Below are 57,671 nucleotides of genomic sequence, written 5' to 3'. Positions count from 1 at the left end.
AATTCATCTTCAGTCGCAGCCCTGGCACATGTACTCTGGCGTAATCGTGCGCTACATCCTCGCGGCATCGGTAGAAAGTAAAGCGGCGGCTAAAGCGGTTCTGCAGGCCGTTGCCGATCATCGGGAAGCCTTTGAGTTTACAGACCACTGTCGCGGTCCTAATATGGCAATTACACCTAACCAGCTCCTCGCCAGGCTCAGGGAATACAGCGGCATTGATGCTTACGCCGCATTTGACCGGGCTGATTTGCAAAACCTGATCAAATGGCACTGTAAATATGCCCGCCAGAACGGCATTCATGTTTCCCCTACCTTTATGATTAATGGCCTGGTACAGCCCGATATCGGCAGTGGTGATACGGTTGATGAGTGGGCAAAACGTATTCTGGCCTGACAGACTCGCTGCCCAAAAGCAGCCATTCAGGCCCTGATATAAAAGGACTTAATATGACAATGACGCTTGAACAGATTAAAACGAAATACCCTAACGCGCTGGCCTGGTCGTTTGGCGATTCACCCGCTCTGGCCAATGAACTGGCCACGTTGGTCCTTACCGGCAAAAAAATCGCCACCTGCAGTTCCCTGCAAGGCTGGTATGAAGATGACGTGCAACCGCAACCCGGCGGCTATAGCATCATCTTAAACGGCGCGGATAATCCGGTTTGCGTCATCAGGACGACGGGGCTGTTTGTGACACGCTTCGATCGCGTTACGCCGGAGATGGCCATGATGGAAGGCGAAGGTGACCTGAGCCTTGAGTACTGGCAGCGTGAACATCAACGCTTTTTTCAGCGTAACGGTGGATTTAGCACTGAAATGGAATTGATATTCGAAACTTTCCAACTGGTCGAAGTGATCTGAATCAGCCGTTAATCCACAAGCTATCCGGATTAACGGCGTAAATCGCGCAGTGCATACCAAAATCAGCCCTGCTCACTCAGTACAGGATCCAGTAGCAAAGTGCCATAGGAGTTATCTACGGTGCAGCGCCACTGATTATCGCTTTCCAGCCGAAACACACAGGTGGCCCGGCGGGTGCTTTCTACGGACTGTTCCTGCCCATCGCGATAGCGCAGCACAGTTTCCATAATCACCAGCGCGGTGCCTGCGCCCTCAATGACCTCCATCCTGCCCTGCTCTACCACCAGCTGATGCTGAAAATAATTTGCAATCGCTTCAAAGGCGCGACGAATGGCTACGCGACCCGTAACGGTCATTCCGGGCTTCACAACCAGGCTGGCATCGGCAGCATAGTGTTTCATCAGGGCATCATAATTACCGGCTGATATCGCCCGGTCGCACAACCTGACAACCTCTAAAACGGGATGGTCATTCATCAGCACTTCCTCACACATAGCGGGTGTGCTAAGTATATCGCCATCAATGTTAAAAAGGAGTTATGTATGTTTAGCCATATGGTTGTTGGTACGGATAATATTGAGCAAGCTAAAAAATTCTACGATGCTGTATTTGCTGTAATACGTTGCGAAGATCAGGGCATTGATGCCCTGGGTCGCCCTTTTTACGTTAAAAATCATCAGCGTTTTATCGTCACCAAACCCATTAACGGTCAACCTGCCACATTTGCTAACGGCGGAACCATTGGCTTTACCATGGCCTCTTCTGAAGACGTTTTCAGCTGGCATCAAAAAGGTCTCGAAAACGGCGGCACATCGGCGGAAACACCGCCGCATGTCAGAGAGACGGATGGAAAATGCGTCGCCTATCTGCGGGATCCTTCCGGCAATAAGCTGTGTGCTTTTTATAATCCGGCATAATTTTTAATGACCCAGGTGTGCGCCGTGGAGCGACGCCACAAGCCGGTGGCGGATGGAAATTAACCTGACAGGGTTTCTGCCTGCGCTTCTACCGATTGCCCTTTCTCCCGGCGCAAGTTTCACGCTGGCGATGAACAGCGCCCTTAAGGCTGGTCGCAAGGGGCTGGTGAAAACGCTGCTTGGTACCGCACTGGGAATTTATACGCATGCTTTGCTAATCGGTCTGGGCCTGTCGACAGCGCTGGTTACGTCCCCCGCGCTGTTTGCGCTATTAAAAATAGCTGGCGTACTTTACCTGTTCTGGCTGGGTGGCCTTTTATTGATCACTGGCGTCAGGACCAGGGCATTTGTGCTGAGGACAACGGGTCGCGCAACGACCGTTAAAGGTGCGTGGCTGGCCAATGTCGCTAACCCCAAAGCTGTCCTGTTTTACCTGACGGTGGTTTCACAGTTTGTTGGCGACAGGGCCGGTATCGATGCCTTTCTGACGCTGGCAACAGTGCACATCGTCGTGATGAGCCTGTGGTTAGCGCTCTTCAGCCAGGCGCTGGTCTTCTCGGCGCAAAAAATCAATCCTGTCGCGCTGAAACGCTACGTCAATATCGGTGGTGGATTACTGCTTATTGGCATTGCCTTACGCACGCTTATCGCCTGACAGGTCTTTCGCCACCGACTCTCATACTCAAACAAGGAACACGGGAAAAATGATGGCACCTGTTCAGCACTGGCACAACGGCGAGTATGTCGTTACGACGGATAAGTCGCAGATGGATATCGGGGCAATACACCGTTATCTCACCCGTTCAAGTTGGGCCGCGGGAATTGATTACGCTACGGTCGCGCGGTCAATTGAAAACAGCCTGAATTTTGGGCTTTTTCATCATCAGCAGCAGATTGGCTTTGCGCGATTTATTACTGATTACGCAACCTTCGCGTACCTGTGCGATGTCTATGTGCTTGAAGAATGCCAGGGCAAAGGACTGGGCGGATGGCTGATCGAATGCTGTCAGTCACATCCCGTGGTTAACACATTACGCCGGCTGTTGCTCTTCACCTCAACCGCGCCCTGGTTATATCAAAAATTTGGCTACCAGCCGGTAAACAAACCCGACTATGCCTGGACAATCACCCGGCCCGATATTTATCAGGCCAACCGCGATGCCCAGACGTAATCGGCCGCCTGTATTACCGATCTGCAATAATCGCCAGCCGCTGGCAGCCACGCGCCTCCAGGGCCAACGCGGCCTGAGCAGCACGCATGCCGCTGGCACAGACCAGGACGATGCGTTTATCCGCGGGCGGCTGCCAGCTGGCAATGTGCTGTGGCAATATCCGCTGTGCAGACTGGCTGACACTGACCGGTGCTTCCTCTGTCCCTCGTAGATCCACCACGCAGTCATCGGGGGTCAGCAAAGCAGGATCGATAAACGGAATGCCGGCCTTGTCGGGCTCAGGCGCATTGTCGAACCGGAACTGACGCAGTTGCCATGAGACAAAATCACAGTTGATCATGCAGCCTAAGGGTGAAGGCGACAGGTGCAACAGAATGCTGAGCGCCATCTGCGCCTGTAAGGCGCCAAGGGTGGCAACCGCCGGGCCCATCACGCCTGCGGTGTTACAGTTACCTGAGGTTTTGGGTAATTGTGGGAACAGTGCGCGATAGCTGGGCGCGCCGCCGCAAAAACTGCCTGCATAGCCCTTTCGCCCCAGCACCGAGGCGCAAACCAGCGGTATACCACGGGCAAAGCAGCTGTCGGAAAGCTGATAAGTCACCGCGAAGTTATCCGCAGCATCGACAACCAAATCAATATCCACCAGTGCTTCTTCAATACGACTTGCCTGTAATGCTACGGGATGTGCTTCAACCACCGTATCAGGATTACGCTGTGCCAGCGCACGTTGGGCGCAAAACACCTTCGGCTCGCCAATATCGGCAGTGGTAAATAGCGTCTGACGATGCAGGTTATGCAGCGCCACGACGTCGTCGTCATAGAGCCGGATATAACCGATGCCCGCGCCCGCCAGGAGAGGTAATAAGGTGGAAGCCAGCCCACCCGCGCCAACCACTAAGACACGAGCAGCGGACAAAGCCTGCTGCCCCTGCTCGCCCACTTCTGGCAGCATTGTCTGTCGTTGATAACGTGCCATCTCTGCTCCTTAGCGAAATTGCGCCAGGCCGAAAACGGGCGTAGAGGCGGCAGCCATGTCGCGACGCTCCATCATGCCAGCCTGACGCGCCTGATGTCCCGCTTCAATGGCGCGCGCAAATGCGCCAGCCATACGTACCGGATCGCTGGATTTCGCCACGGCGGTATTCAACAGCACAGCATCAAACCCCAATTCCATCGCCTGAGCCGCCTGGCTCGGCGCACCGATCCCGGCATCAATAATCAGTGGAACGTCCTTAAACCAGGCACGCATCGTGCGTAAGCCTTCGAGATTGCGTAATCCCTGACCTGAGCCGATGGGCGCCCCCCACGGCATCAGCACTTCACAGCCCGCGTCCAGCAGTTTCTCGCCCACAATCAGATCTTCTGTGGTGTAAGGGAAAACGTGGAAACCCTCTGCACACAAAATACGTGCTGCTTCGACGAGGGCAAAGGGATCGGGCTGTAAGGTATCGGCATGACCGATCACCTCAAGCTTGATCCAGGACGTGGCAAACAATTCCCGCGCCATATGCGCCGTCGTCACGGCTTCTTTCACCGTATGGCAGCCTGCGGTATTGGGTAAAACGCGTTTATTTAACGTTTTCAGGAGATCGCGAAAGGCTCCACCCTGGCTTCCTTCACGACGCAGACTCACCGTAATAATCTCGGCGCCGGATGCGCCAACGGCCTGTTGCAGAATATCCGGCGAGGGATAACCTGCAGTGCCCAGTAAAAAACGTGACTGTCCGCTAAAGTCATAAAACATCGTTAGCCTCCCTGCATCGGCGATAACACTTCAAGACGACAACCCGCCACAAGCGGCTCTGAGGAATAGCGCTCCCGGGGAACAAATTCGCCATTAACGGCACTGGCGACACAGCCAGCATCGATATGTTGTTCCACGAGTAATTCAGCCAGCGTGCAGGCTTCGGTTTCAATAACAAGGCCATTCAGTTCTATTTTCATCGCACTCCCTCTGACGTCAGTTGTTGCATAAGCTTCTCGGCCATCATCGGGGCCAGCAGGAAGCCGTGACGGTACATGCCGTTAATGGAAAAAATGCCATTTTCATAACGCACTTCGGGCAGATTGTGGCGGTAAGCCGGACGCAAACCTGTGCCGCTTTCAATAATGCGTGCTTCGGCGAGGGCGGGATGGATGCTGTAGGCTGCACTTAACAGTTCCATCATCGCGCGCGCGCTGATTGGGCTGTCATCCTGGCTTTCGACCATGGTCGCGCCCAGCATAAAATGCCCCTGTGCTCTGGGCACCAGATAACAGGGAAAACGCGGGTGCAGCAGGCGAACAGGACGGGAAAACGTTATTTCGTCGGTGTGGAGAATAACCATTTCACCGCGCACGGCACGCAATTCTGGTTGGGATTGCCGGGCATGAATACCCCGACAATCGATAATTTTCCCGCTGGGTTTACCCGGGTGAAACCGGACACCCGCATTCAGTAAACGCGTTTGTAATTCTTGCATTGCCAGCCGGGGATCAAGATGACCTTCTGCGGCAAAGAACAAGCCACGGGAAAAACGGTCTTCCAGCGCAGGTTCAATCTCTGTCGGCGTCACCCACTGATGTGATGAGGTCATGTTAGCGAAACGCGTTAACTCAGCACTGTCGCGCGGGGGCGCAATCACCAGGGTACCCTGCTGTTCCACGCCGCTGACCCGGGCCGACCACCATGCCGCAGCATACTGACCCCAGTCAACGACCTGCTGTGGCGCGCTTTCCGCTTCGCACCAGGGCGCCAGCATACCGCCAGCCCAGTGCGATGCCGCGCGGCAGCCCGGTAAGGTAATGATTTCGACAGATTCACCCTGCTCCGCCAGTAGCGTGGCGATACACAATCCGGACACGCCACTGCCGAGCACTGACCAGCGGCTCATTGCCAGCCAACCTGACAGGGTAACATCAGAAACAGGATTTTCACTTTGGCCTCTCTGTTAACAGTCAGAGACCCGTGATACAAGAAGGGAAAAAGCATGAGCCCGGCAAAAGCAGACTCTGCGGCAAGTATCTGCATGGGAGATACCCGTCTTCCTACGCCAGTATCAACTGGGTCAGGTTCTAAGGGTCGCTAAGCCGCGCATTGCGCTATTAGCCTCTCAGTCTCTTCGGCGAGACTCCCCTGACGGGTTCTAGTTTTATTTTAAGCCGCGCCTTACGTCAAGGCTGATGCAGCAATTTGTCGTTAGCGACTAAGGCACATTCAGATAACGCAGCAGAGCCGTCATACATGCTGCGCCCAAAATGATGACGATGAGCGGCGCCCTGCGCCACGCGAGAAAAATGGCAAACGACACGCCCAGCAGCCTTGCCATCCCGGCAAAATGCTGACCTTCGAACAACGTGGTGGTAGCTGCAACGGCCAGTAACAGTACCGTGGCCGCATCGGATAACACATTTTGCGTGCGCTCACTGACAGGTAGCCGGTTACCCAGTTTGACGCCTGCATAACGAATGGCATAGGTTCCGGCAGCCAGCAAGGCAATGCCTGCAATTATCATCGGATGATTCATTTACGCGATCTCCACGTAAGCAGCCCTAACAACGAAAACAGAACAGGCATCCCTGCTGGAACAAAGGGCGTAACCGCCAGCGACAGCACGGCGCCGGTAGCCGCGGGAATGCGGGTTCGGGGTTTGCGTAACGCCGGAAAGATGAGTGCGATAAGAATGGCGGGAAACACCGCATCCAGACCAATAACGGAAATATTTGGGATAAACTGGCCAATCGCGGCCCCGAGCATGACGGTGAACGGCCAGATCAATCCGATACCGATGCCGCACAGCCAAAACGCACTGCGGCGTTGAGCCAGCTGCGGCTGAGAGATGCCGAACACCACACTTTCATCGTTCATGATGTGACAGCCGAGCGCTCCCCGCCAGCCGCTGCCAACTAAGTCTTTAACCGCAATGCCAAAGGGAAGATGGCGGGCGTTGACCAGCAAACCTGCCGCCGCCGCGGTTAACGGACTGCCACCGCCGGCAACGATGCCAATAAATAAGAATTCCGATGCGCCAGCCAGCACCAGCGTTGATAACGCCAGCGGTACCCAAAACGGAAAGCCATCAGCAATGGCGAGCGACCCATAAGACAGGCCGACAATGCCATCTGCGATACAGACCAGAAAAATTGCCTTTATAACGCCTTTATCCAGCGTGAATTTTTTTGCCAGCATCAACATCGAATCCCATAATGAACGATAAATCCATTATAATGAACACCTGATATGCATTACAAGACGAACGATACGTTCATTTTAACGAACAGGAAGAGTGATGAGCACGCCCATTGATATCATTGCCAGGGGTTTAGTAAGAGAGCGCCAGCGTGCCGGCCTGACGCTGGCTGAAGTTGCTCGCCGGGCGGGGATTGCCAAATCGACCCTGTCTCAGCTTGAAGCCGGTAACGGCAATCCGGGTATTGAGACGTTGTGGTCGCTGTGTGTCGCGCTCAATATTCCATTTGCACGCCTGATGGAGCCGGAAACGAACCGGTTACAGGTTATTCGCCGCGGAGAAGGCCCCACGGTGGCTGCTGAGCAGGCTGATTATAAAGCCGTCTTACTGGCAACCTGTCCCCCGGGCGCACGACGGGATATCTATCTGCTGCACATACAGCCCGGCAGCGAACGCTGCTCACAGCCGCATTCACCGAATACCATCGAACATTTAATTTTGACGCAAGGGCGCGCAGAGGTTGGGCCGGTTGATTCACCCGTTGAGCTTGAGGTAGGCGATTACATCAGCTACCCGGGCGACACTGAGCATATTTTTCGTGCGCTTGAGCCTGATACGCTGGCTGTGCTGGTCATGGAGCATGTGTGAAGGCAGGTTTCCCTGCCTTCGGTTAAAGACTGGCTTCGTGGGCTGTTGCGCCGCGCTGGCTGAGGGAAGCCAGTGAGATAACACGATGCGCGCTTTTCTCCAGTAAGGTGAGATCGTGGCTGACCAGCAAAATGGCGCAGCGTTGCTGTGTTGCCAGTTCGCTAATCAACGCCAGCGTCTGCTGCTGAACGACAGGATCCAGGCGCGACGTCGGCTCATCCGCAAATAAAAACACAGGATCCAGTAACATCACCCTTAGCAGTGAAAAGCGCTGAAGCTCGCCGCCTGACAAACCCGAAGCCGGACGGTTCAGCAACGCGTGCGCTAATCCCAGTTGTGCCATCAGTTCATCACGTCGCTTCACCGTGGCGTGGTGCAGCCGCAACACATCATCGATAACCCTGGCCATCGCGATGTCAGATGGAAATATGGTTGAGGGATCCTGATAAAGTTTTTGGTAACGTAACCTACTGGCAGCCCCTGGACGCACGACCCTGCCCGAATCGGGTGTTATCAAACCGCATAGCGTATCCCCCAGACTGCTTTTACCGCAGCCGCTTTCGCCGTAAAGCCCCACGATTTCACCGGCCCGGAAGATCAGCGAGGCATTGTGAAACAGTTGCTTCCCTGACCGTTTCAGAGAAAGGCCCTCTGTCTGTAACACGATGGTTTCATCACAGGGTACTCGCGATCCTGGCGCCCAGGCCTCAGGATCGGCCGCCAACAGCAGTTGGGTGTAATGCGCCTGTGGACGGTATAACACCTGCCCGGCGCTGCCCTGCTCAACGACTTTGCCTTTATGCATCACCATAACCTCACCACCTAACTGTCGGGCCAGTGCAATGTCGTGCGTGATCGTCAGCAAGGTTTCACCCTGCACCACCGCCGTATTTAACAGGTTACCCATTTCGTCCCGCCGCGCGACGTCCAGCCCTTTAGTCGGTTCGTCTGCAATCAGCAGCGTGGCGCCCCCCGCGCGAGCAGCCGCGAAGCAAACCCGCTGGGCCATTCCCCCTGAAAGCTGCCAGGGAAAACGCGCAGAGGCGTGCGTAAGCCCCAGCTGGTCGAGTGCCTGTGCCGCGGCATGTTGTGCCTCCCTCCGGGCTAAGCCCCGCACGTACCGGTAACCTTCCGCGACCTGCGCGCTGACACGCATAGTTGGATCGAGCGCCAGCCCGGGTTCCTGGGGCAAAGACGCGATGCGATGCCCCCACAGAGCATGAAGACGGTCCAGATCGGTTTGGAGATCATAACGTTGTCCGTCAATCTCAACCGTGCCTGTGGCACGGAGTCCTTCTGGTAACGCCCCCATGATGGCCTGGGCGAACAAACTTTTCCCCGATCCGGTTTCGCCCACCAGCGTCATGGGCTTGCCCGGCTGGATGACCATACTCATGGGCTCGACGATGCACTCTTCGGCGTAAACGGCGACCTGTTTAATTACTATGCCCGTCATATCCGATCCTTATTCACTAATAAATTCATACCAGTCAGTAGCAAAAAAAGCACCAGCACGGGCTGGAGTAGAAGCCAGGGCGCTTCCCAGGCATAGGGAAAAAGTTCTGTCATCATCAGCCCCAGTTCTGGTGTCGGTGGGCGAACCCCCACGCTGATGAATCCCAATGCGGACACCGCCATAACGGCACTGCTAAACGCATAAACCGTTAACGTCAGCAACAAGGGCGCTATGGCTGGCCATAAGTGTCTGCGAAACAGATAGCGTATCGAGAAACCGAGCAGTGAAGAGGACTGGACGGCGGGAGACGTAACAACGGGTCGCAGGGTGGCTCGCGTCACGCGAAAAAACTCGACCCACAGCACCAGTGAAATCCCCAGCCACAACATTTCTGGCGAGTCAGGTGAGATAGCCGCTAACAACAGCACCAGCAGCAGACCGGGAAGCGCAAGGCACATATCCGCTAATGCGTTGCACACCTTGTCCACCCATCCGCCGCGCCAGGCACTCATGATCCCCGCCAGCGTGCCCATTATCAGTGCCGTGATAACACATATCGCTGCCAGGCCCAGTGATAACCTGAGTGCCGCACTCAGCCGGGCCAGCATGGAGCGGCCAAGATGGTCATAGCCCAACCAGGCCTGCCCAGAGGGACGCTGTAACATCTGCAACAGGTCCTGTTGCACAGGATCCCCAGCCCCGAATAACGGCACCAGCCAGGCAAACGCGAGCAACGCCAGAATAATTGCCAGGCCTGTTTTTTGACGAAAGGTCATGTGCGTTTCCCCCTTGGATCCAACACATGGCATAAACCATCGACCAGCATGTTCAGGGTGACAAACGTCAGCCCCAGTACCATTGCGCTGGCCTGTATCACGGGTACGTCCCGGGCAAAAATCGCATGGACCAGCGCATGACCAATGCCTGGCCAGGCAAACAGCGTTTCCACCACCACCACGCCTTCCACCAGCCAGACGAACTGCATGCCGAGCCAGGTCACGACCGGAACACTGAGATTACGCAGGGCGTGACGCCAGAAAAGACGCGGTTGAGAGAGTCCCTTTTGTGCCCCCCAGCGATACCAGCTGGCCGTTACAGCCTGGAACGTCGCCTCACGTACGACCCGAGCGCCCACGGCACTTAGCGGCAGCGCCAGCGTCACTGACGGCAGAATGAAATGGCGCCAGTTCCCCTGCCCGGCACTGGGCAGCCAGTCCATTCGCAGCGCAAACAAAACGATAAGCAGCAGGCCAAGGGCAAAATGCGGAACCGATTTGAGAATGGCGGCAGCGCCGTTAATGACCCGGTCCAGGAAACGGCCGGGATGACAGCCTGCCCAAATCCCGAGTGGAGTAATCAGTAGCAGGGTCAGTAACAGAGCAAAGCCGGCAAGGGCGAACGTTTGTTCCAATTGCCAGACCAGTTCGCCACTGACAGGCTCACCCGATACCAGTGAACGGCCAAAGTTGAAGCGCAGCAGATCCCACATCCACTGTCCCAGCGCACTTCCCTGGGTGGTCATATCCGCCAGTTGCTGTTTTACCTGGGCCACCGCTGCCAGATCGACCCGATCATAACCATACCGTCCCGATGCGATGCGCCAGGCCATATCACCCGGTAATGCCTGTACCAGAACAAACGTTAAGATCCCGACCGCGAGAATGACGAAGGCGGCCTGGCAAAGGCGCCAGCTGAGTTGTTTGAGCATCATTTCACCCATTGCATATCACGCAGGCCAAAATGGCGTTCAAACGGATCCAGCGTGACCGCGGTGAGGCTGGAATTAACTGCCGCCGACTGCTGATACCAGGCGATGGGAATAACCGGCAAATCGCGCTGGAAAGCCGTAGTAATGACCTCTCTGGCCTTTTGTCGCACCGCAGAATCATGACTCTGCGATAGCGTACCGAGCGCCTCGTTAAAGGCCTTGTCGTGCCAGTTCATTGCTCCCCAGTCACCGCCTTGAGGGCCATAATCCTGAAGCAGCGTACCGGTGGGATCGGGCGTTAAGGCAAAATTACGGGCGAACAGCGCCATCTGCAGGCTCCCGTCGTGATGACGAGCGGGGATTTCACTGGAGTTAGTTGAATTGATGACGACATCGATTCCGATCTGACGCAGCTGCTGTTGGATCACCATCGCGATGAGCGGCAGTTCAGGACGGTCCGGATAGGTCAGCAGCGTGAGCGTAAAACGCTGTCCATTACGGATCAGTATCCCATCCTGACCGGCTTTCCAGCCTGACTGCGTAAGCAATGCTGCTGCACGCTGTGGTGAGTAATCCAGCGTGGGCAATGCAGGATTGTGCCACTCGGCCATCGAGGGCGGGAACATCTGCGTCGCCGCCCCTGGATAGCGCAAAACCGCATTAGAAAGCGCACTCCGGTTAATCGCCAGGCTTAATGCCTCGCGCGTGGTGTGGTCGCTGAGAAAAGGATGTGCCAGATTCAGTTTAAGCATCACCGTGCGTGGAACGGAAACAGTAAGCAGCTGCAGAGATTTTTTATGTGACAGGCGCTGCCGACTGGCGGCATCAAGGTTAAAAACATAATCGGCGCCTCCGCTTTCAGCCAGCAGTGCGCGTGTTTCAGCGCGCCCCGCAGATAAATATTCAGCGCCAGCGATGGCAGGTTTTTTCCCCCAGTAATCCTCAAATCGCTTTACGCTCAGCGCCTGAGGCGGCTGGAAACTCACCAGTTGAAACGGACCGCTGCCAATGATCCGCGTGACAGCGTTAGCGTCATCCCATGATGCCAGCGCCAGAATTTGTGAACGACTTTCTGCCAGCACCGCCAGTAGCGGTGTAAAAGGCTCACTGAGTGTGATGATGACCTGTCTGTCTTCACCCACGATCGACGTTATCGGTGCCTTATCCAGCAAGCCCGGCTTACCACGGGCAATATTGAGTGATTTCACAACGCTTTCAGCAGTAACAAGGGAACCGTCGTGAAAATGGGCGTCGGGACGCAGTGTAAAGCGCCATTGCAGACCATCCGGAGAAGCCTGCCAGCTCTCTGCAAGCGCTGGAACAGGGGCTCCTCTGGCATCCGTCTCCACCAGCGTTTCCACCACATCCATACGGAGTAAAATATCACCCGAAAGAGCGGGATCGGCACCCTTAATTTCAAATGGGGCGGCAATACGGACCGGTTTTATATCGGCAGAAGCGGCACTCAGGGAGGCAAATAACAGGCACCCAAGCGTGCCGTGAAGGAGATGCTTAAGTTGTTTCATAATATGTCTTTTAACCACATAATGTTACCCAGAAATATTATGTTATAACATATCAAATAAAAGCAAAACCCATCTGAACGTGTCGAGACGAAAACGAGATAGTCACTCTGCAGTTTCACGATCCTGTGTTTTGCTATTCCTGACAAACAGTGTTGAAAATCACCGTCATTTTGTTATGTTATAACATAATAAATGACACTGATTTTAAGGATCTCTCATGGCGCTTCATTCCCTACCTGACTCATCCGATCCCCGCTTGCCTGTATCTGTACTGTCAGGATTTCTCGGGGCAGGTAAAACGACACTGCTAAATCACATTCTTAATAATCGCGAGGGTCGACGCATTGCAGTGATTGTTAACGATATGTCGGAAGTCAATATTGATGCGGCGTTGGTGCGTAATGGCGGCGCTGAACTCTCTCGTACCGATGAAAAGCTGGTGGAAATGAGCAATGGCTGCATATGCTGCACCCTTCGTGAAGACCTGTTACTGGAGGTCAAACGGCTGGCGCAGGAAGGCCGCTTTGATCATCTTGTCATAGAATCGACCGGCATCTCAGAGCCGCTTCCGGTTGCAGAAACCTTCACCTTCGCCGATGAGGACGGGGAGAGTTTATCCACCATTGCGCGGTTAGATACCATGGTCACCGTGGTAGATGGGTATAACTTCCTCAAGGACTACCGTTCGGTCGACTCGCTTCAGGCACGAGGTGAATCTCTTGGGGCAGAAGATGAACGATCTGTCGTCGATCTTCTGGTCGATCAAATCGAATTTTGTGATGTGTTGGTGGTTAATAAGACTGACCTTATTACGGAGGATGAGCAACGGACGCTTAAAGCAATGTTACATTCGCTGAATCCACGAGCGCGTATCATTACCAGCCACTTTGGTAACGTTCCCCTTGATCAGGTACTGGATACGGGTCTGTTTGACTTTGATCAGGCTGCACAGGCCCCGGGTTGGCTGAAAGAGCTGCGCGGCGAGCATCAACCTGAAACAGAAGAGTATGGTATTCGCAGTTTTGTTTACCGTGCCAGGCGCCCTTTTCATCCAGAACGTTTCTGGCATGCTGTTAACCACCAGCTTGATGGCGTCATTCGCTCGAAAGGCTATTTCTGGCTGGCCAGCCGTCCGGAATATGCGGCGATGTGGTCACAGGCCGGTGCGGTCGCACAGCATGGTTATGCCGGGAGCTGGTGGGCCAGCATTCCGCGGGACAAATGGCCCAGAGACAGTGAGTCTCTGAATTTTATTGCTGAGAACTGGCTGGATGGCATTGGTGATGCCCGACAGGAACTGGTTTTTATCGGCATTGAAATGGATGAAGATCAGGTGCGCAGCGCGCTTGACGCTGCCCTGTTAACGCCGCTGGAAATGGCTCAGGGCCCCGAATACTGGGTAACGCTTTCGGATCCCATGCCGGGCTGGTTTGGTGATGCTGATTCCTGATCGTTATATTCTGCGTGCATCCTCTGACTCGCAATAGAAAACCCGTTTGTCTGTTCTGCATAAAGGCTGACAGTGATAAGAACCAGGCGCATTGTCATGCGCCTGGTTTATTGTTGTTGTCGCCAGAAGCCAGAACGTGGATTACCGACGGTTTTTCCAAATCGTCTGGACATTACAGAACTCATGCACACCAAAATGTGACAGTTCACGACCATAGCCACTCTTTTTCACACCACCAATGGTGACGCGCGGATCTGAAGCACCATTGCCATTAATAAACACAGCGCCTACTTCCAGCTCTTCGCTCATCCGGGCGGCCATATGCTCATCGCCCGTCCAGACGGTTGCGCTCAGCCCAAACTCGCTGTCATTGGCGATCTCCAGGGCGTGCTCCGCATCCCGGGCCACGGCAATCGCCGCTACAGGACCAAACAGCTCTTGCCGAAAGGCAGTCATTTCGCTGGTGACGTCTGAAAGGATGGTGGGGGCGTAATAGTTGCCCTGCCCTGCTATTTTCTCACCGCCTAATACCAACCGGGCACCCTCACGCAGGCTGGCTTGTACCTGCTGGTCCAGCTCATCACGCAGATCGGCGCGGGCCATTGGGCCGATGTAGGTGTCCTCATTCAAAGGATCGCCGATTTTAAGCGCTTTGACAGCCTCTACAAAACGGGCCTCAAATGCCTCTGCGACGGATGCCTCAATGATGAACCGTTTGGCCGCCATACAGACCTGCCCGGTATTCTGATAACGGCCTGTCACCGCAGATTTTACTGCTTCATCCAGGTCTGCATCAGCCAGCACGATGAAAGGATCTGATCCGCCCAGTTCCAGCACGGTCTTTTTCAACGCCGCGCCCGCCTGTGCTGCGATCGCTGCACCAGCCCGAACACTGCCTGTTACTGCTACTGCAGCAATACGATCATCTTTGATAGCGGTTGAAACACCTTCGTTATCAACGTTAATCAGATTAAAACCACCCTTTGGCAGGTCGGTTGCATCAAATAACTCAGCCATCAGCGTTGCGCTTCCCATGACGTTTGGCGCGTGTTTAAGCAGATAGGTGTTACCCGCCAGCAGCATGCCTACCGCGCCGCGCAAAACCTGCCAGAAGGGGAAATTCCACGGCATGACTGCCAGTATCACGCCTATCGGGCGAAAGGACTGCCACGCATCGGGTACCTGTGATGGCTGGTCTTCCAGCATTGCAGGTCCAAATTCTGCATACCAGTCACACAGATTGGCGCATTTTAAGATCTCTCCTCTTGCCTGTGCCACGGGTTTACCCATCTCAAGGGTAATCATGCGTGTCAGTTCAGGCTCGCGTTCACGAAGCTGGTGAGCGAGTTGGCGGAGCACCGTTACGCGTGATGCCATGCTGCTTTTTCGCCATTTTTTAAACGCGGCCGCGCTGGTGCTTAATGCCTGTTCCAGTTCAGCTGCGTTCTGCATGGGATAGCTGGCAAGAATGTCGCCCGTGGTTGGATTACGTGACACGGCAAAGTCAGTCATGGTTCCGATCCTTTTCAATAAGTGATGTTGTCACCATACGCCGGGACAATACTGATGAAAAATGAATAATGCTGAGCAAGTTGTTTATAAAAAATGAAGTGCTGAATTTATTACGCCAGATTTCGCTCAGGCGAACACCACGAGCAGCACGTTACTGTTTTGGCATAAAGGATCCGGATAGACGGCTGGATAACGTGAATGCCATATTTGCTTCAGGCGAGTTATCCACTTATACAGTGAATAGTTCCTATATAACGATCATAAAGAGATCCATTATAGATCCAAAGAGATCCCCGATCGTCGCAGGCCGCACCACATAAGGGCTGAGAGGGTGTTTGCATTCACTGTAATCAGTAAAGTATTCACTGTAATCAGTACTTTATTCACTATACACAGTAGAATGTTCACTATAATCAGTGCTAATGTTCACTGTAATCAGAAAACGATCCTTTTCATCCACAGAATGAAGATCTTATCCCATGGCAGATAAAGATAGTGAAAACAAAGCGTTACTAGAGCCTTTTCTGTCTGTGACCAAAAACAGTGGTGAAGTTATTCAGCTTCACCCCAACAAAAATAATACTGTTCAGCCCGTAGCCTTAATGCGTCTAGGGCTCTTTGTTCCCACGCTTAAATCCACAGCGCGTGGTATTTCTGGTGCTATGGCTTCAACCGACGCCACCAAAGAGCTTAAAAACCTCTCTCTGGTTAAAGCGGAAGGTTATGAAAAGATTACCATTACCGGTGCCAGACTGGATATGGATAATGACTTTAAGACCTGGGCCGGTATTATTCAGTCTTTTTCCCGTTATCCTACACAGGGTGATACGGTAACCCTGCCTTTTATTGATTTCGTGAAGATGTGCGGTATTCCCTCCGCCAACTCCTCTGCCGCATTGCGTAAGCGACTCGACGCTTCGTTACGCCGTATTGCGACGAACACTCTCTCTTTTGAAGGTAACGGTAAGGCCTATCATACGCATCTGGTACAGTCAGCTTATTACGATCGTGAAAAAGACATTGTTCGCATACAGGCTGATCCCAAGCTCTTTGAGCTGTATAACTTCGACCACAAGGTTTTACTGCAGCTGAGGGCTATCTCCCGCCTTAAGCGCAAAGAATCGGCTCAGGCGCTTTATACGTTCCTGGAGAGCCTGCCGACCAACCCTGCGCCTATTTCTCTTGCACGCTTACGTATGCGGCTCAATCTTGGCTCAAAGATTACCACGCAGAATCACGTGGTACGGCGCGCGATGGAACAGCTTAAAGAGATTGGCTACCTTGATTATTCTGAAGTCAAACGAGGTCGCTCGGTGTTTTTCATCATTCACAGCAGAACACCGAAACTTGATGGAATCAGTAACCTGGAAGGAATCGATACGCTTGATGACATCGATTTTGAAGACTGAGCCCAACATTCACTGTAATCAGCATTTATCACGTTGCAGTGTCACTTTTATCAAAAAGTGACACGTAGGCTTATCCCTTTCGTCCGAATTCTTCAGGCGGTGAGCTGGCCATTCACTGTAATCAGTCGTGTTCACTGTAATCAGTAGACGTGGGCTGGTTCATATCTCGACTTTCGCGGTCCTATTATTAAGGTTATTATTAATCAATTGGTTATAAGTTAGTTTGTACTTGCTGACATTTTTTAAATCCTCTCTCTCCCTGCGTTTAACCCCCCTTTTACTGATTACAGTGAATGTCGGTTCGAAACCAAACCTCCGCCTCGTCATACTGTTTATAGTGAATCAACTGAGCTTTGTTGTTTACAGAATACAGTGAATGTTAATTTTAAATCATTGTTTATAAATGTCTTTTTTCGGCTCTGTCTTGCTGGCTTTTCGCCCTGCCTTTCCTGTTGGCAGTTGGGAGCTTTTCCGCTTAAAAAAAGTGACAGGGTTAAGCCAGGGCTGATTACAGTGAATGATGTCCACCTTTTGGGATGAAACATCAGCATTTGTCACGAAATCCGCTGACTACAGTGAACACTTAGCTCACTGCAGTGAATGTTGAGATACCGGCAGGTTAAATGAAAATCACGTTTGCTGATTATAGTGAACATTCCATCTGACGCGGGCAGGTTCCGTTTGCAGCCAGCCGAATTCCTCTCCTTCTTTTACTGACTACAGTGAATGTTTTACTGACTACAGTGAATCCCCTATCATCCGTAAGCCCGCCCATGATGATACGTGGCCTGATTCTGATAACCGACCTGCGGAAAGGAATCTGCAAAGTATACTGATTACAGTGAATGCTCTGATCAGGCTGGGGCTGGTCAACGTAGATTGAGTTACTTAGCATTCACCCCCATAAGAGGTGTTTGGCTGAATGCGTATTTACTGATTACAGTGAATGTTAGGAACTCAGTCCTGTAACCGTTCTGCATTTACGTGAGAGCCTGGCTGTGGGAAAGGCGAGCCTGATGACTCCTCGTAAAGGGGCCAGCAAAATGAAAGCGCAAGGTTACTGACTACAGTGAATGCCCAAAGTTACCCAAAACTTTTACTGATTACAGTGAATATTTTGAGCGCCGCACTTGCTGATTATAGTGAATCCTCTGTCGGTTCCCTATGAAAGGACTCCCCTTTTTTTTCGTTGAAAAACGGGATATGACTTCCTGCCCGTTGCCCGTTGCCCGTTGCCTGTCCGTTCAACACTGTACCTTATTGTCTGCCGGCTTCACCTGCAGGGTCACCCATCGGCCTGAACTCATGATGCACCCCTCGCTCGTTACTGATTACAGTGAATCCTTTACTGACTATAGTGAATCTTTGAGTTAGCGATCTCACAGCTGCCAACCGGCACGAATCTGTGCTCCAGACAGGCGCTGAAATCACCATATTGGCGTAGCCCTCCTGCTTACGGGTAACACGTATCCGAATTGAATTGACCTCCAATAGGCCTGCAAAAATTCGAATGCATTCATTCACTGATTACAGTGAATGTTCGACACTGTTATCGATGTCTTTTCTTACCGGCTTTTACAGGGGATAGAATTTGTGAGAGCTATCGTATGATGGGTCCAGCGTCAAGGTTAAGGCTGTAAAGATGAACTGGCGGTATTTCATGTGGGCGACATCGAGATGTGTCCCGCTCATCACAGTGAATTGTGCGAACAAAGTCACAGAAATCAGGAGTCCTACATTTAACACAGTATTGCGTTGATATGATAACTTGTTGCCTTGTGTGCAGGATTTAGGTATAAATTCATAAATCCTACATATTTGGAGTAAGTATGGCTAACGATGATAGTCAGGTCATGAAAGTTGCTCAGCGTTCCGAACGCATGTTATTGAGCCTTACTGAACAAATTCAGGCACAAAAGCTTGAGTTGCAGGAAAACAGCTACTATCAAATTTACGCCAAGGCGGCTCTGGCTAAACTGCCAAAACTGACCCGCGCCAGCGTTGATTATGCCGTAAACGAAATGGAAGAGAGTGGTTATCAGTTTGATAAGCGCGCTGCCGGTAGCTCGGTGAAGTACGCCATGTCCATTCAGAACATTATTGATATCTATCATCATCGCGGCGTGCCTAAATATCGCGATCGTCATACTGAAGCCTTTACCTTATTTGTTGGGAATCTTAAAGGTGGCGTTTCCAAGACGGTTTCTACTGTTTCTCTGGCTCATGCGCTTCGGGCTCACCCTCATCTTTTATACGAAGACCTGCGCATCCTTGTGATTGATCTCGATCCACAGTCTTCTGCCACGATGTTTTTAAACCATGAGCGTTCTGTCGGACTCGTGGAGGCGACTGCCGCTCAGGCGATGCTACAAAACGTCACACGGGATGAGCTGGTAAACGAATTTATCGTCTCATCCATTATTCCTGGTGTGGACGTGTTGCCTGCATCAATTGATGACGCATTTATTGCATCAAGTTGGGAGCAGCTGTGTGCCACTCATTTGCCAGGGCAAAACATTCATTCGGTGTTATACGATAATGTCGTGTCTAAGCTTAAAAAAGATTACGACTTCATCTTCATCGACAGTGGCCCACATCTCGATGCATTTTTAAAGAATGCAATCGCCGCATCCGACCTCCTGATGACGCCAGTCCCACCGGCACAGGTTGATTTCCACTCTACCCTCAAATACCTGACTCGTTTACCGGAGCTGATTGGCATTATTGAAGAGTCCGGAGCCGTATGCCGTCTCCAGGGCAATATAGGGTTTATGTCAAAGCTCTCGAACAAAGCAGACCATAAACTTTGCCACAGCCTTGCTAAAGAAATTTTCGGCGGCGACATGCTGGACGCAACCCTGCCCCGTCTGGATGGTTTTGAGCGTTGCGGTGAGTCATTTGACACGGTTATATCGGCTAACCCGTCAACCTATGTAGGTAGTAGTGAGGCGCTCAAAAACGCCCGTTCTGCCGCTGAAGACTTTGCCAAAGCGGTTTTTGACCGCATTGAATTTATCCGCCTGAACTGAGGTTTTTTATGAGTGCTAAAAGAATAACGATCGGCAGAACCTTCAGCCAGACACCGTTAAACACAGAAAAACTCTCTGATAATCCTTCTCAGACGTTTGTTCTTGCCACAGGAAAACGTGCCGTATTCCGTTTTGAACACATTCCTGCGAATGAGATAGAAAGCAAAACCTTTGTGACCATGGAAACGAATGGTCGAGATCAGTCTGGTCTTACGCCTGACTCACTGCGAGATATTATTCGCACGATTAAGCTTCAGCAGTTTTTCCCTGCAATTGGTGTGATGCAGGGCGAGCGTATAGAGATACTGGACGGCTCACGACGTCGCGCAGCAGCACTTTATTGTAAAACTGGTCTGGATATTCTTGTGACCGATGCGGTCATTACCCCGGATGAGGCACGCAGGCTTGCGCAGGATATTCAGACGGCACGTGAACATAATTTGCGTGAAGTCGGCATGCGCTTACTGGCGCTCAAAGACGGCGGCTTATCCCAAAAAGAGATTGCTGAAAATCAGGGCCTTTCGCAAGCGAAGGTCACCCGTGCTTTACAAGCTGCCAGCGTTCCCGCTGATTTGATCTCTCTTTTTCCTAATCAGTCAGAGCTGACTTATCCTGATTATAAAGCCCTGCTTCAGGCTGCGGATAAACTGAGTGAAACCGGGCAAACCGTCGAAGCATTGATAAACGCTATCTCGGCTGAAATCGATGTTGTCAGGGCTCGTGATGGTTTGGCTGAAGACGAGTTAAAAAACACAATTCTGAGATTGATTCGTCAGGGCAGCCAGACGCTCGTTAAAGAGCCTGAGAAAGACAAAACCACAGCGGTGGCTCTCTGGTCCTTTGCTGATAAGGATCGATTTGCGCGCAAAAAAACGCGAGGGAGAATGTTTAGCTATGAGTTTAATCGCCAGTCCAAAGAACTCCAGGATGAACTAGATAAGGTCATTGCTGAGACATTAAAGAAGTATATGACTCGATGAAACATATCAAACCAGGCAAATCGATTGTCTGGTTTTTTTATTCCCTCATAGTTCCTTCACCCATGAAATATTCGATATCGCTATAGCGGATTTCAGGCTGAAATCGCCAAATAATTAGCCTGAAATTTATCACTAAAATTCTGTTTTTAAAGTGTTTTAATTTACCTTACCAAAATGAAATTCGCTGGATTTCCCGCCTGCCGCCTGTGGCGTAGATGTGGTTGTCTGCCTCTGTGCTAAAAAATCTTTGGTTCGGCTGACCTGCTCCCCGTTAGAGGCTACAACGTGATGTTATAGCGCAACGTGAGGACATTCCAATGAAGACAGATTTCGTACGAACAGATCATCAGTATCGCTTGCATAGTCGAGGCTGGTATTTCCCCCTTTAAGGATATTACTTCTTACGCAAACTTCTGCGCCTGGTGTAAGGCATTTGATGGCATGGGACTCCCTGAAGTAAAAATGTGAAGAAGAGAGATCCCTTCTCAGAAAGTGACTTGCAGAAGTGATGCCAAAGTGAAGAAGCATTACAGGTGGTTGAGCCGAAAATACCGACGACAGATCACACACGAGAAGCAGTTGCAGTGTGGTGTGAAGTCGTGCGTCTGTCACGACCTCGTGCGTGCACGCATGCTGGTTTGTCCCTGTCGACTTGCTGCTATGAGAAGCAGCCTCCGGCGACTGATGCGCATTTGTCACGGCGCACTATTGCGCTGCCTCTCGGTTAGCGCCGTACATCGGGAAACTACTGCAACGAAAGGCCTTCATGTTAACCACAGGCACGTAAATCGCCTTTATCATTTCAGCGGCCCGGGTGTTAACTGCGGGCGAGGTCGTAGAGGACGGGGTAGAGAATGTCTTTCTCTGTCCGTCTTGCTGCTCCTGGTCTGGCGTGGTCACCCTATCTGGTCTTGGACGCACAGGCAACCTGACGCAGACTAAAGTGTTATATCTGCGTTGATGATTTACCAATGAATACCTGTTAGTTTCTCTTACCTCAGGTATATCTGGCATGCAGGTCACACGTATTCAGGGCAGTATTGTGCTATTTCGTGGCTATCCGGTAACGTTAAGACCAGACCCTGCATTTACCTGCGGGCACTGAACCAATGGGCCTCTGCGCACGGCGTTAAGCTTCGTCTTATTCAGCTGAGCGATCAAATACCTACGGGTTTATTGAAAACTTAATCGGTAGTTTCGAAAGGCGTGTCAGATTAAGCCCGGGTTAGGCGAACGTGTTCACCCAAAAAAACATTAACGACTGGCGGCAGGACTGTAAGTGTTTCAGCTTCATTCATGAGGGATTTATCTGACGTCAGCGAGGTTGGCTGAGGGCTGGCGAAAGGCTGACAAAGAAGGTAAGCCAACCGACATGGCTAACTGACTATTGTGCTCAATGCTGTATGGGGGGAAAATCACGGCGATGATTTTTAATGGATACAGTCTGCGCGATATTTAGACAAACTGAGACAGAAACAGCAATTTTTTGACAACATCTCAATTAATAGTGTTGCTGTGATTACAATAAGAGATTCAGGAGTATATGGATTATCGGCATCAGGGCGAAACAGACGCTTTTTTCAGATCTATCTCTATGAAAAATATGGTTTTTATCATGGCGATTTCAGCCTGAAATTCTGTCAGCGATAAAAATCAATCGCGCGGTTTCTGAATGAAGTCAATGCGTCAAGGTTTTGCTTTGTTATTTGTTTGAAGACGAATGTCTTCGGTAAACTCTGGTTAAATTGATATACAGAAAATATCCCTTAGTTATCCACAGAAAAAGTGGATAAGTTGCGAAAGCCTTAATGACAGGTACATACGCCAATCTTTCGCCTTATTGATATGCCTTTCAGGAGTAACTACGTTAAGCTCCTGGCGTTCGTTTCATTCCCCAAAGCTAAAAACATGTCGCAGTTTGCGTCATCACTCTGGCCTTTCGTAAAGCGGAACAGATTCACTCCTGGCAATCGCCCTCACGTTGATAATATAACGATTTAGTGAAAACGCGCGCTGTCGCGACGACAGAATGCACAGCGACAAACTGAGTTCGGTGCAGCAATCATCCAAAACATGTTTCAGCCCAGGTATTATTCGAGTAAGAAAGAGACAAGGCTGGAGAGCGTAAGGGTTCTGTTAGGCGCTGATGAAAGTATAAGCCTGAGGCTGTGCGTAATGCCGATAAGTCAAGGCAGAAATGATCAGTTGAACGCTCCGGTGTCTGCGCGAAAAGTCGTAATCTTTCATGGATGATTACGGTTTTTTATGTTCCTCAGCCAGGGCCTTGACGCTGTTCTCAAATTCTCCCAAAAGAGGTCTCTGCTCTTTCTGACCAGCTTTCACCGGAACTCATCGATGAATTCTGGCTAATACCGTGGTTTTCACGGTGCGAAAGCGACGTCTGCCCATGGAAATGATGGTAAGTTCAGTGACCGGCATGGCTCTTTTACGCTCGCTTTCCATGAATCAGCTCGTTTCACATCTGGATATTGTCCTGTCCGGTAAACGTCTCATCGTCGCACACAGCGCCGTCGTCCAGGCACGTCAGCTGCCGTGAGCTGAGGCCGTCCGCCAGGTCTTTGAAAAGACCCGCCAGCTCTGGTTCGAAAAAAACCACCATCCACTGGAACGGCCTCACGCTGATGGCGGTGGACGGGACGCTGTGGCGAACGCCTGACGCGCCGGAAAATGATGCTGCACTCGGCCGCACGGATAATGAGCACGCCCACTCTGACTGGCCATAGCTGCGCATGGTCTGCCAGATGGAAGTCACCACTCATCTGCTGTCGGCCATGATCTTTGGCAGGCTCTCTGAAACCAGCTAAGTTGATATCACCGACCGGCTTACGGAGCAGACACCGGTTATTCCCTGACAATAATGGATAAGGTTTTTTACGTGCCGGACCTTCTTCACCACTGGCAGGCATCAGGAAACGAAATGCACTGGATGATACGGTTGCGAAACGGTGCGCAGTAACGGGTAAAGGAGAAGCTGGTTCCGGGCATGAGCTGGTTGAGCTGAGCCTGACCCCGCTGGCGCGCAACAAATGGGAGGGGGAGCCTGCCACGTTGACGGCAAGGCTTATCAGTAAGTAAATCCGTGGCAGAACGGTGCAGAGTCTTACGTCAATGAGTGATCCGGTTCGCTATCCTAAAGCCGATATCGTGGTTCTTTACGACCCTCGCTGGGAAATCAAGCATGGCTTCAGGGAGATGAAGCAATACGTGCTGAAGAATGAGCTGACGCGGATAAGTAAAAAGCAGGATCTGGTGCTGCAGGAGCTGTGGAGTATCGCACTGGCGTACAACCTGCAGCGCTTTATAATGGCGCAGATGGCATACAGCCTTAAAGAATTGGAGCTTTATCAGCCGGGCTCTAAGCAGGCGACGCTGTATCTGACCGGCCAGCTGAGTCTGCTACCTGCGGTTGTGCCGGGACGGATCTCGAAGTTGATGAATGAAATAATGGCGATGTCGGAGAGCTTCGTGTTACCCGGCCGTCGGTAACGGCATTATTCGCGGGCGGTAAAAAAGGAATCCCAGTGTTATCCGCTGCGGCGATCTTAAAAGCTTGACTGACAGGGATTATGAGGCTGTGCGGCATTTTATTAAATTCGCATTAGTGCCTGCAGGAGGAGAGAAATGCCATTCCTTACAGAAGAGTGATGCCCGGACGGAAGCTAACGGCTTCTGGCGTTGGCATAATGTTTTTACTAAATACTGCATTCAGGCCAACCCGACATTCACTGTAATCTGTAAACCTGGGCCATATGCTTGATCATCGACTTTGTGGCACTTTCACATTCTCATCCATGATAAAAAACTGATTACAGTGAATCGGCAACCAGATCCTTTTGAAATTGACTGTTTTGGTGTGCTTCACTCATAACATGCTCATGTTAGCTGAGTTTTGTTTATTTCATCCTGCTGAGGCTAAATTCCGCTTCTATCACGGGAATGACTTTCGATACTGATAACAGCGAATCAAAACCACTGTAATCAGAAACGCAGATGATCTGTTTGGCGATTTCAGGCTGAAATCCATACTTATCAATGGGTTTGCTGCATGAAATTGTAGAATGCAGTTATTATGAAAACAGGCTAGCTTCGTTGGCGAGTGGTCGTTTTAGACAGGGTTTTTAATCGCATCATACAGGCTTGACTTAGAGGATCGGGATTGCATTGTACAGTGAACGGTTGAGATGCGTTGCTCACCCGGGTTAAAAAAATATCGTTCACATGATGGGATGTTGGGGGCAAGTGTCTATAACAGGCTTAAAATCGCTTTGAAGCAGATATATGACCACTCGCGACGAAGGGGAAATCCACGTGGCGGAATTAACGTGTTTTAGCCAGATCAACGGAAAAAACATCGTATTTTCATGGGATGTCAAAGATATCAGGCGCGTCAATGTGCGGCCATGCCTGGTTATTTAACATAATACAAAGGGTTGCCTGTGTTTTGACGTTCAAAAAAAATTATTCATCCTCTGGCTGGTTTTTATTTCCTCTCTCACCGATTACAGTGAATGCAACTTAAACGTTCACTGTAATCAGTAGCACCTGAAAGTTGGCGATTTCAGGCTGAAATTTACCTTGTGCACCTAATGGCAATTTGCGCCACGGATATCAGCCTTATGAAGATGGGAGTCTTGCACAATTTCTTTTTATGAGCAGATAGTCACTGGTTCAGCATTTAAGCCGAAAAGCGGGCAGCCCTCCTCGTTAACTGAAACTGTTCAGCCCGGCGTGGAGTGCGATTTGCGTAATCGTTCACGAAGACGAGGCACAAGCGGCGATTCGACAACATACTTATTCCTCAAGACGCAAATGTCTTTGCCGGGGTGGGCGCAGAGTGAAAGCGGTAATGGGTGGAGATGAAGAGATGAAAGCTCAGTGATAATTCATCTGTCATGCGCGTTTCAAGACAACAATTGTCACTGACTTTTAGCCAGCGCTGAACTTCAGGCAGGTAAAGGGTAGGGAAGGGGACTTTGTTACGCAGGGATTCCAGAATTTCCACCAGATTACTCAGTACCACTAACGTCGGGGGCATTTATAGCCTTTCAGCTCTGTGTCACTTAGGCATGAACCTGTTCAATGCTATTAGACAGTGTGGCTACTGAAGTATAAAGCGTTAGGTCAGGGATGAGAGAAGGGAAAGACGATAATAGTCAGTTGTTAATCATGCAGTATGATCAGAATTTATTGAGTCTTTTATGCCGAAGTAGATGCCAGGTCCGAAAACATCTCTCATCACCTAAAATGTGTCGATAACAGCCGGTGATTGTTCAGGTCGCACTGGGTGGTTTGAACGGTTTTGCGCAAAACGAAATTTTACTCCCATTGCCAGTGAGTTGCGCTGAATGAAGTGCTGTGTTATAAATCAATGCGTTACCTCATTTCCTGACCCTTTTATAAGCCAGACAATGAGGTTTATAAATGTTCAAATACCCAGGATAGCGTCGATCTCAATCAGTAAGTCAGGTGAGAAGAGAGCACTGACCTGTACCAATGTGCTCGCAGGTAAATAATCGCCATAACGTTTAAACAGCACGTTGCGGAGTGCATCAATATCTTTAAAAGAGGTTACAAAGAGGGTGACCTTAATGAGTTGCTGCAGAGAGGTGTTTTCAGCCGCCGCTATGCTTTCCAGCTGATCAAAAATCACTGCAGCCTGCGCCGCGATATCCCCCTGGTTTGCAGGCGTGCCAAACGCCGTTAAGCCTGAGACATAGAGCGTTTGATTGTGGCTGACGGCATGAACATAGGGCGCAGTGACTTCCCCAAGTGAAGCATAGTTTTTCCGCACAGGCATCATAGTGCTTAACTCCCAATGTATTACTTGTTGGTCATTAGCAACTGCGAGCACGCTTGATTGCTAAGTGCTGCCTGCTGCTGCTGTTCTTGAGTCAGACGTTTCCAGTTGTCTATCACCCGAGCGGCCAGGCCAGGAACAAAATGTATTTTTTGCAACGCATAGTCTGAATTACTGCCTTCTATAACGTTTTTCATGTCTTTCTGCAGCTGTTGCTCATTTTGCTGAGGTACGGCGCAGAGCACAGAAATGTAGTAGTTTTCATCTTCAGCGTCATAATGAGGTGTCAGCCACCAGCCCAGTAACCCAACGGCAAGGGCGGCGGGGATAAGAAAAGCGGGTTTTAGTACTGTCATCTATCCATCCAGAGTCATTCTTCTCACTGGCCAACAGGGGCATCAGTCCGGTCGCATATCCTGCCATAAATAGTGCTATTAGTTAAATCTTCTGCCTCGATTAGGCTGTCAAGTTACGCCAGGCACCAGCCCTGGTCATAAGCAGCAAAAAAAAATGACCGGCATTGACGTTTTATGAAATCAGTCAATGAAACTATAAAAATCAATACAATTAATAGGTTACAGACCCAGACTTATCTGTATTCACCGCTGAGTTTTTAAAATCATACTATTATTAGTTGTCTGGAGCCTCAGGATCCAGACTGATATTTATGCACATTTATAGGGGAAACGCGTGCTGATAAAGAAGAAGAAAATACGGTCACATACCGAAGACAGATATCTGGCTCTGGCACTGGCAACGACTGCCGGGATACTCAACGCAATGGCTTTAGGTGCGTTTGGTTTTTTTCCGTCACACATGAGCGGTAATACTTCTCAGATTTCAAACGAAGTTTTCACTTCTGACTTTGATAGCCTGGTTTTCCTGGCGGGTCTGATTTCTGCGTTTGTGATCGGTTGTACCAGCGCGAGATTGTTCATTATTGCTGGCGAAAGACGGAAAATCAGAACTATCTTCTGCCTGATCATTCTGGCTGAAGGGTTTGCACTGACGGCAGCGTCACTCTTCGAAAAATGGTTTTATTCACCCAGCTACAATGGTGAAGTCTTGCTAATGCTGGGCTTCCTAATGGGCTTACATAACGCGACTTCTACGCAACTGTCGAACGGCCGCGTCAGATCAACCCATATTACCGGTACGCTAACTGACGCAGGCATCGCATTAGGTTCCTATTTATCATCTTTTATATCTCGGGCTGAACCTTGCGACAGACGATTTGCCCAGAAGCAGCTATATACACATTTAACCACAGTATTATCTTTTTTAACGGGGTGCATTGTCGGGCTATTACTGTTTAAAACCTATGCATTTAACGCTATGATTGGACTGGGAATTTTCCTCATCGCCCTTGCAGCTGGCGCGATTGTTATTACATTGTATAATGCAAAAAAGCTTTACTAGTTGATTTCTATTAAGGGTGGTTACCTGAAATTTTATTTCAGGTGCCGCTATTACTAGCAAAATGATTATTTTAAGACTGTATTTTAATATTGGTATAGCAACCTAAATAGAGAAATTAACTTCCAGAATATGACCGGTGAACAAGTCCATAGAATTGACAAAAAGTAATGAAAATTTACGTTTTATCTGATTTAGAAAAGAATGACCATTTCATTAGTTTGGTCGTGGTAAAATAAAATTATTGTATAATTAAATCAGTAGTATAAGAAGATTTTACCGCTTCGCTTAAGGTTTATTTGCTCTGCCGGCTTTGTTTTCCTCACCACAAAAGTGTTAGTCTGTATATACATACACCGGTTGGAGGTTATGTGAATAACCATGAAGACAACGACATTCGTGCGCTAATTGGGGCGGTGGTGAGTGAACTTTTGAAGGTAGGTGAACCCGTGCAGTTTCACCAGATCACAGATGCATTGTTTCGTTTGAGTCAGGACAGCCGAGACAAAAGATTTAAATTACTCTGCCAGCGCGCAATCCATTTTTTCTCACGCAAAATGCATTAAGAGTGACCTGCAATCAGTCTGCGTTGCAGGTCAACAAACTCACGCTGACTTAGGATAAACTCCCTCACCACAGCTGTCAGATGCGAAACTAAACCCCTGCATCATCTGGCGTACGTCCTACCACGATCTCAAGCGTTCTGCGTAACAGTTCGATTTGGAACTCATCATCCGTCGATTCGAGTTCAGCAATGAGGTACAGGATGATCGCTTTATTGGTTACGCGTTTTTCGTCACTGACGATATTTCTGATAACTCTGCCAAGCAGCTCAGTCTCCTGAGCAAGGTGCTCTCCCTCACTGCGAAAAAACTCGATGATGGCTAAATCTGATGTGCTCTGTTGCATAGTTATCATTCTCTAAAATCGTCAGTGGCGTCTTAAGGAGTCAGCCGACAAGGTCATTAAGTAGTAAGGGTGATCGGGCATAACACACTCTGATGCCCATCTTTTCTCTCGCTGGGACCGCTTAAATCTTAAACGCCAGCGTCAGATTTAGTGTTTTTTAGAGCCTTCAGGTGGGCCGTCGTTGTTCAAACGGTGCTTATCTCGCTCGGGAAGATCCACCCGGCGGCGACTGTTCGCTGTGGCCATGCCTTTTTGTACTTCAACAATCGCAACCTTGATGGCTTTCAACCTGGTTGCGTCCTCGGTTTCGCTCGCCATTGCTTCAAGTTGAGCAATCAGCGCATTGCTGGATATTGGACTTTCTGATTTCAGTAAGGTCAGAACGGCCTCACCAATCATGACATCCGTTATTTTTTCTTCTTCACTTCTGTACATACTGGCTTCTCTGATTACGAATTTGTAGCCATGCTCCGGCTACGATGACGGGGACAGCTAACCTTCCCGCGTCAGCTGTGGGCGGTACGATCCCTGTGAGTAAACATGGTACTGCCCGATCAGAAATTACTTAAGGTAATAAATTAATTTTAAACGGTAAATTTGTATTAGCTTTCGCGACTAAACAGTAGTCCAATCAGCTTCTGAAAATGACGTTGTTGCTCTTTAGCATCACAACCATCAAGACGATGGAGCAATTTACTGCAAATTGCTTTGCGTGAAAGTGTCTGGCCTGCGCGCAGTAGCTCAACAACAATCTCACCCAGCGTTTCCTGCTGAGAGGGCAAATTTGCCTGGCTGAAGTAACGGGCGATGTCGCTGGTATTATCCGGTGCATGTCCGTTCTGACGCATACGATTATCCTCAGATGGTTAAAATGTACTTTGCCATAGAGCGAAAGTTATACATCTTTCAAAAACTTGTACAGAATTTTGATGGTCTTGACAGGAGTTTTTTGTGCAAAAAGTGCTAATTGATTAAAAACAGAGAGTTACAGAGGTGTGAAGTGGAGGGGATATAACGCATGGGGGGATATAACGCACGGTGTCAACATTAAGCTTAAAGTTAACATATTGCACTAAATGTAAGCATATAACTATTTTATGACAATGTCATCGCCGTCGTTGTCTGCAGATCCTGAAAATGCTGATTTGCGTGCAGACCAGCCTGTGCCTGAAGTGAGGCGCGAACCGATTTGCCTGAAACCCATCAGCCATTTGGTTGCATCATCAAGCTGTGACAGCCTGGCTTCATCCACTTCAGACCGGGTCATTACTTTGAGCTCATCCACAAGAGACTCCACGCTGACGTCCTGATTGATGGCGATCAGGTTCAGAGCGGCTTCGCCGATGATCGTGTTTGTCAGGTGCTGCTGGGAAAGTAACAAAATGATCTCCTTTGCCTTTCATACGACAAGTTAATATTAGCAAAGAATAGCGTTCCTGTTTTACTCGGCGCGCTCAGCGTTGATTCATCCAACTTATGGACCTGCATCAAGGTGGTTTCTTCATTATTCGATGGCGCTACACTGTTGGATTTTTACTTTCAAAATAACTAGTTAGCCACTCTTCATTACAAAACTTATAACTTCCATTCATTCCATTATAAAACTTCACAAAGTGTTTCTATGTCAATTTTATAGCCTGTGCTATAAAAATTAGCACGTGCTAAATTATTGTCTTTTTTTTCATTGATCTCAGGATGACGAACATGATGAGTAAATTATCGGTTTCAACACTTGGCATGATGTTAAGTGTTTTTATTAGCCTCAACAGCTATGCGGCTGATAAATTTAAGGTCGTCACCACTTTCACCGTTATTGCTGACATGGCAAAAAATGTGGCAGGGGAGGCGGCTGAGGTCACATCAATCACCAAACCTGGTGCCGAAATTCATGAGTATCAACCTACCCCGGGCGATATTAAACGTGCACAGGGTGCACAGTTGGTGATGACTAATGGTTTAAATCTGGAATTGTGGTTTCAGCGTTTTTATCAACATCTCAAAGGCGTTCCTGAAGTTGTTGTTTCAACAGGCGTCTCTCCGATAGGAATAGGGGAAGGACCTTATAATGGCAAACCCAATCCTCACGCATGGATGTCACCGAATAACGCACTGATCTATGTAGATAATATTCGTGATGCGCTTGTAAAGCACGATCCGGCTAATGCCAGCATTTATCAGGAGAACGCAGCCGCCTATAAGCAAAAGATCGTTGCAGCACTCGAACCTGTTCGTAAGCAACTCGCCGCCATACCAGAAAACAAACGCTGGATAGTGACCAGCGAAGGCGCTTTTTCCTATCTGGCACGTGATTTAGGGCTTAAAGAACTTTATCTCTGGCCAATCAATGCCGATCAGCAGGGAACGCCACAGCAGGTTCGGAACGTCATCGATCAGATGAAAAAGAATGCCATTCCCGTCATCTTCAGTGAAAGCACCGTCTCCGATAAACCTGCACGCCAGGTCGCGCGCGAAACGCACGCACATTATGGCGGTGTGTTGTACGTTGACTCATTAAGTGCGGCCAGCGGGCCTGTGCCAACGTATCTTGACCTGTTGAAGGTGACCACCCAGACGCTGGTAAACGGCATTCAGGACGGGATGAAAACACCATGAACCCCACAATTGATGTTTCGGACCTCTCAGTAACCTACCGTAACGGGCATACAGCGCTGCACAATGCCAGCTTTAGCGTGCCAGCCGGGTCAATTGCTGCACTCGTCGGGATAAATGGTTCGGGTAAATCTACGCTTTTTAAAGCGCTAATGGGATTTGTGCCTGCGCGATCGGGCCATATTAGCGTACTGGGATTGCCAACGCGTAAGGCGCTTCGCCGCAGTCTGGTCGCCTATGTGCCGCAGGCCGAGGAGGTTGACTGGTCTTTTCCAGTTCTGGTGGATGATGTGGTTATGATGGGGCGCTATGGGCATATGGGCCTGATGCGTATCCCTAAACGGCAGGATCGCGATCGGGTGACTGATGCGCTGGCACGCGTTGACATGCTGGATTTTCGCCATCGCCAAATCGGTGAGCTTTCCGGCGGTCAGAAGAAACGCGTTTTCCTTGCGCGGGCCATTGCGCAACAGGGCGAGGTGATTTTACTGGATGAACCCTTCACAGGCGTTGATGTTCATACCGAGGTCAAAATCATCAGCCTGTTGCGTGAGCTAAAGCAGGAAGGAAAAACCATGCTGGTTTCGACTCATAACCTTGGCTCCGTGACAGAGTTTTGTGATTACACCGTCATGGTTAAAGGCACGGTTCTTGCCTGCGGCCCCACGGCGACGACATTTACGCAGCAGAATCTGGAGCGGACATTCAGTGGCGTACTTCGCCATGTCATGACTGAGGGCGGTATCACGCAGGTTATCACCGATCATGAACGTCCGGTTAATGCATTCACGGACACGCATTCATCACGGAGTAAACGATGACCGCACTCCTTGAACCTTTTGGTTATCAATATATGTTGAACGCCATGTGGATTTCAGCCATGGTCGGCGGGCTGTGCGCCTTTCTGTCCTGTTATCTGTTGTTAAAGGGCTGGTCGCTTATTGGTGATGCGCTGTCTCATTCTATTGTTCCCGGTGTCGCGGGCGCTTACATGCTCGGACTGCCGTTTGCGTTGGGCGCTTTTTTATCAGGGGGCTTAGCGGCAGGGAGCATGCTGTTGCTCAACCAGCGCACGCGGCTGAAAGAAGATACTATCATCGGCCTGATTTTTTCTTCGTTCTTCGGCCTTGGGCTGTTTATGGTGTCCCTCAATCCCACTTCGGTAAATATTCAGACTATCGTGCTGGGCAATATTCTGGCTATTGCGCCTTCCGATATCATTCAGCTGATGATTATCGGACTAACTTCTGTCGCCATTTTGTTTTTCAAATGGAAAGATTTAATGGTCACCTTTTTCGATGAAAACCATGCTCGCGCCGTTGGTTTAAATCCGGTACGTCTTAAGATCCTATTTTTCACCTTGTTGGCAGCTTCGACCGTGGCTGCGTTACAAACCGTGGGCGCGTTTCTGGTTATCTGTCTGGTTGTCACGCCAGGCGCAACGGCATGGTTGCTGACCGATCGCTTCCCCCGGTTACTTGCCATCGCGGTTGCCATTGGCAGCATCACGAGCTTTCTGGGCGCGTGGGCAAGTTATTATCTCGATGGCGCAACGGGCGGCATTATTGTCGTTGCGCAAACGTTACTGTTTTTACTGGCGTTCATCTTTGCGCCTAAGCACGGTGTGCTGGCGAATCGTCGTCGTGCCCGGGCGCAGGCTGTGCGGGAGAATGGATAATGTGGCTGGAACCTTTTCAGTTTGGTTTTATGAATCATGCTTTACTCATCGCCGCGGTGGTTGCCGTGCCTTGTGCGCTGCTGTCAGTCTTTTTGGTCCTGAAGGGCTGGGCGTTGATGGGTGATGCGATGAGCCATGCTGTCTTTCCAGGCATAGTACTGGCGTGGATGATGGCATTACCTCTGGCTGTGGGCGCATTCAGTGCCGGTTTGTTTTGTGCTATTGCCAGTGGCTACCTTAAAGAGAACAGCAGAATCAAGCAGGACACGGTTCTGGGTATTGTTTTTTCCGGGATGTTTGCGGTTGGCCTGATTTTGTACATCGCCCTGAAGCCGGAGATTCACCTCGACCATATTTTATTCGGCGATATGCTGGGGATCAGCCAAAGAGATATTTTTCAGACGTTAGGTATTGCCGCTGTGATTGTCGCTGTCGTCGGCCTGAAATGGCGCGATTTCATGCTGTTCAGCTTTGATCCTCAACAGGCTCAGGTGTGCGGGCTTCCGGTACGCTGGCTGCATTATAGCCTGTTGTGTATGGTGTCTCTGACCATTGTGGCGACGCTTAAGGCGGTAGGGATTATTTTATCGATTTCATTGCTTATTGCACCCGGAGCGATTGCCGTTTTGCTGACGGATCGGTTTTCCCATGCGTTGATACTGGCGACGTTTGTTTCGCTGGTCGTCTCGCTCTGCGGCGTTTATCTCTCATTTTTTGTTGACAGTGCTCCCGCACCGACCATTGTGGTGCTTTTCGCTCTGATCTTCATCGTCAGTTTAATCACCACTCACTATAAACTTTCTCGCCTGTCTGAATCCTCCTGCTGATTACTGTGCTGGTCGCCAGAATAAACAGGGCGACCAGCCGGGTTAATTAACGCAATCGTCGTATTTTTACCTCTTACCCTGAAAATAAGTGCTAAACCTAATGACGTACATACGCATGTAAACATCAGGGTTATCCGGCTTTCCCCGTTCTTATCTCGCCCGTTATGTATACGTAACCGATCACCTAACCGGCCCTGCAACCATGGGAAAAAGACAATGTCAGAAACAATACCGTTAATGATGCAGGTCAATGGACAGACCCGACAGTTCAACATCGATCCTCGCGTAACCCTATTAGATGCACTGCGCGATCATCTCAACCTGACCGGTACCAAGAAAGGGTGCGATCAGGGGCAGTGCGGTGCCTGTACCGTGCTGGTAAACGAGCAGCGGGTACTGAGTTGTCTGACACTGGCCGTGCAGACGCAAGGTAAAGCCGTGACCACAATTGAAGGCCTGGAACACTCTTCGGGTGAACTGCACCCGGTGCAACGCTGTTTTATTGAGCATGATGGTTTCCAGTGCGGCTACTGTACGCCAGGTCAGATTATGTCTGCGGTGGCCTGCATTAAAGAGGGCCATACCGGTTCTGACGACGAAATTCGGGAATATATGAGTGGCAACCTCTGCCGCTGCGGTGCGTATCCTTTCATCCTTGATGCCATTAAACAGGCCGCGGCGGAAATGGCGGAGGAGACACGATGAATGAATTTCACTGGCAGGTTGCGCAGTCCGTTGAGGATGCTGCCGGCGCCAAACAACATCCCCAAAATCATCTTATCGCGGGGGGGACGACACAGCTCGATTTAATGAAATGTGGTGTCTTTACGCCGTCCCGGCTCACTGATATCGCTGGATTACCCAACCTGTCTGCGATGGATTTTGGTCAGGATAACATCACCATTGGTGCTCTGGTCACCATGAGTGAGCTGGCGAATCATCCGGCCTGTGAGCGCGAGGCGCCGGCTTTGTACGGCAGCTTATGGCAGGCGGCGTCGCCTCAGATTCGCAACATGGCTACCATCGGCGGCAATTTATGCCAGCGCACACGCTGCGCGTATTATCGCGATCCGGCCACCTTCTCTGCGTGCAATAAACGCGTGCCTGGCTCCGGCTGCGCTGCGCGGCATGGTGTGAACACCAACCACGCTATTCTGGGAAACAGCGACCACTGTGTGGCGGTTTATCCCGGCGACCTGGCGGTCGCTCTGACGGCATTCGATGCAACAGTTGTGGTACAAAACAGCCAGCAGCAGAGCCGACGCATTCAGATTGAAGATTTCTTTCTTCTGCCAGGTGATACACCTCATCAAGAACATGCGTTGCTGGCGGATGAAATCATCGTAGCCATCGAGATCCCATGTTCCCCGGCGCTTAAGCAGTCTCACTATTTAAAAGTCCGCGATCGTACCTCCTACGAATTCGCCAGCGCCAGTGCAGCCGTTGGACTCACGCTTAATAAGGGCATGATCGAAACGGTCCATATCGCTTTAGGTGGTGTGGCAACGAAACCCTGGCGCGCACGCCGCATTGAACAGGCACTGACAGGAAAGCCTTTTGAACACCAAACGCTGTATGAGGCTGCAGAGCTGATTAACCAGGAAGCACAGGCGCTCTCCGGGAATGCGCATAAACTACAGCTTACACCGCGGGTAATCGCACGCGCCTTGATGGCGGCAGGAGAAATCGTATGACCCATGACCAAAACGACCTGCTTCACAGCGGAGACGCCGTGGATTCCACAGGGGATCACAACGAACGCTATCGCCGTGCACCCGCAAGCCTGTCAGGACTGGGGACGCCGCGCACCCGGGGTGATGGTGAGGTTAAAGTGACAGGAAAAGCGCGTTACGCGATCGAACATACACCCGAGAATGCTGTGCACGGCGTGGTCATCCAGTCCACCGTCGCCAGCGGTCGCATCAAACACATGGACACCACTAAAGCAGAAAGCGCAGCGGGTGTTATTGCCGTTTATACGCATCTCAATTCACTGAAAATTCATCAGCCGACGGCAATCGCTGACGGGGGCGCCGCGCAGACAACCTATACGCCGATCCAGGATGACGTGATTATTCACAACGGTCAGAACATTGGTCTGGTGGTAGCCGAAACCTTCGAACAGGCAACTTACGCAGCTTCGCTGGTAGAGATTGACTATGACATTACGCCTGCGCTGATATCACCGACAGATGAAGGGGTGGAACCCAAGCCGCTCCCAGCTCAGGATATTGAGATGGGTGATGCGCAGAGCGCCATGAACCAGTCTGAAGTCCGCATCAATCAGCGCTATACCACCCCGCGTGAATACAATATGCCCATGGAACCCCATGGCTGTATTGCACAGTGGGAGAACGATCATATGACCGTCTGGGAACCCAGCCAGTGGGTGATGGGCGCCCAGGTCGAAATTGCGGAATGGATGGGCATCTCACCCAAACAGGTGCGTATCATTTCGCCCTATGTGGGGGGCGGCTTCGGTTCTAAGCCCGTGCCTTACACACATGTTGCGCTGGCCTGTGTGGCCTCGCGCGCGCTCAATCGTCCGGTTCGTGTGTCACTGACGCGACCGCAAACCTTTACGGGTTTGGGCGGACGTCCGGCGACCTCACAACAGCTGGAAATGGGGGCGACGCGGGAAGGAAAGATTCAGTCCGTTATCCTGCGCAGTTTTAGTGAGACATCACTCATTGACGTGTTCGCCGAAAACTGCAGCAAGGTCACTGGCCGCATGTATGCCATCGAAAATCTCTCCGCCCAACATCAGGTCAGACCTGTTAATACGGTAACGCCTGGCTGGATGCGCGCACCGGGTGAAAACCCCAGCGCGTTCGGTCTTGAAGTGGCGATGGATGAGATGGCTTACGCACTGGATATTGATCCCCTGGCTTTTCGGCTACTTAACTGGGCCGATCGTGATTACCAAAAAGATCTTCCGTGGAGTTCGCGTCGGCTTAAAGAGGCCTACCAAAAAGGGGCTGAGGCGTTTGGTTGGGATAAACGCGTCATGGCGCCCCGATCGATGCGTGAAGGACGCGAACTGATTGGCTGGGGAATGGCCTCGGGGACCTATCCGGTCAACACCATGCCAGCGGAAGCCAAAATCCTGCTTTCTCCGCAAGGTCAGTTCGTGGTGCAGTGCGCAGGAGCGGATATTGGTACCGGTACTTACACCATACTGGCGCAAACCGCCGCAGACATTCTGGGCGTTGATTCACATCGCATTGATGTTGAATTGGGCGATACGCAACTGCCCCGGGCTGGCGTTGCAGGTGGCTCCCAGCTGGCGGGGAATCTGACTGCTGCCGTAGACGATACCGCGAAAAAGCTGCGCGCCCGTTTACTGGCGTTGGCCAGTCAGACCTCAGGTTCCCCTCTTGCCGGCATTTCGCATGACCAACTCACTCTGGCCCAGGGTGGCATCCATCTCACGGCTAAACCGTCTCAGGCCATTGGCCTGGGGGCGCTACTTAAGCTGGCTAACCTCAATGGGCTCAGCGTTGAAGGCGGCACGTTTTTACCGGACATGTCTGCGCAGGAACGGGACAGCGTTACCGGTAGTCTGAATGAAATGAGCCGGCCGGATACGGTTTCGGCCCACAGCTGGAGCGCACAGTTTGTTGAGGTGCGGGTGGACGAAGACTTTGGCACCATACGGTTGAAACGTATGGTCGCGGCCTTTGATAGTGGCCGACTTTATAATCCAAAACTCGCCCGAAGTCAGTGGGTGGGCGGCATGATCATGGGGGTAGGTCAGGCATTACTCGAAGGCGGCATCATCGATCCGCGTAATGGTCGGGTGATTAACAATAATCTTGCCGATTATCTGATTCCAGTGAATGCGGATATTCCCGAGATTACCACCATTGATGTCGGTGAACCTGATTATCAGGCCACCAGCATGGGCGGTAAAACGGTCGGTGAACTGGGTATCGTGGGCGTTGCTGCGGCTATCAGCAATGCGGTTTATCACGCGACCGGTAAGCGCGTCAGGGATTTGCCCATCACGCTGGATAAAATCCTTTAAATATGGGCAGCGAGGTTGCCGGGAAGGCGGATGTGAAGACGGCGATTGTGCTCACGGCGGCGGGGATGAGCCGCCGGTTTCGACAGGCAAACGGCCAGCATAAACTGCTGGCGGTACTGCAGGATAAAGCCGTCCTCCGGCATTCGCTGGAACAGGCAAGGGCAAGCGGTATGGATATCATTGTTGTGACGCGCCCGGAAGATAAGGCTATTCATGTGCTGCTGGACAACGTGCGTGCTGTTTTCTGTGACAGCCAGGGGCTGGGAGATTCCATAGCAGCAGGCGTCAGCGCCTGCCTGGACTATGATGCCGTCATTATCGCGCTCGGTGATATGCCTTTCGTCACGACTGACAGCTATCAGGCGGTGGAGCAGGCGTTGCATGCTTCACCGCTTGTGCGACCGTGGGTCAAAGGACAGCCAGGCCATCCGGTTGGCTTCCAGCGAACATTTTTTCCCGCGCTGCAACAGCTCTCAGGCGATACGGGTGCACAACATTTACTGTTAAACCAGCAAATCCGCTATGTGCCGCTCAGCGATTGGGGCTGCCTGGAGGATATTGACTACCCGGAAGACTTACTGCGAGTAAGGAGCAGCTCATGATTACGCTGGATCAGCGGGTTATCGAAACGGCCTTGAACTGGCATCAGGCGGGACAGGCGATTTGGCTGTGCACCGTGCTTCGCACCTGGGGTTCGTCCCCACGCGCACCGGGGACAATGATGGCGATTAACGCCTGCGGTGATTGCTGTGGCTCGCTTTCTGGCGGCTGCATTGAAGAAGATTTCCTGGCACGTCTGGCGGAAGGACATTACCGGATAAGCAGTCAGGTTGTCCGATATGGTGATGGCGGACGGCAAACCCGGGTGCAGTTGCCTTGTGGCGGTCGTCTGGACGTGCTGGTGGAGTATCTGCTTCCTGACATGCTCAGCGGCGCGTTGTTAAGTGCAATGCATCAGGCGCTTATCGGCCAAACCCGGATGATCAAAAAGTTGACGGTGGGCGAGCGCGCATCGTGGGAGAGGGTTGCAACGTCCGCCGCGTTACCCGTACTCAGCTATCAGGACCCCGACATCGTGTTGCCCGTCGGCGCGATTCCTGAACTATTGGTGGCCGGGTATTCTACAGTTGCGTTTGAATGCATTCGTCTTGGGCAGCTTCTGGGTTTTCATGTGCGCGTCTGTGAGCATCGTTCGGCAATGTTAAGTGAACTGGAGCGTCATTTTTCGGGTGAAGACAACGTGACGATTGTGCCACAGCATCCTGCGCGCTGGCTGGAGTTAAACGGTGCCCATGCTGCTGTTGCCATTGTGTCGTTAACACACGATCCCCGTATTGATGAGTTAACCATGATGGAAGCGGTCAATACGCACGCTTTTTACATCGGCATCATGGGCTCGGTAAAAAACAGCGCTAAGCGGAAGGCACGCTTAACGGCGATAGCCGGATTGGTTGAGGATGAGCTGGCCAGGATTCAGGCACCGATAGGTTTGGCCATTGGCAGTAAAACGCCTGCGGAGATAGCGTTATCAGTGATGGCCGATATCGTAAGGGTTAAAAACCAACACTGATATTATGCCAGCCGGTTCTGGCGGCGCGATGTTCAGTCTGCCGCCTGACCGCGCTTTAAGGCGATGCTTTCTCCAGCGAATAAAAGTAGGTTCCTGAATAGGGGACAGGCAGGAACGAGGTGAATATCTGCTGCAGGGTGTGTTCCGGGTCAAGGTCTTTAAACCGATCCGGATACAGGGTTTTAGCAAAAAATTCTGCTGCCGCAACGTGCCACGGGCTGAGATAAAAGTTGTGCCACAGTGCGGCAGCATGACCGTTATGAAGGGCCCGAAGCTGCTTAAGGCCATTTTGTTGCGCAGTCAGTTGGATCAGGGACGCGCGTGTTTCAGCCGGACTGACGGCGGGGCCGATGTTCAGATCCGATGAATCGCCACTGTCTCCGCTACCTGTCGCAAAATAAAAATCCGGATGCGCGACAATCACGGCTTCTTCATCCAGTCGGCCAAAAACGCCAGCCAGGGTTTTACCGGCAATGTTATCTCCCCCCGCCAGCGACAGCACCTCACCGAGGCTGCCATTCACGGCGGTGACGCAACATTCATTGCGGCGGCCCAGATGGAGCTGTAACAGCACGGTAGGTTTAGGGTCTTGATAACGGGCAAGGCGCTGCTGAATAACCTGCATATGTTGCTGATAAAACTGGTTGAACGCCGATGCACGCTGTGGCTGATCCAGTACATCCCCAAGGATGGCAACACTCCGCGTGGTGTTTTGCAGTAAATGTACCCGCAAATCGATTTTCACCACGGGAATGTTCGCCGCTTTCAACACCTTTTCCAGCCGTTGCCCGGCATCATTGCTGCGGGCGAGCTCGGGCAGGATCACCACGTCCGGTTTTAACGCAATCACCTGTTCAGGATTAATATCATTTATTCCATCAAAACCTAACGATGGTATGTTGAGCATCTCTGGAAATTTGTGCGCGAAAATATTCCATGTCTGCCGGTCATACTTCTTCAGATCCTGTGGCCAGCCGACCAGCCTTTTGAACGGATTGCCGGGTTCCAGCATGGCGAAGGTGTACAACATTCTGCTTTCGCCAAGGACAATACGCTGAGGACGAGCGGGAATATCAACCCGATCGCCGTTAATGTCAGTAATCGTCTTGCCCCAGGCGACGCTGCTGATTGTCAGGGACAGCAGCAGTAGGAGCCGGCAGATTGTTTTGCAGGGATCAGAATTCAACACGGGCTTGCACCATCAGGTTACGGGTTTCACCTTCACGTACACGCAGGTTACCGCCGCTCGACGTGTAGTAGTGTTTGTTAAACAGGTTATTAAGATTCAGTCTTAACTGCGTTTTTTTACCCAGTAGCTGATTGTTCCAGGCAATAAAGCCGTCAGCAACAACGTAATCCGGCAAAGAGAAGCTGTTATCCGGATCGCCGGCGCGACTGCCAACATAGCGTGCGCCACCGCCAACACGGAAATCACCGGGTAAACCGCTTATCACCAGGTTATGGCTCAGGTAAAGCGCCCCGGCATGTTCAGGTGCATTTTGTAGGCGATGGCCGTTGTTGGCCGGATTAATTTTGTCATCGACGATTTCGGCATTGTCATAACTGTAATTGGCGCTGATGTCCCAGTCGGGTGCCACTTCTCCATTAACCTCAAGCTCAACCCCTTGAGACCGCGCCTTGTTAATGGGGCGGCTGGTGCCGTTGATGCTCAGCGACATCTGTCTTTCATCAATGTTGTAGAAGGCGACAGAGGCGAAAAGGCGAGGGGTAATTTGCCATTTACTCCCTGCTTCCCATGTCGTGCCCTGTTCGGGTTGACTCACATTGCCCGCATCATCAACATCGGTTGACGGGGTAAAGGATTTACTTATGCTGGTGTAGAGCGAAATATCTGGCGTGATTTTATAAATCAGCCCGGCCTGTGGCAGGAATTTATTCCCTTCATCATCCAGTGTCTGAACCACCGGGTTGAAACCTTTTGAAGCCCGTTGCTCATAATGTTGGTAACGCCCGCCCACAACGGCGATCCAGTCGGATGTCAGCGAAATACTGTCTTTGACATAAACCGAGCGGCTGTGGATACGGTTTAGGTTATTGGCATTTGCCGTATTCTCTGTCGTGCTGCTGGTGACGGGAGACAGCATGTCATAAACCGGATTGAAATAGTTGAAACGTCTGTCATTCCTGCCCTGATACTGATGCGCCCGATAGGTTTGGTTCATTTCATAATCGGTGCCAAACACCAGCGCATGCGTCATGCCAAAAAGTTCCGGATTGCCCAGAACATCCCAGGAAACGTACTTGGTTTTATGATTAAAGCCGCGATTGGCATCCGCGCGCCGGGTGACAACGCCGCTGGCAGGATCAATGGCCGTTACCCGCACTTCATTATTGTCATAACGGCGCTGATTCCAGCCAAACGTCAGGCGCGTGCTCCAGCTGTCGTTGAACTGCCAGTCATAATGGGCGTTAAGTGCCTGATTGCGTCCCCAGGCATGATTGGCTTTGTCGTCCAGCCGCTGTTTGTAGGGCAGTGAGAGAGGTGAGCCGTTGATAAACGCGGTGCCGCGATCGTAGGGAATATCATAACGATAATCGCTGTAACTGATTAACAGGCTGGCCTTCTCACCATACCACTGAAGAGAGGGAGCCAGCAGCGCGTGTTCATCACTGCCAAAATTACGCCAGTAATCCTGGCGTTGTTTTTCCGCGATGAGCCTGAAGGCAATGCCGTTGCCCAGTGGGCCTGTAACATCCAGCGTACCGGCACCGCCGCCTTCGCTCGAGTAGCGGCCACTGACCGCTGAGTGCCAGGAATATTGCGGCTTTTTGCTGATCACGTTGATGATCCCGCCGGGATTCTGAATACCGTAGAGTAACGAAGCCGAACCCTTTAGCACCTCGACGCGTTCCGTGGTGGCATCCAGATTGAGTCCCTGGCTGCTGCGGATGCCGTCGCGATAAACAGACCCATCAGAATTACTTCCAAAACCACGCCGCACAAAACCATCTTCCGTGCCTGCCAGGGTGTTTGCTTCAGACACGCCACTGACAAAACGCATTGCATCACTCAGGCTGCTGGCCTGGTAGTCATCAAGCTGTTGTTGTGTCACGGTACTGATAGACTGTGCCTCATCCAGACGCGCCACCGGGGCTTTGCTGGCCACGCTGCTGGTGGGCGTGGTGTAGCCATCCTGACGCTCTGCGTCACTGGTTACCGTCACCGTATTATCGCTGACCGCCGCCAGGCCATTACCCGAGGCAAGCAGCGCGCCAGAACACATCGCCAGCATGACTGCCTGCTGGATCCCCAGGTTTTTAATCTCGTTGGAACGTTTTTTCATTATTTTTTCGCTGATCATCAATGACAGAAATAAAGGAAATAACCCTGTGTATGGCGTGTGTTTATTCAGCGACGGGCAGATAACCGCATCTGCCCGGCCTCGCTTTTTGTAATTGATAATCATTCAACCATCGACTGATGTAGTAGTAAACAGAAATGAGAGGGCTTTCACTACATCCTGAAATGTTACCCGAGATGCAGAAGAAGCGATGCGTGAATGACATTATGTTTTGAATTTTATCGTTTTTTTAATTCATTCTGGGCGAGTAAACGCGTGAGCTGTCCCTGGAGGAGAATCCTGTTGGCGATAAAATTGCTTGCTGACTACATTGTGCAGGGCCATTATCTGCGGGCGGGAAATGAGAAACATTATCCTTTATGCAGCTCATTGGGGCTTTGTGCGTGCATGTTTCCGGCACTCACGACGCTTCAGGATCAATACATGCGGGAATACCATCACATGTTTAACAGTGAAAATGATAAGGCGGACGATCATCGGAATGCAGACTAAAGGCCGCGTTGATATCGTGGGTGAGCGTATCCGGTCACGTGAGCATCAACTCTCTCCACGCCTTCTGGCTGTGGCGCATTACATCAATAGCAACCGGGAAACGGTGCTTGACAGCACGGCGATGGATATTGCTGACGCCAATCATACCTCTGACGCCACCGTTATCCGCGCTATCCAGGCGCTGGGGTTTTCGGGCTTACGCGATCTGAAAAAAGTGCTGCAGGCCTGGTTCGGCCCTGGCATGTCGTCAGAGGAGAAGATGACAACCACAGTCAACGACGTGACGCGTGATGTCACCTCGTCCATAGACTTTGTTTTGCAAGGGCATCTTCATGCCTGCCATGTTTTATCCTCTGAGCAAAACCGTCAGGCGCTGGCCGAGGCTACCGGATTGATGATCGAAGCCCGTCAGGTTGCCATTTTTGGCATCAATGCCTCAGGCATCCTTGCGGACTACAGCGCCCGCCTGTTAAACCGAATTGGCCTGGCGTCATTTTCACTTAACCGGGCAGGGATAGCGCTGGCGGAGCAAATGCTGGCCTTGCAGCGCGGCGATGTGCTGATCATGATGGCGCAGAAGTCTGCCCACCGTGAGGGAAGCACCGTGGTGCGTGAAGCCAAAAGACTCGGCGTGCCCATTATTTTACTCACGAATGCCACTGACTCCTTTTTTGCCCGCGAAGCGGATGTGGTAATCAACGTTCCACGCGGTGGAGAGAAGGGGCGAATTCCGCTCCATGGCACCGTAATGGTTTGCCTGGAGATGATGATTTTGTCGGTTGCCTCCTCCCTGCCTGACCGCACCGTGAAAACCATGAAAAGACTGCAGGACCTTTACCGTGGGCTTAAGCCTGCGGCTAAAAAATAGCGCCTTGGTTGGGTGTCACACCGTCCTGACTGATGAGACCTTGCCACGGTCGCCAGGGTCGACGGCATTGCCTCCGTTCTGGCCTCGCCAGGCACGTTTTTCGCGCTCCGGGCTCAGGTGCGGCTGGCACTTTTCGGAATTTTAAAAAAAGTTTTCGTTTTTGCGAGCGCACCCCAGCTTTCACCTGGAGCCTTTCACTCTCAACGGCTATTACTGAGCCGTGATGTTTTTTGCTGTTCTTCGATTTATCCATCCTTGTTACATCCCTGAGCGGAGCAAATGATGAAGAGAGCGCGTGTGTGGTTTCCTGTATCCTTAGTGGCGCTGGCCACGGTCAGTGCCCTGACAACATCGCTGCAGGCCATGGCATGGGACAGTCTTACCGTATTTGGTGACAGTCTGAGCGATACCGGAAATGTGGGGCGGTTTACCTATAATTCTGCAACCAATCCGCTGTATGACGAAATCCTTGCGCGGCAGGCAGGGCTTACGCTCCAGCCTTCTTCCCAGGGCGGCAGCAACTACGCGGCAGGCGGGGCTGTTGCCGTACCCGCTATTAATTCGCAGTTTAATACTCAGGATCAGGTGGCGCGTTACCTCGCATCGACCAACGGTCACGCCGATCCCAACGGATTATATATTCACTGGATAGGCGGTAACGACCTGGCCGCAGCCGTTGCGCTTCCTCCGCTGGCCACCACCCTCATTGACAACAGTGCCGGTGCGGCCGTCAGTCAGGTGAAAGCGCTGCTTAATGCTGGCGCAGGCACCGTGATTGTGCCGACAGTCCCTAACGTAGGTGCCACGCCCGCGCTGATCGAGGCGATTCTTCAGCCGTTTAGTGCCGCAGCCGTATCTGCTGCCTTTCAGTCACTGGATGCTGCCGCAACGCCCAACAGTGCCGCCAGACAGCAGGCTATTCAGGCTGCGTTCAATCAGGCAGCCGGACAACTCTCCGGTGTTCCTGCGGTTCGCGATCTGCTCGCGCAGCAGTTATTCGCCGCCTGGCAACAGCTGAGCGCTCAGGCGGCAGCCTTGACGGCGCGGTACAATCAGCTGGAGGAAAACGCGCTGGCAAATACCCAGGGTAATATCGTCCGGGTTGATATTAATGGGCTCTTTAGTGAAGTCATCGACAACCCCGCGGTTTATGGATTGAGTAATACCGCAGGCATGGCCTGTCCGCCCGGAACCTCCTCCGTTGACTGTACCTCATCAACAGCAGGTTTTTCGTCCCAGCAAAATTATCTGTTCGCCGATCGCCTTCATCCCAGTCCGGCGGTACATGCCATCATTGCCGACTACATTCAGTCGATTCTGGATGCACCCGCGCAGGTTGCGGTGCTGACGCAGGCCCCACTCGCCATGCTGCATGACATGCACAACACTCTGGATGGTCATCTTCAGCAGCAGCGTAAGCAACCCATTGAGGCCGGTCAGTTCACAGTATTTGGCGGTTATGCCGGTCAGCATGCACGCAATAAAAATGATGTTTTCAATGATGGCGACACCGATACCGCCAACCTCTCTGTGGGCATCGGTTATCAACTGAGCGAGAGCTGGCAGGCCGGTGCGTTGCTGTCGACCGCAAGTCAACGCCAGCATCCCTCAGATCGGTATGATTACCGATTGCGTGGCAATATGGTTGCGCTCTGGAGCCAGCTGCAGCTGATGGACAGGCTCTGGCTCAACGCCGACGTCCACTATGCGGATCTGGATTACGACGCAATAGAACGGCGGATAACACTTGGACCTGCAACGCGAACGGAGCAGGGAAGCAGCGGGGGTAAACTGATGGGGCTGCGCGTCCAGACAGGCTGGGATTTACCCCTAGGCGAGGTCATCACCACCGGTCCGGTAGCCAGCTATGCACTGGACTACGTGCAGGCAAATGCTTATCAGGAACGGGGCGACAGCAGCAGCGCCATGCGTTTCTCCGATCAAACGCGGCACGCACAGATTGGTGCAGCGGGCTGGCGTATCGACACCAAAGGATTATGGATAAACCCCTGGGCACAGGTCAGCTATAACCACCAGTTTGGCGACACCGACTCAGCCGTGAGCGCGGGGTTAAAATCAACCCGAACCACCTTCCGGCGCACCAGCGCAGGCCAGGATAAAGACTGGGTGGATATGGCCGTTGGCGCCAATGTGCCATTGGGCGAGACGGTGACCGCTTTTGCCGCTGTTTCAACGGTGGTGGGTGCCCGTGATTACCACGATGTCACATGGAACCTGGGCCTGAGCGCTCGTTTTTAAGAGGTTGTTATCGCAGGGACGCGATAAAAGTTTCCTTGCCCGTGAACCCGAGCGCTGGACTGCCGGATACCTCGGCCTGTGTCCTGATGTCACTGCCACAAGATAAATCGTTACCTTGCTGAGGGAGGGTGAACGGCTGAGAAAGTTTGACGGATCCCGCTTCGCAAGCGGGTTTCGGTAAGGTATAGTGCGCGTTTTTGGAGGAACCATGCTGACCCAATCATCTACACGGCTCAATAAATACATCAGTGAGAGCGGAATATGCTCCCGCCGCGATGCCGATCGCTTTATCGAACAAGGCAACGTTTTCATCAATGGCAAACGCGCGGCGGTAGGTGCCCAGGTCTTTGCAGGCGATGTCGTAAAAGTGAATGGACAGTTAATTGAGCCACGTGATGAAGATGATTTGGTGCTGATTGCGCTGAACAAGCCAACCGGCATTATTACCACGATGGAAGAAGGCGAGCGCGATAACATCAGTGATTTTGTCAATCACAGCAAGCGCGTTTTCCCTATTGGTCGGCTTGATAAAGATTCTCAGGGCTTAATTTTTCTGACCAACCATGGCGATCTGGTCAATAAAATTTTGCGTGCGGGCAACAACCACGAAAAGGAATATGTGGTGACCGTCGATAAGCCTGTTACCGACGAATTCATCGCGGGCATGGCGTCAGGTGTTCCCATGTTGGGTACGGTAACCAAGAAATGCAAAGTAAAGAAAGAAGCGCCTTACGTGTTTCGTATTACGCTGGTTCAGGGGCTTAACCGGCAAATCCGACGCATGTGCAAACACTTTGGCTATGAAGTGACCAAGCTTGAACGCACGCGCATCATGAACGTCCCTCTTAAAGGGATCCCTTTAGGCGAATGGCGTGATCTCACGGATGATGAACGGGTTGAACTGTTTAAGTTACTCGAAAATTCCTCTTCCGAGGACAAGCCAGCGAAGAAAACACCCCAGAAGAGTCCGGCGGCAAAGAAACCGGCAAAAAATGCCGTTAAACAGGGCGAAAAGTCAGAGGATAAACCGGCCTCACGCAAGCGGTTTACCCAGCCCGGTCGTAAGAAAAAAGGGCGCTAGAGCGGATGCGCCTCAATGAGTTGTTGCCCTTTGATTATCTGTGAATACCGGCCTGAATGGGCGGATCACTTTTCTACTGAAGCTGCCGTTATCGCGGCGGCATTGGGCGAGCATCTTGTGGCTATCCACCACATTGGCAGTACGGCTGTAGAAGGGTTATCAGCCAAACCTGTTATCGATATTTTGGCAGAAGTGATGAATCCTGATGCACCAACAGCAGAGTCAGGGCTAATACAGGCAGGCTATCAACCGCGCGGAGAAAACGGTATTCCGGGAAGACGCTATTTTACTAAAGGTGTTCAGGCGCGAACCCACCAGATTCACGCTTTCCTCCCGGGGAGTCCGCATATCGTACGCCACCTGGCGTTCAGGGATTATTTGCGAAACTTTCCCGCGATTCGCCATGAATATGCTGCGGTCAAATACGCCGCACAACGTGCCAGCCAGGGCGATATGAAGGTCTATTGCGCATTAAAACATGATTTTATTCAGTTTCACCAGCAGCGCGCACTGGCGCTCTTTCCCTTCTGATTTCTTCCACCGCCTCGCTTTCTATTACCCGCAACTTTTCTGAAATTGTGTTTCTGCCATCTGCACTTTTTCACTCAGCAGCAAGCGCGAACTGGTGTTTGCCGAAAGTGCCTGAAACGACGAAATAAAGCAGCCGATGCGTGCGAGAAAGCGTCAGGCCAGTGCCTCAGGCTGCATAATCAGAAGACGCCACCTTTTCAGGATGAAAACGACATGGCAGGATAAGCCAAATTACTAAGGAGTGGGCCTGATGTTACTGAAAGGTATGAATGATCCGTTACTTAAAGCGTATCAGCATCCAAAATCAAGGTTGATGATCAGTCGTTTCAGAGGGTTAGCGGGGGATCGTCGTCTCAGTGACTGGCAGGTTTTTTGTATTCTGGTCAATGGATTTACAAATTACTGGTACGTATTATCCGGTAATTTCAACATCCATGTTGAATATACTAAAACGCGGCAGTTCGATTTCATGCAGGATTTTTTGCATTTTTCTGTCACGCTCGATGGCTTATTAAGCGACGCGCACTTTCGCTGCCCTGATTTTATTTTGCCACATTATGATGTTCCTTATGAATTTTGCCGCTGGCGCAGCAAGCGCGGTTATGACTCTCCGGTGACTTATGTAGGCAACCACGGTGTTAAATCCCATAAAGGTCTGTTTATCGCCAGCCATGATGCTACGCGAGATGAGTACCTGATGAAATGGGAAGGAACAGTCACGGTTTTTGATAAAGCTTTTTTTAAAATGGGAAGTTTCCAGACTACCTGTGACTTTTTAGTGAATGATATGACAAAGACTATTCGTGAAGGCGTGACCAGGCATTTGAGCCTGTATCGTGACCTGTATAATTATATTTTTCCTTCGCCCGCGGAAGCACGCATTCAGGCGCGTGACAATAAACGTTATATGGCAAGGAAATAAACAATCGGCCAGACCTCTCCTCGCATTCCGTTCAGAAGGGTAAACTGTTAGTGTCCGGAGGGCTCGCCGGGTAACTTCCAGTGCAGCCAGGCATCCAGTTCAGTTTCGCCCATGGGCTTGATGTTGAAATATTCATATGCGACATCATCTTGCGCGGTAGCGGCAAGGGGAGACGTCGCGGCGTGAAAGGCGGTTTCATCTGCTAAGACTATTGTATTGAACTCTTTCAGGGTGCTAAAAATACTGTGCGCTATCAGACGTGAAGTGATTTTTGCATTGATCGCGTTTGCCAGGACGTTATCAAGCTTAATGATGACAGGCGGGCTTTGCCGAAGGTAGCGTATTTTGCTATAGCCTTTAGCGACGTCCTCCCACGACATACTGAATCCCAGACGTCTGAGCATTTCCAGCCCCAGCATGGCGGCCGGGCTGTCGATGATATGCTCCGTTTTCACTATCTTGATGACGAGCAGTGAGACCGGCAGCCCTGCCTTTAGCATTTTCTCCGCCACCTTTTCTGCAAAAGCGACGTCAGCAACATCTCGTTCGTGAAGACTTATCGTTACAGGTAACTGAATAGGATGATGCCGAAGACGTTTAAGGCGGGAAACAGCACGGTCGACCAGCCAGGCCGTGAGCTGTTTGTCCAGCTCTGTTCCCTCAGCCAGCGTGGCAAAATTTTCTGCCGGCAGTTCGCCGTGCAGTGGATGGTGCCAGCGCATCTGTGCTTCAAGGCCCACAGGTTTGCCGCTTTTCAGGCATACCTTGGGTTGGAAAGCCAAATATAAACTGTGATTGCGCCGTAACGCATCTGCCAGTTCGCTCATCAGGGTAAAATCTGTCGCACAGCCTGAATCGCTTAATTCCTCTGGACGAAACGGCGAGACCTTTTGGCCACTCTCATATTCCAGCGCATTGACTGCTCGTCGAAGAACCTCATAGGCGGGGGCATCACCGGCAACAAAATCTGTTTGCCCGACGCAGGTGGTCAGGGCCATCGTCAGGCCATCACCGACATCAGCACTAATTCCATTCAGACGCTCGGCAACCCAGCGCGCGCTGATGTGACTGTCAGAATGGGTTAAAATCGCAAAGCGCCCGGTGGCAATAGTATAAAGCAGGCCGCCACTGATTGGTCGAAGGCGTAAAGGCAGAAGTGTCGCCACATCTTTCAGCAACGACTCCAGCGATGCCATACCTAACGATCGGGATAATTCGAACGCGCGTGACATATCGATACAGTCAATCAGCACCAGACGGCGAGAAGCCGTGTCGTTCAGATTAGCAAGGTGTTGTATATCACGAACAAGACGTTCGCGATTCGCCAGCCCGGTAACAGGTTCGACAAAAGCCGCGGAGTGCCAGGCGTCAAGGAATGCGATAACTAACGCTGCCAGGGATTCGAAGATATTTTTCTGCTGGTTGTCGAAAGTGCGAGGTACTGTATCCGTTACGCACAGCGTCCCCAGCATCAGGCCATTTTTGTTTTTTAGCGGCGTGCCGACATAAAAGCGGATGAAAGGCGCATGCGTTATTAACGGATGATAAGCAAAACGTGCATCACGGCAGGTATCCGTGACGACGACCGTTGCACCGCCTTCGACCACGTGCCGGCACAAGGCCTGCTCGCGAGATGAATCTTGCAGCTCAATATTATAACTGGCGCGAACAATATGCTGTTCATCGGTCAGGACGGTAAGATAACTTCCATGAGTGCCCAGCAGCTGGCTGGCCAGACGCAGAAATTTTTTCAGGCCTTCATCCCGGCCGCGATCGGAAATGCTGAGTGCATTTTTTTCGCTGGTGCGGTGAGATTCCTTTTTGCTGTATTCCATAGACATTCCCGCTCCTGCCCGTTTGCTGAATAGAACTGCAAAAAAGGAGTGTACGACAAATGCTGGAAATAAAACCCAATCAATATAAAAGGCAAAAGCAATTAATTTGTTTCTTGTGGAGAGTGAAGGTAGGAATTATTAAGTTTCCATATCTTTTTACTTAATGCAAATTGTATCCGCTTTTTGGGTTTTATTTTTAGTTAAAAATTTTGGCGCTGAATTGCTAAAAATAATAGTGCGGCCATTTTAATCAAGCGTTTCATTTTTATTTTATCATTCAGCCTTAAATTAAATTTCAGGTATTGTTCTTTTTTTTTAATGTATACATGCCGGGCCTTATGTCATTTATGCGCCATGCATTACGCGGCGTGACGGGATAGCACGCAGTGGTTACATCTGCAATATCAGCCAATACAAGGCATTATCCCATCTTAACGGCGGACGGTAACAAGGCGTTAAAGTCAACCAACAAGCCATGTCAGGATCTTTTAGGTGAATATGCATTTTTAAATTAATAATGTTAACGAATGAGCTTCGCGACGCCACAAGATAAACCCGGCTCGTGCCGCGATGAAGCGTCGTCACCGTAACATATCAATGTAAATTATTTTGCCTGTCCGCGAACCGATACCTGCATGTTTGGACAATAACTGATAAGCTATCTTCTACAATCACGACGACGTTGGAGCTGCCCTTTGCTGACCACCATTATTTATCGCAGCCACATTTCGGATGACGTTTCTGTTAAGACGCTTCCAGGAATGGTGGATGATGCCAGCATACTCAATGCTTCCCATGAAGTGACAGGCATTTTGTTGTTTAATGGCACGCATTTCTTCCAGTTGCTCGAAGGCCCGGAAGAGGGCGTTCTTGCTATTTACCAACGTATCTGTGCCGATCGCCGACATCACAACGTGGTAGAACTGATGCGTGACTACGCGCCATCCCGTCGCTTCGGTAACGCAGGAATGGAGTTGTTCGATTTACGTGAACACGATCGTTCAACCGTACTTCAGGCGGTTCTCGATAAAGGCACCTCCAAATATCAGCTGACTTATGCTGACAGAGCGCTGCAGTTCCTGCGTACCTTCGTAGAAGCGCGTGAAAAAGAAAACTACTACGAGGTTTTACCGTCGGAATACTGGGAATTCATTCCTGAAGCGCCTGCCTCAAGCGCGGCAAAACCCTCTCCTTCGGGTATCACCTTCCGACCGGTTGTTGATCCGCTTGCCAGGCAGGTGACGGCGATTGAGGCGGTTACGGATACGCGCTACAGCGGCAGCGATCCCAATGGGTCGGATAAAAAGTTACATGATGCCGACCTTGACGCCGTGATTAAAGCTTTCGAGATGGCAGGCAGGGCCTGTCCGGATGAAATGACCCTGTATGTCAGCCTGCTTCCTATGACGCTGGTGGTTGTGCCGGACGCCGTGGCCAGAATTGTTGCAATTATCAACGCCTCAGGTCTGGTGCCAGAGCAGGTGGTCATTGGCGTCAGTGAAACCGAAGTTATTTCACGGCTGGAAGCGTTTTCCGTGGCTGTCAGGGAGCTTAAAGCCGCCGGTATCAGCCTGTCCGTTGATAACTTCGGTGCGGGATCGGCGGGATTGTCATTGCTGACTCACATTCAGCCCGATCGCATCCGTATTGATTCCAGCATCACCACGGATGTTCATCGAAGTGGCCCGAAACAGGCAGTAGTTCAGGCGATTATCAAATGCTGTTCAGCATTAGAAATCACGGTAATTGCCGCAGGCATCGTAAAAGCGGAAGAGTGGATGTGGCTGGAAGCTGCAGGCGTGATCAACTTTCAGGGCAGTCTGTTTGCCTCGTCAGATTCGGGACAGTCCGATGCGGTCGCCTGGCCAGAATACCGTGACGCCATGTAATGATGCTCATGCCGTTATAACCTTATAGTCTGGCCGTTTATCGGTAATCTATTCCTGGCAGCATGGAACGCTGCTGTTCTTCCACTTATGCTCTACGTACCCGCCCTGCATTATCCTTCTCTCCTGCTACGCATTTTGAATTCAGCCTGAATATTGCCATTTTTACCGATCCGCTATCTTCTGTTGCGAGTCATTGTTAATTGTCAGGCAGCCAGCAATAGTGCGGGTGTACTGTTGCGAAAGGCATGAATAACGAGTCCTCGTGCTCCGCGACAATATTTAATGTCTCCACTTTTGATAAGAGAAATTAAAATGATTTTATCCGAACAGTCTGAACAGGGGGCACGAGGGGAGCATATAAAGCGTTATTACTCACTAATGAGTTGAATTAATCATCTTTTCAGAGATTGCCTGGACACAAAAAGCCCAGTTTGCGATCATGACGGCATTACGGAAAATAAAAACCTGGCCAGGCATAAATAACATGAAAGAAAACAGTCGCTTAGAATCTATCATGAATTATCTTAAAGGGAACAATCTGGTCACGGTTGAACAGCTTGTTACGGTGACCGGTGCGTCACCTGCGACCATAAGACGCGATCTGATCAAACTCGATCACGAAGGCGTCGTCAGCCGAACGCATGGCGGCGTTACCCTGAACCGGTTTATTCCTTCTCAGCCCACGACGCTGGAAAAGTCGTCGCGCAATCTGGCTGAGAAACACGCGATCGCCCGCGTTGCGGCCAGTTTTATCAAAGCCGGTGATGCGGTTATACTGGATGCCGGTACCACCATGTTTGAGCTGGCGCGGCAGATCACCCATATGCCTCTGCGCGTGATTACCAACGATCTCCATATCGCACTGTTTTTGTCTGAGTTCAAACAGATTGAAGTGACAATTATTGGCGGCCGTATTGATGAAAGCAGCCAGTCCTGCATTGGTGACCACGGGCGAAAACTGCTCAACAATATTCATCCGGACATTGCCTTCCTGAGCGGTAACGGATGGGATGGTGTTAAGGGCGTGACGTCGCCTACAGAAGAAAAGGCCGCGCTCAAACGGGACCTGATCAGGAACGCCCAGCGCCGAATTTTACTGGCAGACAGCTCAAAATACGGCGCATGGTCGCTGTTCAACGTGGTGCATTTGAAGGAGCTCACGGATATTGTCACCGATGCCAACCTGGATAATGAGATCCGGCAAAGGTTGCTGTCAAACCCCCTCCCTGCGCTGACGATCGCGGAACCCGTGTAACACTCCGTTGCCCAAGGCGGTGTTGCAGACCAATCGGGTGCGGGTGAGTGCGTGACGGAACGCGCGGCACTGATTATCCCCCGGTCATGGCATCATGTTGGCCAGAAGAGGGAGCGGCTGAGACTGGGTAAATGGTTTGGCGATAAGTGCGTAAGCAGGTACCAGGGGTGGCGCCAGAACACGACATTGCTTAACCGGCTGATAAGATACGAGCCAGGGTCACGCAACCGTTTCCCGCCAGCGAGTGTTACTCGTCAATCAGGGGCTTAAGGTACAAACGTGTATCGTAATCATCACCATGTTTAGGATGCCAGACCATAGCGGCATTTTCATCACCGATGTAGGTCATCCCCAAAGGCTCTATGACTGCATAGGGCTGCGCGAAAGCGGCGCGGTAAGCCAGTAACTCTTTTGCCATTGCCACAACCTGATGAGAAACGTCATCGGGATGGGTGACAATGTGATTTAACTGTTCTTCAGTCAGCATACTTCTGTTCCTGAACACCCAGCCCATAAATGAAGCCATCTGGCAGGGGTTTTAAATCTGTTAATTTTAGTCAAACGGGTTACCGTCAGCTTTCGTCATTGCTCAACGCTCAATGGACATGACCCATATTGGCTGTAAGGCGTAGCTTACTACGGGAAGGACAGATTTCGAAGGCCTGTTGACAGCCGTGCAGAAGAAAGCGTCAGGACAGTAGGAAGGGCGTGACTTTATGCGTCGATAAATCAGACAGAAAAGACGCGACAGGTGGCCTGCGACATCTTAACTCTTTATCGCCATATGATCGCGGTTGGTGTCGTTGGCTTTAGCAATAGGGTAGCGCGTTTTACGCTTGTGCATGAGCAGCCATTTTCGCTTCCGCCCCGTCAGGCCCAGAGAATGAGGCGGAAAAGCGTTACACAAAACGATCTGATGAGATTGCTGACAGAGCGGTAGCGCAACAGGTGAACGCATTTTCATGTTATAGCCTACGGTGATGCAGGCTGGCAACTGCGCTTATGATGAGGTGGATGATAAATATGTCCGGAATAACCTGGTCGTTTATTGGCGCGATAGGTTCACTTTGGCTTGCAGTCATGTGTGATATCAACATAGCTGACAACGCGAGGCTGACGGCGGGGTTTCTCGTTAAAAATCTTAGAAAAAAGTTCCGGTCATGTTATACAGTCTCGCATAGTCCTTGTTTGCGATAAATCGTCCTTTAACAGGGCGCTAAATATTTAAATTTAGGCTAAATTGGTTTCTGCGTTTTTGCACCCGCACAAGGGGAGGCTGTTGTGCACAATAATCAAAGTGGCAATGACGAAAATCGTCTTAAAGCGGTTAAAGCACTTTTGTCACCTGATGTTACCAGGGATGAGGTGCTGGAAAAATTTGTTCATCTTGCCGCGCAGGTACTGGGTATTTCAGGCAGTTTTATTTCTATTATTGATGATAAAAATCAATACATTAAGGTTTCACGTAATTTCAATCTTAAAGAATCCGCACGAGAAGTTTCCCTTTGTCGTCACGTGATTGACGGTGACGGACAGCTCGTTGTGCCGGACACATTACAGGACAACCGCTTTACCTTTCATCCACTTGTTGAGGGTGAGCCGCATATTCGGTTTTATGCAGGTGTGTCATTATCGAATCTGGAAGGGCTGGTGTTAGGCACGCTTTGCGTGACCGACACTGAGCCTCATACGTTTAGTGATGAGCAACTGGTCACCTTAAAGTCGCTGGCAAAACTGGTCAGTTCTTTTCTGGATGCATGGAATCTTGCCAGCTTCACGGACCTGATCACGCTTTTACCCAACCGGCCCCGACTTATTCGCGACATGCAGCAGCTGGCCGTCAATAATCCCGATCGTCGTTTTCGCCTGATCCTCATCGACTGTCTTGATATTCCACAGGCCTATGAGTTATCCCGTACTTTTGGTATTGCGCCGGTAGAAAACCTGCTAAGACAAATTGCCGGACTGGTCGGTGTTCGTCTTCAGCTGCAGTCCGATGACATGCTGTATTCATTTGCGCCCGGCCGGTTTGCGTTAATACAACCTTATCTTGGTGGTTATAACGCGCAAAGCACCGTTGAGGTATTAACCAGCCTTAAAGCAGATTTAGCGGATAACATCACGATTGATATTGATGTTTATACGGGTGAGACAGAGTTTGTTTCCCGCGACATTGATGCGAATGAAGTGGTGCGCCAGGCGGTCAGTGCATTACACGAATGTATCTATCAAAATATGGGTGCCATGACGTTCGATCATGCTTACGATTCGCGACGCACTGAAGATTTTTTGATTATGAACGATCTGGCTCAGGCGCTAAAAAAAGATGAAGGCCTGTATCTCGCCTATCAGCCAAAGGTCTGTTTAAAAACGGGAAAAACCGTTGGGCTTGAAGCGTTGATCCGCTGGCATCACCCAGAGAGAGGCGAGCTGTTTCCGGCCGACTTTATACCGCTGGCCATTAAAACCAACCTGATTTCTGTGCTCACTGACTGGGTTATCGATCGCGTCATTATTCAGCTTAATCAATGGAACAATGAGTTTGAACTTATCCCGATATCCGTGAACGTCAGCGAACGCGACTTTTCCAGACCAGAGTTTGCCTCTGGCTTAGCCCGTAAAATGCAGGCGGCAGCCTTGCCGACAGCACTACTGGGCATTGAGTGCCTGGAAAACGAGCTCATTACGGAGAGTGAAGTCGCCATTAACGGGCTGGAGGCGCTTAAAGCTCAGGGATTTGTTATTTCACTGGACGACTTCGGTACGGGCTACAGCAATATCAGTTATCTGCAGGAAATACCGCTAGATGTCATTAAGGTCGATATGTCTTTAATTGGCCGAATGGATGGCGATCATGCGTCAAGAATCATCGTGCGGAGCATTATCATGATGTTGAAAGAGCTGAACTACACGGTACTGGCAGAAGGCGTTGAAACTGAAGCCACGTTGAGTTTGCTGAAGCAATACGGTTGTGACCAGATACAGGGTTACTTTTTTTCGAAGCCGCTCCCTGCCAGCGATATCGAACACTGGTTGCTGCAGAAGTAAATGCCCCGAAGGCGACAGTCGCTGTCGCCTGAAAGCAGGACAGCCTGCTTCAGGGCGCTCTGTTAGCAGCGCTTCAGTCGCTTTAGAGGCTGAAGCGCGCTGTGCGATTAATCTAAATCCCTGCCGTTACTTGCTATCACCTTTTTATACCACCAGAAGGACTTTTTCCGCCGCCGGGCCAGCGTGCCTTTTCCACGATCGTCACGATCTACATAGACGAACCCGTAGCGTTTGCTCATTTCACCGGTTGATGCGGCAATTAGATCGATACAGCCCCATGTGGTATAGCCGATAACAGGAATACCGTCCCCGATCGCATCGGCCATCGCCCGGATATGTTCGCGCAGGTAGCTGATACGATAATCGTCAATAATTTCGCCTTTCTCTGTTAACTCATCGCGTGCGCCCAGGCCATTCTCGACCAGGAAAAGCGGTTTCTGATAACGGTCATACATCATATTCATGGTGATGCGCAG

At 51.0% G+C, this 57,671-nt stretch carries 53 protein-coding genes, 2 pseudogenes and 1 riboswitch (2 of these 56 cut by a window edge); of the genes and pseudogenes, 30 read left to right on the top strand and 25 right to left on the bottom strand.

What is annotated here, in order from left to right; translation table 11 throughout:
- Positions 1–394 carry the 3' portion of a thioredoxin domain-containing protein gene (locus GKC68_RS22650; protein WP_058706795.1) on the top strand. Its footprint begins 158 nt before the window's first position, so only the last 394 of its 552 coding nucleotides appear in the window; its start codon lies off the left edge, out of view; its stop codon occupies positions 392–394.
- A 53-nt stretch (positions 395–447) separates the two neighbouring features.
- Entirely contained in the window at positions 448–861 is a 414-nt protein-coding gene (locus tag GKC68_RS22645) for an ASCH domain-containing protein (protein ID WP_028722634.1), read from the top strand.
- A 62-nt stretch (positions 862–923) separates the two neighbouring features.
- Here GKC68_RS22645 and GKC68_RS22640 read toward each other — a convergent pair whose 3' ends face one another.
- The gene (locus GKC68_RS22640; RefSeq protein ID WP_342656949.1) at positions 924–1,337 is read right to left on the bottom strand and encodes a nuclear transport factor 2 family protein; all 414 of its coding nucleotides are present in this window, start codon (positions 1,335–1,337) and stop codon (positions 924–926) included.
- Between the two features lie 66 nt (positions 1,338–1,403).
- On the opposite strand from GKC68_RS22640, the gene GKC68_RS22635 reads away from it, so the two are divergent.
- From GKC68_RS22635 to GKC68_RS22625, 3 genes are read left to right on the top strand one after another with little or no spacing between them, the layout of a single operon-like run.
- Entirely contained in the window at positions 1,404–1,778 is a 375-nt protein-coding gene (locus tag GKC68_RS22635) for a VOC family protein (RefSeq protein ID WP_028722632.1), read from the top strand.
- 52 nt (positions 1,779–1,830) lie between these two features.
- Entirely contained in the window at positions 1,831–2,433 is a 603-nt protein-coding gene (locus GKC68_RS22630; RefSeq protein WP_342656948.1) for a LysE family transporter, read from the top strand.
- A gap of 49 nt (positions 2,434–2,482) precedes the next feature.
- Positions 2,483–2,950, top strand: coding sequence for a GNAT family N-acetyltransferase (locus tag GKC68_RS22625; RefSeq protein WP_028722630.1), 468 nt, complete (start codon positions 2,483–2,485; stop codon positions 2,948–2,950).
- Between the two features lie 13 nt (positions 2,951–2,963).
- Here the strand turns inward: GKC68_RS22625 and GKC68_RS22620 are convergent, their stop codons facing one another.
- The 6 genes from GKC68_RS22620 to GKC68_RS22595 form a co-directional block, all read right to left on the bottom strand.
- Positions 2,964–3,926, bottom strand: a complete 963-nt coding sequence (locus tag GKC68_RS22620; RefSeq protein ID WP_264238832.1) for a HesA/MoeB/ThiF family protein — start codon at positions 3,924–3,926, stop codon at positions 2,964–2,966.
- Between the two features lie 9 nt (positions 3,927–3,935).
- A complete protein-coding gene (locus tag GKC68_RS22615) occupies positions 3,936–4,694 on the bottom strand; it encodes a thiazole synthase (RefSeq protein ID WP_058706791.1) in 759 nt (252 codons plus the stop codon).
- Between the two features lie 2 nt (positions 4,695–4,696).
- Positions 4,697–4,894 carry a sulfur carrier protein ThiS gene (thiS, locus tag GKC68_RS22610; RefSeq protein WP_028722627.1) on the bottom strand — a complete coding sequence of 66 codons (198 nt, stop codon included), beginning with the start codon at positions 4,892–4,894 and terminating at the stop codon, positions 4,697–4,699.
- On the bottom strand, positions 4,891–5,823 hold the full coding sequence (locus GKC68_RS22605) for an FAD-dependent oxidoreductase (RefSeq protein ID WP_028722626.1): 933 nt from the start codon (positions 5,821–5,823) through the stop codon (positions 4,891–4,893). Before GKC68_RS22605 ends, thiS begins: the two co-directional genes overlap by 4 nt.
- 134 nt (positions 5,824–5,957) lie before the next feature.
- A riboswitch (TPP riboswitch) is annotated at positions 5,958–6,077 on the bottom strand.
- Between the two features lie 58 nt (positions 6,078–6,135).
- Complete coding sequence (locus GKC68_RS22600) at positions 6,136–6,456, bottom strand: AzlD domain-containing protein (RefSeq protein WP_013028010.1); 321 nt, start codon at positions 6,454–6,456, stop codon at positions 6,136–6,138.
- A complete protein-coding gene (locus tag GKC68_RS22595) occupies positions 6,453–7,124 on the bottom strand; it encodes an AzlC family ABC transporter permease (protein WP_028722625.1) in 672 nt (223 codons plus the stop codon). Before GKC68_RS22595 ends, GKC68_RS22600 begins: the two co-directional genes overlap by 4 nt.
- A 94-nt stretch (positions 7,125–7,218) precedes the next feature.
- Between GKC68_RS22595 and GKC68_RS22590 the strand changes: the two genes are divergently transcribed.
- Positions 7,219–7,767 carry an XRE family transcriptional regulator gene (locus tag GKC68_RS22590; protein WP_014604694.1) on the top strand — a complete coding sequence of 183 codons (549 nt, stop codon included), beginning with the start codon at positions 7,219–7,221 and terminating at the stop codon, positions 7,765–7,767.
- Positions 7,768–7,789: 22 nt separating this feature from the next.
- Here the strand turns inward: GKC68_RS22590 and GKC68_RS22585 are convergent, their stop codons facing one another.
- From GKC68_RS22585 to GKC68_RS22570, 4 genes are read right to left on the bottom strand one after another with little or no spacing between them, the layout of a single operon-like run.
- Positions 7,790–9,223: an ATP-binding cassette domain-containing protein gene (locus GKC68_RS22585; RefSeq protein ID WP_342656947.1), complete on the bottom strand. Its 1,434-nt coding sequence runs from the start codon at positions 9,221–9,223 to the stop codon at positions 7,790–7,792.
- Entirely contained in the window at positions 9,220–9,999 is a 780-nt protein-coding gene (locus GKC68_RS22580; protein ID WP_047713643.1) for an ABC transporter permease, read from the bottom strand. Before GKC68_RS22580 ends, GKC68_RS22585 begins: the two co-directional genes overlap by 4 nt.
- On the bottom strand, positions 9,996–10,931 hold the full coding sequence (locus tag GKC68_RS22575) for an ABC transporter permease (RefSeq protein ID WP_342656953.1): 936 nt from the start codon (positions 10,929–10,931) through the stop codon (positions 9,996–9,998). Before GKC68_RS22575 ends, GKC68_RS22580 begins: the two co-directional genes overlap by 4 nt.
- Positions 10,931–12,457 (bottom strand): ABC transporter substrate-binding protein, encoded by a 1,527-nt coding sequence (locus tag GKC68_RS22570; RefSeq protein WP_342656946.1) that lies wholly within the window; start codon positions 12,455–12,457, stop codon positions 10,931–10,933. Before GKC68_RS22570 ends, GKC68_RS22575 begins: the two co-directional genes overlap by 1 nt.
- Positions 12,458–12,674: 217 nt before the next feature.
- On the opposite strand from GKC68_RS22570, the gene zigA reads away from it, so the two are divergent.
- Positions 12,675–13,907, top strand: coding sequence for a zinc metallochaperone GTPase ZigA (gene zigA, locus GKC68_RS22565; protein WP_028722620.1), 1,233 nt, complete (start codon positions 12,675–12,677; stop codon positions 13,905–13,907).
- A gap of 141 nt (positions 13,908–14,048) precedes the next feature.
- Here the strand turns inward: zigA and GKC68_RS22560 are convergent, their stop codons facing one another.
- Positions 14,049–15,419: an aldehyde dehydrogenase family protein gene (locus GKC68_RS22560; RefSeq protein WP_047713640.1), complete on the bottom strand. Its 1,371-nt coding sequence runs from the start codon at positions 15,417–15,419 to the stop codon at positions 14,049–14,051.
- Positions 15,420–15,898: 479 nt separating this feature from the next.
- On the opposite strand from GKC68_RS22560, the gene GKC68_RS22555 reads away from it, so the two are divergent.
- From GKC68_RS22555 to GKC68_RS22535, 5 genes and pseudogenes are all read left to right on the top strand, one after another.
- Positions 15,899–16,828, top strand: coding sequence for a RepB family plasmid replication initiator protein (locus tag GKC68_RS22555; protein WP_013028019.1), 930 nt, complete (start codon positions 15,899–15,901; stop codon positions 16,826–16,828).
- Positions 16,829–18,657: 1,829 nt separating this feature from the next.
- A complete protein-coding gene (locus GKC68_RS22550) occupies positions 18,658–19,857 on the top strand; it encodes an AAA family ATPase (protein WP_264228406.1) in 1,200 nt (399 codons plus the stop codon).
- Positions 19,858–19,865: 8 nt separating this feature from the next.
- The gene (locus GKC68_RS22545) at positions 19,866–20,837 is read left to right on the top strand and encodes a ParB family protein (protein ID WP_013028021.1); all 972 of its coding nucleotides are present in this window, start codon (positions 19,866–19,868) and stop codon (positions 20,835–20,837) included.
- A gap of 327 nt (positions 20,838–21,164) precedes the next feature.
- A pseudogene (locus GKC68_RS22540) lies at positions 21,165–22,221 on the top strand (IS3 family transposase).
- A gap of 881 nt (positions 22,222–23,102) precedes the next feature.
- A pseudogene (locus tag GKC68_RS22535) lies at positions 23,103–24,341 on the top strand (IS4 family transposase); the annotation flags it as partial.
- Between the two features lie 1,315 nt (positions 24,342–25,656).
- On the opposite strand, the gene GKC68_RS22530 reads toward GKC68_RS22535, so the two are convergent.
- The 3 genes from GKC68_RS22530 to GKC68_RS22520 form a co-directional block, all read right to left on the bottom strand.
- Positions 25,657–25,893, bottom strand: a complete 237-nt coding sequence (locus tag GKC68_RS22530; RefSeq protein WP_288430306.1) for a hypothetical protein — start codon at positions 25,891–25,893, stop codon at positions 25,657–25,659.
- 390 nt (positions 25,894–26,283) lie between these two features.
- Positions 26,284–26,658, bottom strand: coding sequence for a RidA family protein (locus GKC68_RS22525; protein ID WP_064366756.1), 375 nt, complete (start codon positions 26,656–26,658; stop codon positions 26,284–26,286).
- A 20-nt stretch (positions 26,659–26,678) separates the two neighbouring features.
- Positions 26,679–27,011, bottom strand: coding sequence for a hypothetical protein (locus tag GKC68_RS22520; RefSeq protein WP_047713542.1), 333 nt, complete (start codon positions 27,009–27,011; stop codon positions 26,679–26,681).
- A gap of 334 nt (positions 27,012–27,345) precedes the next feature.
- Here GKC68_RS22520 and GKC68_RS22515 point away from each other — a divergent pair, with 334 nt between their 5' ends.
- Complete coding sequence (locus tag GKC68_RS22515) at positions 27,346–28,074, top strand: YoaK family protein (protein WP_028722614.1); 729 nt, start codon at positions 27,346–27,348, stop codon at positions 28,072–28,074.
- A gap of 651 nt (positions 28,075–28,725) precedes the next feature.
- Here the strand turns inward: GKC68_RS22515 and GKC68_RS22510 are convergent.
- The 4 genes from GKC68_RS22510 to GKC68_RS22495 form a co-directional block, all read right to left on the bottom strand.
- Positions 28,726–28,980 carry a biofilm/acid-resistance regulator YmgB/AriR gene (locus GKC68_RS22510; protein ID WP_064366757.1) on the bottom strand — a complete coding sequence of 85 codons (255 nt, stop codon included), beginning with the start codon at positions 28,978–28,980 and terminating at the stop codon, positions 28,726–28,728.
- 147 nt (positions 28,981–29,127) lie between these two features.
- On the bottom strand, positions 29,128–29,415 hold the full coding sequence (locus tag GKC68_RS22505; RefSeq protein WP_028722612.1) for a hypothetical protein: 288 nt from the start codon (positions 29,413–29,415) through the stop codon (positions 29,128–29,130).
- A 167-nt stretch (positions 29,416–29,582) separates the two neighbouring features.
- Positions 29,583–29,828: a regulatory protein YcgZ gene (gene ycgZ / locus GKC68_RS22500; protein ID WP_028722611.1), complete on the bottom strand. Its 246-nt coding sequence runs from the start codon at positions 29,826–29,828 to the stop codon at positions 29,583–29,585.
- 242 nt (positions 29,829–30,070) lie between these two features.
- Positions 30,071–30,361, bottom strand: a complete 291-nt coding sequence (locus tag GKC68_RS22495; protein ID WP_058706363.1) for a hypothetical protein — start codon at positions 30,359–30,361, stop codon at positions 30,071–30,073.
- A 356-nt stretch (positions 30,362–30,717) separates the two neighbouring features.
- Between GKC68_RS22495 and GKC68_RS22490 the strand changes: the two genes are divergently transcribed.
- From GKC68_RS22490 to GKC68_RS22450, 9 genes are all read left to right on the top strand, one after another.
- Complete coding sequence (locus tag GKC68_RS22490; protein ID WP_236709021.1) at positions 30,718–31,593, top strand: metal ABC transporter substrate-binding protein; 876 nt, start codon at positions 30,718–30,720, stop codon at positions 31,591–31,593.
- On the top strand, positions 31,590–32,411 hold the full coding sequence (locus GKC68_RS22485) for a manganese/iron ABC transporter ATP-binding protein (protein WP_064366758.1): 822 nt from the start codon (positions 31,590–31,592) through the stop codon (positions 32,409–32,411). Before GKC68_RS22490 ends, GKC68_RS22485 begins: the two co-directional genes overlap by 4 nt.
- A complete protein-coding gene (sitC, locus tag GKC68_RS22480) occupies positions 32,408–33,268 on the top strand; it encodes an iron/manganese ABC transporter permease subunit SitC (protein WP_110956693.1) in 861 nt (286 codons plus the stop codon). Before GKC68_RS22485 ends, sitC begins: the two co-directional genes overlap by 4 nt.
- Positions 33,268–34,095, top strand: coding sequence for a metal ABC transporter permease (locus GKC68_RS22475; RefSeq protein ID WP_342656945.1), 828 nt, complete (start codon positions 33,268–33,270; stop codon positions 34,093–34,095). Before sitC ends, GKC68_RS22475 begins: the two co-directional genes overlap by 1 nt.
- Positions 34,096–34,311: 216 nt before the next feature.
- Positions 34,312–34,800, top strand: coding sequence for a (2Fe-2S)-binding protein (locus GKC68_RS22470; RefSeq protein ID WP_241018810.1), 489 nt, complete (start codon positions 34,312–34,314; stop codon positions 34,798–34,800).
- Positions 34,797–35,789, top strand: a complete 993-nt coding sequence (locus tag GKC68_RS22465) for a xanthine dehydrogenase family protein subunit M (protein ID WP_264228408.1) — start codon at positions 34,797–34,799, stop codon at positions 35,787–35,789. The genes GKC68_RS22470 and GKC68_RS22465 overlap by 4 nt, the downstream gene beginning before the upstream one ends.
- Positions 35,786–38,122: a xanthine dehydrogenase family protein molybdopterin-binding subunit gene (locus GKC68_RS22460; protein ID WP_206116357.1), complete on the top strand. Its 2,337-nt coding sequence runs from the start codon at positions 35,786–35,788 to the stop codon at positions 38,120–38,122. Before GKC68_RS22465 ends, GKC68_RS22460 begins: the two co-directional genes overlap by 4 nt.
- A gap of 2 nt (positions 38,123–38,124) precedes the next feature.
- Positions 38,125–38,724 (top strand): nucleotidyltransferase family protein, encoded by a 600-nt coding sequence (locus tag GKC68_RS22455; protein WP_319019428.1) that lies wholly within the window; start codon positions 38,125–38,127, stop codon positions 38,722–38,724.
- Positions 38,721–39,692 carry an XdhC family protein gene (locus tag GKC68_RS22450; RefSeq protein ID WP_110982711.1) on the top strand — a complete coding sequence of 324 codons (972 nt, stop codon included), beginning with the start codon at positions 38,721–38,723 and terminating at the stop codon, positions 39,690–39,692. The genes GKC68_RS22455 and GKC68_RS22450 overlap by 4 nt, the downstream gene beginning before the upstream one ends.
- A 55-nt stretch (positions 39,693–39,747) precedes the next feature.
- Here the strand turns inward: GKC68_RS22450 and GKC68_RS22445 are convergent, their stop codons facing one another.
- Positions 39,748–40,881, bottom strand: coding sequence for an ABC transporter substrate-binding protein (locus GKC68_RS22445; protein ID WP_342656944.1), 1,134 nt, complete (start codon positions 40,879–40,881; stop codon positions 39,748–39,750).
- A complete protein-coding gene (locus tag GKC68_RS22440) occupies positions 40,868–42,937 on the bottom strand; it encodes a TonB-dependent siderophore receptor (RefSeq protein ID WP_342656952.1) in 2,070 nt (689 codons plus the stop codon). Before GKC68_RS22440 ends, GKC68_RS22445 begins: the two co-directional genes overlap by 14 nt.
- Positions 42,938–43,496: 559 nt before the next feature.
- On the opposite strand from GKC68_RS22440, the gene GKC68_RS22435 reads away from it, so the two are divergent.
- The 5 genes from GKC68_RS22435 (at position 43,497) to GKC68_RS22415 (ending at position 49,168) form a co-directional block, all read left to right on the top strand.
- Positions 43,497–44,375 carry a MurR/RpiR family transcriptional regulator gene (locus tag GKC68_RS22435; RefSeq protein ID WP_028722599.1) on the top strand — a complete coding sequence of 293 codons (879 nt, stop codon included), beginning with the start codon at positions 43,497–43,499 and terminating at the stop codon, positions 44,373–44,375.
- Positions 44,376–44,657: 282 nt separating this feature from the next.
- Positions 44,658–46,634 carry an autotransporter domain-containing protein gene (locus GKC68_RS22430; protein WP_058706354.1) on the top strand — a complete coding sequence of 659 codons (1,977 nt, stop codon included), beginning with the start codon at positions 44,658–44,660 and terminating at the stop codon, positions 46,632–46,634.
- A gap of 208 nt (positions 46,635–46,842) precedes the next feature.
- On the top strand, positions 46,843–47,715 hold the full coding sequence (gene rluF / locus GKC68_RS22425) for a 23S rRNA pseudouridine(2604) synthase RluF (protein WP_221612073.1): 873 nt from the start codon (positions 46,843–46,845) through the stop codon (positions 47,713–47,715).
- Positions 47,716–47,730: 15 nt separating this feature from the next.
- Positions 47,731–48,246 (top strand): GrpB family protein, encoded by a 516-nt coding sequence (locus GKC68_RS22420; RefSeq protein ID WP_206116351.1) that lies wholly within the window; start codon positions 47,731–47,733, stop codon positions 48,244–48,246.
- A 250-nt stretch (positions 48,247–48,496) separates the two neighbouring features.
- Positions 48,497–49,168 (top strand): hypothetical protein, encoded by a 672-nt coding sequence (locus GKC68_RS22415; RefSeq protein WP_206116350.1) that lies wholly within the window; start codon positions 48,497–48,499, stop codon positions 49,166–49,168.
- Between the two features lie 47 nt (positions 49,169–49,215).
- Here GKC68_RS22415 and GKC68_RS22410 read toward each other — a convergent pair whose 3' ends face one another.
- Positions 49,216–51,009 (bottom strand): EAL domain-containing protein, encoded by a 1,794-nt coding sequence (locus GKC68_RS22410; protein WP_342656943.1) that lies wholly within the window; start codon positions 51,007–51,009, stop codon positions 49,216–49,218.
- Between the two features lie 689 nt (positions 51,010–51,698).
- Here GKC68_RS22410 and GKC68_RS22405 point away from each other — a divergent pair.
- Both GKC68_RS22405 and GKC68_RS22400 read left to right on the top strand, forming a co-directional pair.
- Positions 51,699–52,892: a diguanylate phosphodiesterase gene (locus GKC68_RS22405; protein WP_047713472.1), complete on the top strand. Its 1,194-nt coding sequence runs from the start codon at positions 51,699–51,701 to the stop codon at positions 52,890–52,892.
- Positions 52,893–53,376: 484 nt separating this feature from the next.
- Positions 53,377–54,147: a DeoR/GlpR family DNA-binding transcription regulator gene (locus GKC68_RS22400; RefSeq protein ID WP_014333036.1), complete on the top strand. Its 771-nt coding sequence runs from the start codon at positions 53,377–53,379 to the stop codon at positions 54,145–54,147.
- Positions 54,148–54,394: 247 nt separating this feature from the next.
- On the opposite strand, the gene GKC68_RS22395 is transcribed toward GKC68_RS22400, so the two are convergent.
- Both GKC68_RS22395 and GKC68_RS22390 read right to left on the bottom strand, forming a co-directional pair.
- The gene (locus tag GKC68_RS22395; protein WP_342656942.1) at positions 54,395–54,634 is read right to left on the bottom strand and encodes a hypothetical protein; all 240 of its coding nucleotides are present in this window, start codon (positions 54,632–54,634) and stop codon (positions 54,395–54,397) included.
- Positions 54,635–54,913: 279 nt separating this feature from the next.
- Positions 54,914–55,111, bottom strand: a complete 198-nt coding sequence (locus GKC68_RS22390) for a hypothetical protein (protein ID WP_221612069.1) — start codon at positions 55,109–55,111, stop codon at positions 54,914–54,916.
- Positions 55,112–55,428: 317 nt separating this feature from the next.
- Here GKC68_RS22390 and GKC68_RS22385 point away from each other — a divergent pair, with 317 nt between their 5' ends.
- Positions 55,429–57,195 carry a sensor domain-containing phosphodiesterase gene (locus GKC68_RS22385; RefSeq protein ID WP_110956705.1) on the top strand — a complete coding sequence of 589 codons (1,767 nt, stop codon included), beginning with the start codon at positions 55,429–55,431 and terminating at the stop codon, positions 57,193–57,195.
- A 107-nt stretch (positions 57,196–57,302) separates the two neighbouring features.
- Here GKC68_RS22385 and GKC68_RS22380 read toward each other — a convergent pair whose 3' ends face one another.
- Positions 57,303–57,671 carry the 3' portion of a 6-phospho-beta-glucosidase gene (locus GKC68_RS22380; protein WP_064366768.1) on the bottom strand. The gene runs 1,062 nt beyond the window's last position, so only the last 369 of its 1,431 coding nucleotides appear in the window; its start codon lies off the right edge, out of view — the gene reads right to left on this strand; it ends in the stop codon at positions 57,303–57,305.

Origin of the sequence: Pantoea sp. RSPAM1 (genome assembly GCF_038816185.1) — a bacterium.
Taxonomy (GTDB): Bacteria; Pseudomonadota; Gammaproteobacteria; order Enterobacterales; family Enterobacteriaceae; genus Pantoea; species Pantoea ananatis.
This window is presented reverse-complemented; position numbering and strand designations above follow the sequence as displayed.

Coding starts and splice junctions, on each gene's coding strand:
- rluF (WP_221612073.1), top strand. CDS start 46,843: ATGCTGACCCAATCATCTACACGGCTCAATAAATACATCAGTGAGAGC.
- GKC68_RS22585 (WP_342656947.1), bottom strand. CDS start 9,223: ATGACGGGCATAGTAATTAAACAGGTCGCCGTTTACGCCGAAGAGTGC.
- GKC68_RS22560 (WP_047713640.1), bottom strand. CDS start 15,419: ATGACTGACTTTGCCGTGTCACGTAATCCAACCACGGGCGACATTCTT.
- GKC68_RS22550 (WP_264228406.1), top strand. CDS start 18,658: ATGGCTAACGATGATAGTCAGGTCATGAAAGTTGCTCAGCGTTCCGAA.
- GKC68_RS22630 (WP_342656948.1), top strand. CDS start 1,831: ATGGAAATTAACCTGACAGGGTTTCTGCCTGCGCTTCTACCGATTGCC.
- GKC68_RS22400 (WP_014333036.1), top strand. CDS start 53,377: ATGAAAGAAAACAGTCGCTTAGAATCTATCATGAATTATCTTAAAGGG.
- GKC68_RS22635 (WP_028722632.1), top strand. CDS start 1,404: ATGTTTAGCCATATGGTTGTTGGTACGGATAATATTGAGCAAGCTAAA.
- GKC68_RS22600 (WP_013028010.1), bottom strand. CDS start 6,456: ATGAATCATCCGATGATAATTGCAGGCATTGCCTTGCTGGCTGCCGGA.
- GKC68_RS22430 (WP_058706354.1), top strand. CDS start 44,658: ATGAAGAGAGCGCGTGTGTGGTTTCCTGTATCCTTAGTGGCGCTGGCC.
- thiS (WP_028722627.1), bottom strand. CDS start 4,894: ATGAAAATAGAACTGAATGGCCTTGTTATTGAAACCGAAGCCTGCACG.
- GKC68_RS22615 (WP_058706791.1), bottom strand. CDS start 4,694: ATGTTTTATGACTTTAGCGGACAGTCACGTTTTTTACTGGGCACTGCA.
- GKC68_RS22620 (WP_264238832.1), bottom strand. CDS start 3,926: ATGGCACGTTATCAACGACAGACAATGCTGCCAGAAGTGGGCGAGCAG.
- GKC68_RS22420 (WP_206116351.1), top strand. CDS start 47,731: ATGAGTTGTTGCCCTTTGATTATCTGTGAATACCGGCCTGAATGGGCG.
- GKC68_RS22570 (WP_342656946.1), bottom strand. CDS start 12,457: ATGAAACAACTTAAGCATCTCCTTCACGGCACGCTTGGGTGCCTGTTA.
- GKC68_RS22475 (WP_342656945.1), top strand. CDS start 33,268: ATGTGGCTGGAACCTTTTCAGTTTGGTTTTATGAATCATGCTTTACTC.
- GKC68_RS22555 (WP_013028019.1), top strand. CDS start 15,899: ATGGCAGATAAAGATAGTGAAAACAAAGCGTTACTAGAGCCTTTTCTG.
- GKC68_RS22640 (WP_342656949.1), bottom strand. CDS start 1,337: ATGAATGACCATCCCGTTTTAGAGGTTGTCAGGTTGTGCGACCGGGCG.
- ycgZ (WP_028722611.1), bottom strand. CDS start 29,828: ATGCGTCAGAACGGACATGCACCGGATAATACCAGCGACATCGCCCGT.
- GKC68_RS22505 (WP_028722612.1), bottom strand. CDS start 29,415: ATGTACAGAAGTGAAGAAGAAAAAATAACGGATGTCATGATTGGTGAG.
- GKC68_RS22465 (WP_264228408.1), top strand. CDS start 34,797: ATGAATGAATTTCACTGGCAGGTTGCGCAGTCCGTTGAGGATGCTGCC.
- GKC68_RS22470 (WP_241018810.1), top strand. CDS start 34,312: ATGTCAGAAACAATACCGTTAATGATGCAGGTCAATGGACAGACCCGA.
- GKC68_RS22530 (WP_288430306.1), bottom strand. CDS start 25,893: ATGCCCCCGACGTTAGTGGTACTGAGTAATCTGGTGGAAATTCTGGAA.
- GKC68_RS22625 (WP_028722630.1), top strand. CDS start 2,483: ATGATGGCACCTGTTCAGCACTGGCACAACGGCGAGTATGTCGTTACG.
- GKC68_RS22415 (WP_206116350.1), top strand. CDS start 48,497: ATGTTACTGAAAGGTATGAATGATCCGTTACTTAAAGCGTATCAGCAT.
- GKC68_RS22450 (WP_110982711.1), top strand. CDS start 38,721: ATGATTACGCTGGATCAGCGGGTTATCGAAACGGCCTTGAACTGGCAT.
- GKC68_RS22485 (WP_064366758.1), top strand. CDS start 31,590: ATGAACCCCACAATTGATGTTTCGGACCTCTCAGTAACCTACCGTAAC.
- GKC68_RS22545 (WP_013028021.1), top strand. CDS start 19,866: ATGAGTGCTAAAAGAATAACGATCGGCAGAACCTTCAGCCAGACACCG.
- GKC68_RS22460 (WP_206116357.1), top strand. CDS start 35,786: ATGACCCATGACCAAAACGACCTGCTTCACAGCGGAGACGCCGTGGAT.
- GKC68_RS22435 (WP_028722599.1), top strand. CDS start 43,497: ATGCAGACTAAAGGCCGCGTTGATATCGTGGGTGAGCGTATCCGGTCA.
- GKC68_RS22390 (WP_221612069.1), bottom strand. CDS start 55,111: ATGAAAATGCGTTCACCTGTTGCGCTACCGCTCTGTCAGCAATCTCAT.
- GKC68_RS22410 (WP_342656943.1), bottom strand. CDS start 51,009: ATGTCTATGGAATACAGCAAAAAGGAATCTCACCGCACCAGCGAAAAA.
- GKC68_RS22580 (WP_047713643.1), bottom strand. CDS start 9,999: ATGACCTTTCGTCAAAAAACAGGCCTGGCAATTATTCTGGCGTTGCTC.
- GKC68_RS22455 (WP_319019428.1), top strand. CDS start 38,125: ATGGGCAGCGAGGTTGCCGGGAAGGCGGATGTGAAGACGGCGATTGTG.
- GKC68_RS22520 (WP_047713542.1), bottom strand. CDS start 27,011: ATGACAGTACTAAAACCCGCTTTTCTTATCCCCGCCGCCCTTGCCGTT.
- GKC68_RS22595 (WP_028722625.1), bottom strand. CDS start 7,124: ATGTTGATGCTGGCAAAAAAATTCACGCTGGATAAAGGCGTTATAAAG.
- GKC68_RS22395 (WP_342656942.1), bottom strand. CDS start 54,634: ATGCTGACTGAAGAACAGTTAAATCACATTGTCACCCATCCCGATGAC.
- GKC68_RS22510 (WP_064366757.1), bottom strand. CDS start 28,980: ATGCAACAGAGCACATCAGATTTAGCCATCATCGAGTTTTTTCGCAGT.
- GKC68_RS22645 (WP_028722634.1), top strand. CDS start 448: ATGACAATGACGCTTGAACAGATTAAAACGAAATACCCTAACGCGCTG.
- GKC68_RS22605 (WP_028722626.1), bottom strand. CDS start 5,823: ATGAGCCGCTGGTCAGTGCTCGGCAGTGGCGTGTCCGGATTGTGTATC.
- GKC68_RS22575 (WP_342656953.1), bottom strand. CDS start 10,931: ATGCTCAAACAACTCAGCTGGCGCCTTTGCCAGGCCGCCTTCGTCATT.
- GKC68_RS22440 (WP_342656952.1), bottom strand. CDS start 42,937: ATGTGTTCTGGCGCGCTGCTTGCCTCGGGTAATGGCCTGGCGGCGGTC.
- zigA (WP_028722620.1), top strand. CDS start 12,675: ATGGCGCTTCATTCCCTACCTGACTCATCCGATCCCCGCTTGCCTGTA.
- GKC68_RS22590 (WP_014604694.1), top strand. CDS start 7,219: ATGAGCACGCCCATTGATATCATTGCCAGGGGTTTAGTAAGAGAGCGC.
- sitC (WP_110956693.1), top strand. CDS start 32,408: ATGACCGCACTCCTTGAACCTTTTGGTTATCAATATATGTTGAACGCC.
- GKC68_RS22525 (WP_064366756.1), bottom strand. CDS start 26,658: ATGATGCCTGTGCGGAAAAACTATGCTTCACTTGGGGAAGTCACTGCG.
- GKC68_RS22490 (WP_236709021.1), top strand. CDS start 30,718: ATGATGTTAAGTGTTTTTATTAGCCTCAACAGCTATGCGGCTGATAAA.